Origin of the sequence: uncultured Sphingomonas sp. (assembly GCF_937871615.1) — a bacterium.
In the GTDB taxonomy this organism is placed as follows: Bacteria; Pseudomonadota; Alphaproteobacteria; order Sphingomonadales; family Sphingomonadaceae; genus Sphingomonas.
In genome coordinates, this window is the sequence record NZ_CALMPA010000022.1 from 57,307 (window position 1) to 114,977 (window position 57,671).

General features: G+C 65.1%; 45 protein-coding genes (2 of these 45 only partly in view). 19 read left to right on the forward strand and 26 right to left on the reverse strand.

Annotation, left to right across the window (positions count from 1 at the left end; genetic code table 11):
* Both Q0316_RS05650 and Q0316_RS05655 read right to left on the reverse strand, forming a co-directional pair.
* On the reverse strand, positions 1 to 22 hold the 5' portion of the coding sequence (locus tag Q0316_RS05650) for a transporter (protein WP_298670566.1). Its footprint begins 1,331 nt before the window's first position; the window shows 22 of its 1,353 coding nt (coding positions 1-22); its start codon is at positions 20 to 22; its stop codon lies beyond the left edge, outside the window.
* Complete coding sequence (locus Q0316_RS05655) at positions 22 to 654, reverse strand: Crp/Fnr family transcriptional regulator (protein ID WP_298670567.1); 633 nt, start codon at positions 652 to 654, stop codon at positions 22 to 24. The genes Q0316_RS05650 and Q0316_RS05655 overlap by 1 nt, the downstream gene beginning before the upstream one ends.
* Before the next feature lie 215 nt (positions 655 to 869).
* On the opposite strand from Q0316_RS05655, the gene Q0316_RS05660 reads away from it, so the two are divergent.
* Entirely contained in the window at positions 870 to 1,181 is a 312-nt protein-coding gene (locus tag Q0316_RS05660; protein ID WP_298670568.1) for a response regulator transcription factor, read from the forward strand.
* Positions 1,182 to 1,184: 3 nt separating this feature from the next.
* Here Q0316_RS05660 and Q0316_RS05665 read toward each other — a convergent pair whose 3' ends face one another.
* Entirely contained in the window at positions 1,185 to 1,853 is a 669-nt protein-coding gene (locus Q0316_RS05665; protein ID WP_298670569.1) for a response regulator, read from the reverse strand.
* Positions 1,854 to 2,042: 189 nt separating this feature from the next.
* Here Q0316_RS05665 and Q0316_RS05670 point away from each other — a divergent pair, with 189 nt between their 5' ends.
* Together Q0316_RS05670 and Q0316_RS05675 are read left to right on the forward strand one after the other, a co-directional pair.
* The gene (locus Q0316_RS05670; RefSeq protein ID WP_298670570.1) at positions 2,043 to 3,374 is read left to right on the forward strand and encodes an ATP-binding protein; all 1,332 of its coding nucleotides are present in this window, start codon (positions 2,043 to 2,045) and stop codon (positions 3,372 to 3,374) included.
* 75 nt (positions 3,375 to 3,449) lie between these two features.
* Positions 3,450 to 5,699, forward strand: coding sequence for a transferrin receptor-like dimerization domain-containing protein (locus tag Q0316_RS05675; protein WP_298670571.1), 2,250 nt, complete (start codon positions 3,450 to 3,452; stop codon positions 5,697 to 5,699).
* Positions 5,700 to 5,720: 21 nt separating this feature from the next.
* On the opposite strand, the gene Q0316_RS05680 is transcribed toward Q0316_RS05675, so the two are convergent.
* A complete protein-coding gene (locus Q0316_RS05680; RefSeq protein WP_298670572.1) occupies positions 5,721 to 6,170 on the reverse strand; it encodes an Rrf2 family transcriptional regulator in 450 nt (149 codons plus the stop codon).
* A 100-nt stretch (positions 6,171 to 6,270) separates the two neighbouring features.
* Between Q0316_RS05680 and Q0316_RS05685 the strand changes: the two genes are divergently transcribed.
* The 3 genes from Q0316_RS05685 (at position 6,271) to Q0316_RS05695 (ending at position 8,137) form a co-directional block, all read left to right on the forward strand.
* Positions 6,271 to 6,675 carry a group III truncated hemoglobin gene (locus Q0316_RS05685; RefSeq protein WP_298670573.1) on the forward strand — a complete coding sequence of 135 codons (405 nt, stop codon included), beginning with the start codon at positions 6,271 to 6,273 and terminating at the stop codon, positions 6,673 to 6,675.
* A 44-nt stretch (positions 6,676 to 6,719) separates the two neighbouring features.
* Positions 6,720 to 7,319, forward strand: coding sequence for a DUF1971 domain-containing protein (locus Q0316_RS19700; protein ID WP_367179638.1), 600 nt, complete (start codon positions 6,720 to 6,722; stop codon positions 7,317 to 7,319).
* A gap of 128 nt (positions 7,320 to 7,447) precedes the next feature.
* A complete protein-coding gene (locus tag Q0316_RS05695) occupies positions 7,448 to 8,137 on the forward strand; it encodes a ferritin-like domain-containing protein (protein ID WP_298670574.1) in 690 nt (229 codons plus the stop codon).
* Between the two features lie 49 nt (positions 8,138 to 8,186).
* On the opposite strand, the gene Q0316_RS05700 is transcribed toward Q0316_RS05695, so the two are convergent.
* Positions 8,187 to 10,502 carry a TonB-dependent receptor gene (locus Q0316_RS05700; protein WP_298670575.1) on the reverse strand — a complete coding sequence of 772 codons (2,316 nt, stop codon included), beginning with the start codon at positions 10,500 to 10,502 and terminating at the stop codon, positions 8,187 to 8,189.
* A 389-nt stretch (positions 10,503 to 10,891) separates the two neighbouring features.
* Between Q0316_RS05700 and Q0316_RS05705 the strand changes: the two genes are divergently transcribed.
* From Q0316_RS05705 to Q0316_RS05715, 3 genes are all read left to right on the forward strand, one after another.
* Positions 10,892 to 13,726 carry a M14 family zinc carboxypeptidase gene (locus Q0316_RS05705; RefSeq protein WP_298670576.1) on the forward strand — a complete coding sequence of 945 codons (2,835 nt, stop codon included), beginning with the start codon at positions 10,892 to 10,894 and terminating at the stop codon, positions 13,724 to 13,726.
* A gap of 61 nt (positions 13,727 to 13,787) precedes the next feature.
* Positions 13,788 to 15,134, forward strand: coding sequence for an amidohydrolase family protein (locus Q0316_RS05710; protein ID WP_298670577.1), 1,347 nt, complete (start codon positions 13,788 to 13,790; stop codon positions 15,132 to 15,134).
* A gap of 565 nt (positions 15,135 to 15,699) precedes the next feature.
* Positions 15,700 to 18,591, forward strand: coding sequence for a TonB-dependent receptor (locus Q0316_RS05715; protein ID WP_298670578.1), 2,892 nt, complete (start codon positions 15,700 to 15,702; stop codon positions 18,589 to 18,591).
* Positions 18,592 to 18,685: 94 nt separating this feature from the next.
* On the opposite strand, the gene Q0316_RS05720 is transcribed toward Q0316_RS05715, so the two are convergent.
* The 13 genes from Q0316_RS05720 to Q0316_RS05780 form a co-directional block, all read right to left on the reverse strand.
* Positions 18,686 to 19,048: a nuclear transport factor 2 family protein gene (locus Q0316_RS05720; RefSeq protein ID WP_298670579.1), complete on the reverse strand. Its 363-nt coding sequence runs from the start codon at positions 19,046 to 19,048 to the stop codon at positions 18,686 to 18,688.
* Between the two features lie 31 nt (positions 19,049 to 19,079).
* Positions 19,080 to 19,850: an HpcH/HpaI aldolase/citrate lyase family protein gene (locus tag Q0316_RS05725; RefSeq protein ID WP_298670580.1), complete on the reverse strand. Its 771-nt coding sequence runs from the start codon at positions 19,848 to 19,850 to the stop codon at positions 19,080 to 19,082.
* Positions 19,847 to 20,653, reverse strand: coding sequence for a 2-oxo-hept-4-ene-1,7-dioate hydratase (gene hpaH, locus Q0316_RS05730; RefSeq protein WP_298670581.1), 807 nt, complete (start codon positions 20,651 to 20,653; stop codon positions 19,847 to 19,849). The genes Q0316_RS05725 and hpaH overlap by 4 nt, the downstream gene beginning before the upstream one ends.
* A complete protein-coding gene (locus tag Q0316_RS05735; RefSeq protein ID WP_298670582.1) occupies positions 20,650 to 21,042 on the reverse strand; it encodes a 5-carboxymethyl-2-hydroxymuconate Delta-isomerase in 393 nt (130 codons plus the stop codon). Before Q0316_RS05735 ends, hpaH begins: the two co-directional genes overlap by 4 nt.
* Positions 21,042 to 21,860 carry an extradiol ring-cleavage dioxygenase gene (locus Q0316_RS05740; protein ID WP_298670583.1) on the reverse strand — a complete coding sequence of 273 codons (819 nt, stop codon included), beginning with the start codon at positions 21,858 to 21,860 and terminating at the stop codon, positions 21,042 to 21,044. Before Q0316_RS05740 ends, Q0316_RS05735 begins: the two co-directional genes overlap by 1 nt.
* A complete protein-coding gene (locus tag Q0316_RS05745; protein ID WP_298670584.1) occupies positions 21,857 to 22,180 on the reverse strand; it encodes an aromatic ring-opening dioxygenase subunit LigA in 324 nt (107 codons plus the stop codon). The genes Q0316_RS05740 and Q0316_RS05745 overlap by 4 nt, the downstream gene beginning before the upstream one ends.
* Positions 22,177 to 22,932: a fumarylacetoacetate hydrolase family protein gene (locus Q0316_RS05750; RefSeq protein WP_298670585.1), complete on the reverse strand. Its 756-nt coding sequence runs from the start codon at positions 22,930 to 22,932 to the stop codon at positions 22,177 to 22,179. The genes Q0316_RS05745 and Q0316_RS05750 overlap by 4 nt, the downstream gene beginning before the upstream one ends.
* Positions 22,932 to 23,561, reverse strand: a complete 630-nt coding sequence (locus Q0316_RS05755; RefSeq protein WP_298670586.1) for a fumarylacetoacetate hydrolase family protein — start codon at positions 23,559 to 23,561, stop codon at positions 22,932 to 22,934. Before Q0316_RS05755 ends, Q0316_RS05750 begins: the two co-directional genes overlap by 1 nt.
* Positions 23,558 to 25,084 carry a 5-carboxymethyl-2-hydroxymuconate semialdehyde dehydrogenase gene (gene hpaE / locus Q0316_RS05760; protein WP_298670587.1) on the reverse strand — a complete coding sequence of 509 codons (1,527 nt, stop codon included), beginning with the start codon at positions 25,082 to 25,084 and terminating at the stop codon, positions 23,558 to 23,560. The genes Q0316_RS05755 and hpaE overlap by 4 nt, the downstream gene beginning before the upstream one ends.
* Positions 25,081 to 26,274: an MFS transporter gene (locus tag Q0316_RS05765; RefSeq protein ID WP_298670588.1), complete on the reverse strand. Its 1,194-nt coding sequence runs from the start codon at positions 26,272 to 26,274 to the stop codon at positions 25,081 to 25,083. Before Q0316_RS05765 ends, hpaE begins: the two co-directional genes overlap by 4 nt.
* Positions 26,275 to 26,286: 12 nt before the next feature.
* The gene (locus Q0316_RS05770; protein ID WP_298670589.1) at positions 26,287 to 27,405 is read right to left on the reverse strand and encodes a class II histone deacetylase; all 1,119 of its coding nucleotides are present in this window, start codon (positions 27,403 to 27,405) and stop codon (positions 26,287 to 26,289) included.
* Between the two features lie 14 nt (positions 27,406 to 27,419).
* Positions 27,420 to 28,826 (reverse strand): aldehyde dehydrogenase family protein, encoded by a 1,407-nt coding sequence (locus Q0316_RS05775; protein WP_298670590.1) that lies wholly within the window; start codon positions 28,824 to 28,826, stop codon positions 27,420 to 27,422.
* A gap of 85 nt (positions 28,827 to 28,911) precedes the next feature.
* Positions 28,912 to 29,496 carry a cupin domain-containing protein gene (locus Q0316_RS05780; RefSeq protein ID WP_298670591.1) on the reverse strand — a complete coding sequence of 195 codons (585 nt, stop codon included), beginning with the start codon at positions 29,494 to 29,496 and terminating at the stop codon, positions 28,912 to 28,914.
* A gap of 269 nt (positions 29,497 to 29,765) precedes the next feature.
* Between Q0316_RS05780 and Q0316_RS05785 the strand changes: the two genes are divergently transcribed.
* The 3 genes from Q0316_RS05785 to Q0316_RS05795 all read left to right on the forward strand — a co-directional run bounded on the left by Q0316_RS05785 (position 29,766) and on the right by Q0316_RS05795 (position 34,804).
* Positions 29,766 to 31,745: a primary-amine oxidase gene (locus Q0316_RS05785; RefSeq protein ID WP_298670592.1), complete on the forward strand. Its 1,980-nt coding sequence runs from the start codon at positions 29,766 to 29,768 to the stop codon at positions 31,743 to 31,745.
* An 82-nt stretch (positions 31,746 to 31,827) separates the two neighbouring features.
* On the forward strand, positions 31,828 to 32,178 hold the full coding sequence (locus Q0316_RS05790; protein WP_298670593.1) for a c-type cytochrome: 351 nt from the start codon (positions 31,828 to 31,830) through the stop codon (positions 32,176 to 32,178).
* A gap of 181 nt (positions 32,179 to 32,359) precedes the next feature.
* Positions 32,360 to 34,804 (forward strand): TonB-dependent receptor, encoded by a 2,445-nt coding sequence (locus tag Q0316_RS05795; RefSeq protein WP_298670594.1) that lies wholly within the window; start codon positions 32,360 to 32,362, stop codon positions 34,802 to 34,804.
* Between the two features lie 768 nt (positions 34,805 to 35,572).
* On the opposite strand, the gene Q0316_RS05800 is transcribed toward Q0316_RS05795, so the two are convergent.
* Positions 35,573 to 38,569, reverse strand: a complete 2,997-nt coding sequence (locus tag Q0316_RS05800; protein WP_298670595.1) for an amidohydrolase family protein — start codon at positions 38,567 to 38,569, stop codon at positions 35,573 to 35,575.
* Between the two features lie 336 nt (positions 38,570 to 38,905).
* Between Q0316_RS05800 and Q0316_RS05805 the strand changes: the two genes are divergently transcribed.
* Both Q0316_RS05805 and Q0316_RS05810 read left to right on the forward strand, forming a co-directional pair.
* Positions 38,906 to 41,287 (forward strand): TonB-dependent receptor, encoded by a 2,382-nt coding sequence (locus Q0316_RS05805; RefSeq protein ID WP_298670596.1) that lies wholly within the window; start codon positions 38,906 to 38,908, stop codon positions 41,285 to 41,287.
* A 66-nt stretch (positions 41,288 to 41,353) separates the two neighbouring features.
* Positions 41,354 to 44,323: an amidohydrolase family protein gene (locus Q0316_RS05810; RefSeq protein ID WP_298670597.1), complete on the forward strand. Its 2,970-nt coding sequence runs from the start codon at positions 41,354 to 41,356 to the stop codon at positions 44,321 to 44,323.
* A 51-nt stretch (positions 44,324 to 44,374) separates the two neighbouring features.
* On the opposite strand, the gene Q0316_RS05815 is transcribed toward Q0316_RS05810, so the two are convergent.
* Both Q0316_RS05815 and Q0316_RS05820 read right to left on the reverse strand, forming a co-directional pair.
* The gene (locus Q0316_RS05815) at positions 44,375 to 44,842 is read right to left on the reverse strand and encodes a MarR family winged helix-turn-helix transcriptional regulator (RefSeq protein ID WP_298670598.1); all 468 of its coding nucleotides are present in this window, start codon (positions 44,840 to 44,842) and stop codon (positions 44,375 to 44,377) included.
* 130 nt (positions 44,843 to 44,972) lie between these two features.
* Positions 44,973 to 46,163 (reverse strand): alpha-hydroxy acid oxidase, encoded by a 1,191-nt coding sequence (locus Q0316_RS05820; protein WP_298670599.1) that lies wholly within the window; start codon positions 46,161 to 46,163, stop codon positions 44,973 to 44,975.
* 89 nt (positions 46,164 to 46,252) lie between these two features.
* Between Q0316_RS05820 and Q0316_RS05825 the strand changes: the two genes are divergently transcribed.
* Positions 46,253 to 48,187 (forward strand): PQQ-binding-like beta-propeller repeat protein, encoded by a 1,935-nt coding sequence (locus Q0316_RS05825; protein ID WP_298670600.1) that lies wholly within the window; start codon positions 46,253 to 46,255, stop codon positions 48,185 to 48,187.
* Between the two features lie 26 nt (positions 48,188 to 48,213).
* Here the strand turns inward: Q0316_RS05825 and Q0316_RS05830 are convergent, their stop codons facing one another.
* From Q0316_RS05830 to Q0316_RS05850, 5 genes are all read right to left on the reverse strand, one after another.
* A complete protein-coding gene (locus Q0316_RS05830) occupies positions 48,214 to 48,732 on the reverse strand; it encodes a hypothetical protein (RefSeq protein WP_298670601.1) in 519 nt (172 codons plus the stop codon).
* Positions 48,733 to 48,839: 107 nt separating this feature from the next.
* Positions 48,840 to 50,549, reverse strand: coding sequence for a thiamine pyrophosphate-requiring protein (locus Q0316_RS05835; RefSeq protein WP_298670602.1), 1,710 nt, complete (start codon positions 50,547 to 50,549; stop codon positions 48,840 to 48,842).
* A gap of 52 nt (positions 50,550 to 50,601) precedes the next feature.
* The gene (locus Q0316_RS05840) at positions 50,602 to 52,050 is read right to left on the reverse strand and encodes an aldehyde dehydrogenase (protein WP_367179640.1); all 1,449 of its coding nucleotides are present in this window, start codon (positions 52,048 to 52,050) and stop codon (positions 50,602 to 50,604) included.
* The gene (locus Q0316_RS05845) at positions 52,050 to 53,435 is read right to left on the reverse strand and encodes an MFS transporter (protein ID WP_298670604.1); all 1,386 of its coding nucleotides are present in this window, start codon (positions 53,433 to 53,435) and stop codon (positions 52,050 to 52,052) included. The genes Q0316_RS05840 and Q0316_RS05845 overlap by 1 nt, the downstream gene beginning before the upstream one ends.
* Positions 53,432 to 53,959 carry a heme-binding protein gene (locus tag Q0316_RS05850; protein ID WP_298670605.1) on the reverse strand — a complete coding sequence of 176 codons (528 nt, stop codon included), beginning with the start codon at positions 53,957 to 53,959 and terminating at the stop codon, positions 53,432 to 53,434. The genes Q0316_RS05845 and Q0316_RS05850 overlap by 4 nt, the downstream gene beginning before the upstream one ends.
* 276 nt (positions 53,960 to 54,235) lie before the next feature.
* Here Q0316_RS05850 and Q0316_RS05855 point away from each other — a divergent pair, with 276 nt between their 5' ends.
* The 4 genes in view from Q0316_RS05855 to Q0316_RS05870 are tightly spaced (at most 34 nt apart) and all read left to right on the forward strand, a layout consistent with a single transcriptional unit that may run on beyond the window.
* Positions 54,236 to 55,066 carry a nuclear transport factor 2 family protein gene (locus Q0316_RS05855; protein WP_298670606.1) on the forward strand — a complete coding sequence of 277 codons (831 nt, stop codon included), beginning with the start codon at positions 54,236 to 54,238 and terminating at the stop codon, positions 55,064 to 55,066.
* Positions 55,067 to 55,080: 14 nt separating this feature from the next.
* A complete protein-coding gene (locus Q0316_RS05860) occupies positions 55,081 to 55,923 on the forward strand; it encodes a nuclear transport factor 2 family protein (RefSeq protein ID WP_298670607.1) in 843 nt (280 codons plus the stop codon).
* A 22-nt stretch (positions 55,924 to 55,945) separates the two neighbouring features.
* Complete coding sequence (locus tag Q0316_RS05865; protein ID WP_298670608.1) at positions 55,946 to 56,863, forward strand: 2-dehydropantoate 2-reductase; 918 nt, start codon at positions 55,946 to 55,948, stop codon at positions 56,861 to 56,863.
* A gap of 34 nt (positions 56,864 to 56,897) precedes the next feature.
* On the forward strand, positions 56,898 to 57,671 hold the beginning of the coding sequence (locus Q0316_RS05870) for a CocE/NonD family hydrolase (RefSeq protein ID WP_298670609.1). It continues 1,044 nt past the right edge of the window; 774 of the gene's 1,818 nt are visible here — the first part of the coding sequence; its start codon is at positions 56,898 to 56,900; its stop codon lies off the right edge, out of view.

Consider the following 57,671-nt stretch of genomic DNA (forward strand, 5'->3'; position numbering starts at 1 on the left):
AGCGGGTCGCAGCGTTTCGCATCAGTGGATCATCCCTGGAGAGAAAGCGGGCAGGTGGGCTTCGGAAGGGAATAGCTGGCCTTCGTTGGCGATTTCGCGCAGCCGGTCTGACTGGATGATGGTGAAGATGCGCCCGCGCGCCTGGCGCAGCAGGCCGCGCCGCCGGAATTCGGTGAGCGTGCGGCTGATCGTGTGGAGCGTCAGCCCGAGGTGATCGGCGAGATCGGAAAGCGGCAGCGGCAGGCGGAATTCGCTGCCCAGCCCGCGCCCGGCGAGTTCGAGGAAAAACGCGGCGACCCGCGCGCGCGCATGGCGGCGCGAGCGGACCGCCAGCACGATATATGCCTGATGCAGCGCGCGCGAGAGCAGCCTGATCCGCTGCTCGATCGCCTCGTGCGGCTCGATCGGCCATTCGAAGATCATCACCGATGTCGCGGCCTCCGCCGTCAGCATCTGCTGATCTTCGCTCAGCCCGATCACGTCGCCGGGAAAGGCGAAGCCGACGATCACGCGCTGGCCGTCGGCGAGATACAGGCACAGGCGAACCACGCCTTCCTCGATCCGGTGCAGATTATGGGTCGGGTCGCCGGGTGCGTAGAGCACCGCGTCTTTCGGGATGATCCTGCGGCGGCCGGATGGATGCGTCGTCGCCATGTGCGTGGCCCCACCTTCAGCAGCCGCGCGCAGGGTGGCGCGGCGCGGGCGGAAACGCCATTCGCGGAAATTCTAAGTAAAATTGCGCATCGCGCGCCTGTGGTAATCTTGCTGTCAGCTTGGGGTGGTATCACCTTTTGGTGAGTCGGGATGCGAAGGATATCAGGGCGCACGCGCCTCGACCCGCGGTTTGAGTATCGAACAGGAGGTGCCCGATGTCCTTGCTTAGCGATCAGGCGCTTGGCGTATGCCTTACGGCGCGCGAGCTTGAGGTTCTGGCGCTTGTCGCCGGCGGTCTGTCAGCAAAGGAGATCGCGTTGCGCATCGCGATCGCGCCGCGAACGGTGGAGCGTCATATCGACAATGCCCGGCTGAAGATGCGCGCGCGCAATCGCACGCATCTCGTCACGCGGGCGATCGCCAGCGGCCTGCTCGATCCGCCGGAACGCGAGGAGGAGGCACAAGTATTCCCGCCCGTGCTTCTGCGCGGGCAACATACCGGCGCTGAGGCGATCCTGCTTCTTTGACCGTCAACCGGCGACCAGCATGTATCCGATCCCGCGCAACGTGCGGATTGATACGCCGCCCGGCGCCTCGATCTTGCGCCGCAGGCGATAGATATACACTTCGAGCGCGTTGGAGGTGACGCCGTCGCCCGATCCGAACAACTGATCCTCCAGCAGCCGGCGCGGGGTCGCCCGGTTGCTGCGACGGATCAGGATTTCGGCGAGATCGGCCTCGCGCGCGGAAAGTTCGACCGACGCGCCGTCGATCGACAACTGGCGGGACATCGTGTCGAAGACGAGCGCGCCGGCCCGGATCGACGGATCGGGAAAGCCATCCCGGCGGCGCACGATCGCGTCGATCCGCGCGTGGAGTTCGTCGACGAAGAACGGTTTGACGAGATAATCGTCCACCCCCGCGCGCAATGCGGATACGCGCTTCGCCACGTCGTCATGCCCGCTCACCACGAGGATCGGCTCGCTATGCCCGGCGGCGCGCCAGCGGCGGACGAGCATCGTTCCCTCCTCATCGGGCAATCCCAGATCGAGGATGATCGCGGCGAACAATGTCGTGGAAAGAAGATAGTCCGCATCAGCCGCATTGCCCGCGATCTCGACGGCGATATCCCGATCCGCCAGCGCGGCGTGAAGCGCGCCCGCGAATTCGTCATCGTCATCGACGAGCAGCAGCCGCATATGTTCCCGTCCAGTCGGGCGCGCCGGCGTTCGGAAAACCGCCGGGTCACCGCGTAAACTTTCCGATACGGGCGATTCCCCACAAGGAAAAACCTCGCTATTGAAATATAAACCCTGCTCTGGCCGAAGGAAAGCATTACGCGACTTCCTCCCGCTTTGCCGCCTGATCCGATTGACCGGCGATCAATATTGCCGTCATCGCTGCTCGGGCGGCTGACGCTGGGGTCGCTGCTGACAATGCTGGTGCTGGGGCTGATATTGCCGCTGCTCGCGTCGCATTCGATCCTGGGGCTGGCCGATCGCACCGTGGCGGCACAGATCGAAGCGGACATGGACGGTATCGCCAGCGGCTTGCGCTACATCGGCGGGCGTTGGGAGCTGGTGGTCGATCCCTATCTCGTCACCACGCTCGTCGCCAGCGATCCGGGCGACGGCTTCGTCGTGATCGACGAGGCGCGCCATGTCGTCGCGGCATCGCGCGGCGGGCGGGAAGCGATCGCACGGATCGGCGGCCTGCCGTTCGCTGACGGGAGCGTCGGATCGGGGCCGGTCGCCTATTCCACCCGCGTCGTCCGATCGGGGCGGCAACGGGCGCTCGTCATGGTCTATCGCGATCGCTGGACCGCGAATGCCGCGGTCGATCAGGCGGCGCGCGATATCATGGTGCAGTTCGGCGCGCTGACCATTGCGGCGCTGGCGCTGATGCTGGCGATCAACCTCGCGACGATCATCGTCTCCATGGCGGGGCTGCGGCGCGCGGCGCGCGAGGCGGCCTCGATCGGGCCGGATGCGCCTGGGTGTCGGATCAACCGGCAAGACCTGCCCGATGAGGTGCTGCAACTGGTGGATGCCGCCAATGCGGCGCTCGATCGGGTGGAGGACGGGCATCGGATGCAGGCGCAGTTCGCGGGCGCGGTGGCGCATGAACTGCGCACCCCGATCGCGTTGCTGCGCGTGAAATGCGAATGTTTGCCCGCTTCGCCCGAGCGCGAGGATTTGCTGAAGGCGGTGGATCGCCAGTCCCACATCCTGCGGCAATTGACCGCGCTCGCCTCGCTCGATGGGATGCGCCCGGCGATGACGCGGCTCGATCTGGTCGAAACGATCCGCGAGATGGCGACGGATCTGTCGGGGCAGGTCATCGCCTCGCGGCGCACGATCGAGTTTTCCGGCCCGGACTTTCCGGTGTGGGTGCGCGGCAACGCCGATTGCCTGTTCTCCATCCTCTCCAACCTGATCGGCAATGCGGTGCGGCATACGCCGGTGGGCACGCATATCGCGATCCGCGTCGGGCGTGACGGGAGCGTGATGGTGGCGGATGACGGGCCGGGCATCCTGCGCGTCGCGGGGGAGGCGCGGGCGGCGCGCTATCTGCGCGCCGATCGCAGGCGCAGCGACGGCGCCGGCATGGGGCTGCGCATCGTGGAGAAAACCGCCGGATTGCTCGGCGGGCGGATGGAAATCGCCACGGACGCCGCCGGGGCGGCGGTGACGATATGGTTGCGCGCGGATCGCGGATAGCGCGGACAATCCCTTGCCTTCGCCGCGCAAATCGCTCCATGTTCGGCGAAACGAGGAATGCAAGGGGGGGATGCGATGCGCACGGCTGGACGGATTCTGGCGGGGGCCGCGCTCGCGGCGATGGCGGCGGCGGGCGTGGCGCAGACCGCGCCCGCGGATCGCACGGCAATCGAGGCCCGCTTCGATCAGCATATCAGCTCGGCCGACCAGCTTGCGTGGCTGAAGGACATGTCGTCCGAGCCGAACCATGTCGGCTCGCCGCACGACAAGGCCAATGCCGAGTCGATCCTCGCCAAGTTCAAACGATGGGGCTGGGACGCGCATATCGAGACGTTCTACGTTCTCTATCCCACCCCGATTTCCACCACGGTGGAGATGGTGGCGCCGCAAAAGATCGTGCTGGGCGGGCAGGAGCCGCCGATCGCGGGCGATGACACTTCCGCCAACACCGCGCACGCGCTGCCGCCCTATGTCACCTTTCAGGGCGACGGCGATGTCACCGGCGATCTGGTTTACGTCAATTACGGGATGCCGGAGGATTACAAGGATCTCGCCCGGCGCGGGATTGATGTGAAGGGCAAGATCGTCATCGCGCGCTACGGCACCGGCTGGCGCGGGCTGAAGCCGAAGCTGGCGCAGGATCATGGCGCGATCGGCTGCATCATCTATTCCGATCCGGCGGACGATGGCTATGCGAAGAACGATGCCTATCCGGTCGGCGGCGCGCGTCCGGCGGGCAGCGTGCAGCGCGGATCGGTGGCCGATATGCCGCTCTATCCCGGCGATCCGCTGACGCCTGGCATCGGCGCGACGCTCAATGCCAAGCGACTGAAGCGCGAGGATGCGAAGGCGATCCTGAAGATCCCGGTGCTGCCGATGTCTTATGGCGATGCGGTGAAGCTGATCGGCCGGCTTGGCGGGCCGGTCGCGCCGGCGCCGTGGCGGGGGGCATTGCCGGTCACCTATCATATGGGTGGCAATGGTGGCGTTTCCGTCCATCTCGCGGTGAAATCGGATTGGAAGCTCACCCCCGTTTACGATGTGATCGCGAAGCTGAAGGGCGCGCGCTATCCCGATCAATGGGTGATCCGCGGCAATCACCACGATGCCTGGGTGTTCGGCGCGGCGGATCCGCTATCGGGCAATGTCGCGATGCTTTCGGAGGCGAAGGCGCTGGGCGAGTTGTACCGCAGCGGCTGGCGGCCAGCGCGAACGATCGTTTACGCCAGTTGGGACGCGGAAGAACCGATGCTGCTCGGCTCGACCGAATGGGCGGAGCAGTACGCCGATGAGCTGAAGAAGAAAGGCGTCATCTACATCAATACCGATGGCAACGGGCGCGGCGTGCTCGGTGCCGAGGGAAGCCATTCGTTCCAGCATCTGGTGAACGCCGTGGCGGCGGACGTGACCGATCCCGAAACCGGGGCGACGGTGGCGGCGCGGCGGCGGGCGGAGGCGCGCGTGGCCGCGTTCGATCGCACCGGTCATGTCAGCGATGCCGCGCTGGCGGCGGCGGAGAAGGGGGGCGACATGCCGATCGGCCCGCTTGGATCGGGATCGGATTATTCCGCCTATATCCAGCATCTCGGCCTGCCCGCGCTCAACATCGGTTTTGGCGGCGAGGATGAATCGGGCGGAGTCTATCATTCGATCTACGACAGCTTCCATCACATGACGACGTTTGACGATCCCGGCCTGAAATATGGCGCGGCATTGTCGAAGCTGGTCGGGCGGCTGGTGTTGCGCATCGCGGATGCCGATGTGCCGGTGCAGCGTTACGGCGATTTCGCCGATACGGTGGGGGTCTATCTGGGCGAGGTGAAGAAGCTCGCCGCCGATCGCCGCGCGGAGGATGTGAAGCGCGAGAAGCTCCTCCACGATGGCGCGTTCGCGCTGGCGAGCGATCCGCTGAAGCCGGTGGGCGCGGTGGCGCCCGAGCCGATGACGCCGCAGTTCGATTTCACCGCGCTCGAAGGGGCGGTGGCCGCGCTCAAACAATCCGCGACGAGCTTCGACGCGGCGCTCGCGGCGCGCGGCGCGGGGCTGACCCAGTCGCAACGCGATCGGCTGACCGCGCAGTTGCGCGATGTCGATCAGCTTCTGCTTGACGAGCGCGGGCTGCCGGGGCGGCCATGGTACAAGCATCTGATCTACGCGCCGGGCCGGTTCACCGGCTATGGCGCCAAGACGCTGCCCGGCGTGCGCGAGGCGATCGAGGAACGCCGCTTCGATGATGCGAATGAATATGCGGCGCGCACCGCAAAGGTGCTGCGCGACTATGCCGCGCGGCTCGATCAGGCGCGCGCCACGCTGGAGGGGAAATAACGCGCCGCCGCCGGGGATGGCTCAGGCGGGGGCGTCGGCGGTCATTTCACGATCCCGCGCGGCAAAGAGCGCCAGGATATCGGGCCGCTTCGCGATCAGATCCTGCAACGTATAGCGATCGAGCACCGCCATGAACGCGCTGAGCGCCTCCGCCAGCGCGACCGTCAGCCCGCACGCCGGGGCGATGATGCAGCCGCCGCAATCAACGAGGTCGAAGCCGTCCTCGGTATGCCGCACCAGCGCGCCCACGTTGATCTGATCGGGCGCCCGCCCCAGCCTGATGCCGCCGCCACGGCCCCGCACGCTCGCGACATAACCGGCATTGGCGAGATCGTTCACCACCTTCATCAGGTGATTTTGCGATACGCCATAGGCGCGTGAAACCTCCCCGATCGAACACAGACGTTCAGGGTGCGCCCCCAGATAGAGCAGCACGCGCATCGCATAATCGGTATAGCGGGTCAGGTGCATAAACGGCTCCGCCTCGATCCCGGAGAAAAAACATATATTATTATTGCATCTTTTGCGGCAAAAGAATAGATGCGTCTCATATACATGATTGGAGCGAGTCGTGAACAAGGCCGCACAAATCGAAGAAGCCGCGCTGGAGCGGCTTATTCCAGCTTTCTACGCTCGGGTTCGTGACGATGCCGAGCTTGGGCCGGTGTTCAACGATGCGATCGCCGACTGGCCCGAGCATCTCGACAAGCTCGTCGCCTTCTGGTCGTCCGTGATGCTGACCAGCGGGCGCTACAAGGGCAATCCGATGTTCGCGCATCTCAAGCACAAGCTGCGTATCACCCCGGCGCTGTTCGATCGCTGGCTCGCGCTGTGGAAGGAGACGACGGACGAGATGATGTCGCCCGATGCCGCCGCAGCACTTCAGGCCAAGGCGGGGCGAATTTCGGAAAGCCTGCAACTCGCGCTGTTCTTTCGCCTCGATCCGGCGTCCGCGCCTGGCCGCGCCGTCGCCTGATCCTCGAAAAAGGGGGGCGGCTTTCTGTCCGAAGGTGGGATAAGATGAAGATCAATCCACAATCCCTGCCCGCGATGCGGGGCGAGAATAACGAGGCGGCGAACGAATTCCGCCGTGCGCTCAAATGGATCGCGGCGGCGGCGATCGCGATGGCGGGCGGCTCGCTATGGTATCTCTCGCTGTCCGGCCCGCTCACCGTGCACATGATCGTCTTCACGACGGTCGGCGTTCTGTTCTCCGTCGTCCTAGGCTGCGGCCTTTTCGCGGCGGCGTTTTTCAGCGCGAACAGCGGCTACGATCAGACCGTAACCGACGCCACCCGCGTCAAGAAGGCGGCGGCCAATCCGGTGGCGCTGCCCGACGGGCTCGAATCCTATCGCAGCACGGACAGCTTCACCGAAGCGACGGTGCCGGCGGCATTGCTCGCCGATCACAATACCAAGGCGGGAAGCTGGGGGCTGATCCGCGTGTCCGAAGGGCAGTTGCGTTATTGCGTCACCGATCCGCGCCGCGAAGCGCTGGAGACGATCCTCACCCGTGAAACCGCCCCCGGCATCGTCGAGCCGACGATCCTGCATCATGTGGAGCCGATCGGCGCGGTGCGTTTCCAGGTGGAGTTCTGGCGCGCGCCGATCCTTCATTGAGGCACGCGGGCGGATTTGATATGATAGCACACGTCCCGGCCCTTGCGCCCGTTTGACGATCGCGCTCGCTGATACCGGCGCTGAGACGGCTTCGTTGTTCGCGCGACTACGGGAGCTTGCACGGTTTCATGAAAACCTGGTTCCGCCGGCGCTATCTCGATCTGCTCGGGTCGATCTATATCTATAACGAGCATCGCGGTTATCGCTCGATCGACCGCGTGCTGGAGGCGGTGCGGCGGCGCGCACCGGGCGATCATGCGCTGATCGCCGCGATCGAGAAGCATCGCGCGGACGAACGCAAACATTATGTGATGTTCCGCCGCTGGTTCGAGTTGCGCGGGGAGATGCCCTATCACATTGATCGCACCTGCGGGCATATTGATCGCTTCGTGGAGATCATGTTCCGCTCGACGATCGACGATCTGGATACCGATCAGATCGTCGCGCGCGACGAATTGTTCGAGCGGCTGTGCCGGGTAATCACGCTGACCGAGCAACGCGGCTATCGCCAGGTGGAAATCCTGCTGCGCCATCCGCTGGTGCGCGGCGATCCGGTGCTGATGCGGATCTTCGCGATCATCGAGCGCGATGAACCGAGCCATTGGGCGCCCTACGAGGGCTGGCTGCGCGCGCATGGCAAACGCGATCCGAACTGGTGGGAACATGCGATTGACAGCTTCATCCATTCGGAATTGCTGTTCCTGAAGCTGCCGCTGCTGTTCCTTCATCCCCGGCTGCGGCGGCGGACGGAATGGGCCGATGCGCAGGATCCGGCGGAGAGACTGGCCTCGCCATTCTCGCTGACCCCCGCGCACTGACGAATATCGCCGCCCGGCTCGCGACAGGCCGGGCGGCGATATGCGCGCGTCAGAAGGATTTGCGCAGATTGAGGCCGATCGTGCGCGGGCGGGCCGAGGTAACGCTGGTCAGCCCCACGCCGATCGCGCTCGATGATGCACGGGTGATCGCGGTCGCGTCGAACAGGTTGTTGACGAAGATATAGGCGCCCCAGTCGTTCTGGCGCTCGATCCCGATCCGCGCGTTCACCAGCTCATAGCCGTCGATGTAGCGCGTATAGGGATAGGCCGGGCGGAAATCGGAATAATAGCCGGCGGAATGGCTGAAGTCCGCACGGATCATCCCGTCGAAGTGATCGGTCACCGCCCAGTTATATTGCGCGCTGCCGCCGACCGTGAACTTCGGCACATAAGGGATGCGATCGCCCGCCAGCCCGGCGCTCGACAGCGGATTGTTCTGATCGGCGGTGCTCCTCGGCACGTCCGCGGTCAGCTTCGCGGACATGTACGTCGCGTTGGCGTTGATGTTCAGCCCCTGCACCGGCTGGAGCGATCCTTCGAACTCGATGCCCTGCACCCGCGCGGCGGCGGCATTGCCGATATAGGAGAACGCCCCGTTGGGCGTGCGCTGCGTGATCTGCATGTTCGACCAGTCGATGCGGAATACATCGAGGTTGAGGATCAGCGCGCGGCCCAGCCACGCGGTCTTGAAGCCAGCCTCATAATTCCACAGCGAATCCGAGCGATATGGCGTCAGCGACGTGGCGAGGCCGAGCACCTGATTGACGCCGCCGGGGCGGAAGCCCTGCGCCGCCTCTGCGTAGAACATGATATCCGGCGTGATCTTGTACGACACGTTCGCCTTCATCACGGTGCCGTCCTCGGTCGAGGAGAGCGCGGTCGGCGGCGTGATCCGCGCGCCGACGAGGATCGAGGGCACGTCGGTATGGCCGACCACGTCCTTGTCATACTTGAAGTAGCGGATGCCGCCGGTGACGTTCAGCTTCGAGGTGATATCCACCGACAATTCGCCGAACGCGGCAAGCTGCTTCAGCTCGTCATGGATGAAGCGGATCGTGTCGATCTGGCTCGGGATGACATAGCCGTTCAGCGCATTGGCGTTGAGCTGCGGGTTGGCGACATCGGTGTTGCGCTTCGAATAGAAGCCGCCCACCGTCCAGTTGATCGGCCCGTGCGAGGAGGAGCTGAGCCGCAGTTCCGCCGTCAGCGCGTCCAGATCCTGTTGCGGATAGAGCGAGCTGGTCGACTGGCCCGCGGCGAACGCCTGATATTGCGCGAACGAGGTGATCGGCGTGCCGAACTGGTCGGCGCAACTGGTGGCGCACAGGCGATTGTAGGTCGCGAGATTGTTCATCCCCTGGATGAAGCGCGAGGTGTCGCTCTGGCTCACCAGATGGCGATCCATGTACGAAACCACGCCCGTCGCGGTGACGCCGCCGAAATCATAGGTGCTCGTCAGGCTGTAGAGCGCCACCTTGTCGCGCACGATCTGGCGGGTGCGCGAATCGGTCTTGTAGCGGCCGCTCTCCAAGAGCCAGCTTGGCGTGTCGGTGGCGGAATTGTTGTAATAGACCGCCGCGTCGATCGTCCATGGCGCGACCGGCTGGATGCGCAGCATGGCGCGCCCGCCGTAGCTTTCCTCCGCGTTGATGTCGTTCACGCGCAGCCAGGTGTTGTCGATATAGCCCGAGTTGCGCTTGTAGAAGCCGACCGCGCGGAACGCGACCTTCTGGTCGACCAGCGGGACGTTTATCATCCCGTTCATTTCCTGATTGGCGCCGCCGTGTTTGGTGGCGGACATGGTGCCGTCGAAATCCGCGCCCAGCTCATAGCTCGGCTTCTTGTAGATGATGCGCAGTGTGCCGCCCATCGAGCCGGAGCCGTAGAGCGTGCCCTGCGGCCCGCGCAGCGCCTCCACGCGGTCAACGTCGAACAGGCGCAGTTCGGGGGTGGAGCCGCCGGCGTCGTTGCTGGCGCCCACCGTGCCGGTGACCGGGGTTTCGTCATAATAGACGCCGACGGTCGGTTCGCCGGTCGCCTGGATGCCGCGAATGACGACGCGGCGGTTGGAGGGGCCGCCATCGACGAAGTTGAGGCTCGGCACCTGGCTGTGCAGATCGGCGATGTTCTGCACGCCGGCATTGGCGATCGTCTGCGCCGACACCGCCGAAATGGCGATCGGGGTTTCCTGCAGCCGCGTGCCGCGCTTCAGCGCGGTGACGATGATATCGGCCTCGCTGCTTGCGGATGCGTCGCTATTCGATGCGACATTCTGGGCGAGAACCGGCGCGGCAACGCCGCACAGCGCGGTCGCGGCAAGCAAGGCGCGGCCAGCCATCCGCCGCAGATGCAAATTGTCGATCATTGAACCCCCTCTTGCTCGCCATCCGCCTTCCCTCAGGCGCGATGGCGACTGCGCCGGCCTGGCGCTCGTTTACCCGGTCGGGTCAGGTCGCAGCCCGGTTCCCATATCCCGATTGGGCAGGATATCCGCGCGCGTCAACCAAAGTGTGCCGTCAGGCGCGATTTTCCGATCCGTGCTTGCGCGAGAAGGGTTGATATCGCACCATTAGTACGTGAACGGATTATTCGCGCGCCATAGGGGCGGTTCGGATCGGCCCGTTCACGCGCAAAAATAGCAGGGTCTGTGCGGGCGATCGCCCATTTTTCAGACAGGCGAGCATAGGGAATCGGGCGGCGCAGGTCGCGGCGACCGGGCGAAGCCTGTCATGCACGTTTCAAGGGAGGGCATTGATGAAGCGAATTCTAAAAGGGGCGCCTGTCGTCACCGCGGCGATGTTGCTCGCCAGCGCGGGCATCGCGCAGCAGCAGGGCGCCGATCCGGATTTCGCGAAATCAGTGAAGGAGTGGACGACGCGGCCGGAATTTTCCACGCCGCTGGTCGATCATCTGCCGCTTTCGTCCACGATCCCTTCGCCCAAGCAGGTGTTCGGCCAGCATATCGGCGCGCCCAACGTGCTGCACAGCCAGCCGGAGATCACCGGCTATTTCCGCAAGCTCGCCGCCGCCGCGCCCGATCGCGTGCGGATCATCGAGATCGGCAAGACCAACGAGGGCCGCGACAATATCGTCGTGATGATTTCCGATGCGGAGAATATCGCCAGGCTCGATCAGTATAAGGCGAATCTCGGCAAGCTCGCCGATCCGCGCCACATCAGCGCCGACGATGCGAAGCGCATCATCGCCGAGACCAAGCCGATCTATCACCTCACCGCCGGGCTGCACTCCGCCGAAACCGGGCCGCCCGAAATGGTGATGGAACTGGCCTATCGCCTGTTGACCGAGGATACGCCGCTCATCCGGCAGATCGGCAAGAATCTCGTCGTCGCGATCAGCCCGGTGCTGGAGGCGGACGGTCGCGATCGTTATCGCGACTGGTATTACCGCCATCTGATCGACGAGAAGGACGATCTCAACAAGCCCGCCGGCCCGCCCTATTGGGGCAAGTACATTTATCACGACAATAATCGCGACATCAATTTTTCCGATGTCAGCGCGCGGGCGATGATGAAATATTATCTGGAATGGCACCCGCCGATCATGCACGAACTGCATGAATCGGTGCCGTTCCTCTACACCTATAGCGGGCAGGCGCCGCAGAACCCCGATCTCGATCCGATCCTTTATGGCGAGCTGCCGTTCTTCTCGAATTTCGAGATGTCGCAGCTCACCAAATACGGGCTGCCGGGCGTGTGGACGCATGGCTTCGTCGATGCCTGGTCGCCGGGCTATGTCGGCTTCATGGCGTCGAACCACAACGGCATGTTGCGCATGTACGAAACGTTCGGCAACGGCGGCGCAACCACGATGCTGCGCCATGTCGATACCGGCGAAGGCGGCCCCGGCGTGCGCGGCGGCAACCAGACCGAGCGAGATTGGTTCCGGCCATCCCCTGCCTATAAGGAGGTGGAATGGTCGATGCGCAACAACACCAATTATATGCAGACGGGCGTGCTCACCGCGCTGCAACTCGCCTCGACCTTCCCGAACATCATCCTCGAAAACTTCTATAAGAAAAGCCTGAACGGGGTGGAGGCGGGGGCCGCCAAGGCGCCCTATGCCTTTATCATCCCGGCGAACCAGAGCGATCCGACGCGGGTGAAGTTCGTGGCGGACGTGCTCCAGCTTCAGGGGATCGAGATCGGCAAGGCCAATGCCGCGATCAGGCTGGGGGACAAGAGCTATCCGGCGGGTTCGCTCGTCATCAAGCTCGACCAGCCCTATGGCCGGCTCGCCAAGACCCTGCTCAAGGTGCAGGATAATTACCCCAACGACGACATGACCACCTATGACGACGCGGCATGGACGATGGGGCTGATGACCCATACCAATATCGTCCAGATCGCCGACAAGGCGGTGCTCGACGTGGCGACGACCCCGCTCGATCGCTTCGTCGTTCCCGGCGCGATGGGCAATGCGGGCGCGGGCGGCTATGCGGTGCTCGATACCGGATCGGTCAACCTCGCGCAGCTTCGCTTCCGATTGAAGGACGTGGCGGTGAAGGTCGCGGAGAAGCCGTTCAAGGCGGGCGGGCGCGATGTGCCGGCGGGCTCGCTGCTGATCCCGGCGAGCGCGGGCGGCGAGTTGAAGCCGCTGATCGAGGAACTGGGGCTGACGGCGATCGCGGCGCCCGCGAATCCCGGCGTGCCGACGCACGACATGCCGGTGCCGCGCGTCGCGCTGTTCAGCACCTGGGGCTCGACGCAGAGCGTCGGCTGGGTGCGCTATGCGTTCGATCAGTACAAGACGCCTTATGATCTGATCTTCAAGGAACAGGTTCGCGCGGGCGGTCTGCGCGCGAAATATGATGTCATCATCCTCCCCGATCAGGGGCGCGCGCCAAGGGACATCGTGTTCGACCTGCCGATGAAGGGCAAGCCGCTGTCCTATACCGAGTCCAGCGATCAGCCGACGCTCGGCAAATACGGTTCGTCGCCGGATATTCGTGGCGGCATGGGGCTGGCCGGGCTTGAGGAATTGCGCAAGTTCGTCGAGGCGGGTGGCGTTCTCATCACCACCGGCAAGGCAAGCGGCGTCCCCGCCAGCTTCGGGCTGGTGAACGACGTATCGGCCAGCGACGTAAGCAAGAACTTCTACGCGCCCGGCCCGATCGTGAAGGCGAACCTGCTCCAGCCCGCCAGCCCGATCTTCTATGGCTATACCGAAAAGACGATGCCGGTGCGCTGGGCGACCAACGTGCTGCTCAACATGCCGAAGACGGCGCGGCAATATGTGCTGATGCAATTCCCCGGCGGCAAGAAATCCGTGATGAGCGGCTTCATGAAAAGCGCCGAGGAGGTGAAGGATCGTCCCGCTGTAATCAACATGCCGGCGGGTGCTGGGCGCGTGGTGATGTTCGCGACCAATCCGATCTGGCGCTGGCAGAATCTCGGCGAATTCCGGATGCTCTACAACGCGATGCTCAACTGGCAGGCACTCGGCGGGCCGAACAATCTCGCGCCGGTCAAGCCTGATGAGGGCGCGTCGCTGAACAAGGCGCCGCGCGTCGATGATGGTTCGAAGCCGACCGGGCTTGTCGGCTCGGAAGATACCGGGACGCCGAACTGAGCGATCGGCCCCGCCCGCCGCGGCGGGGCCATGACCTATCCGAATAAGGGGGAGGAAAAGAATGAAGGCCAATTGGATCGCGCTGGCGGGGGCCGCCGTGCTGCTGGGGGTGTCCGGCACGGCGATGGCGCAGGCGGATAGCGTGCTTGCGCCCAAGGCGGAACAGGCGGCGGATCGCTGGACGATCATTCACGCCGGCACCCTGATGACGGAGGCCGGCAAGCCGCTGGCGCGCGATGCCAGCATCATCGTGAAGAACGGCGTGATCGACGCGGTGCGACCCGGATTCGTCGGCGCGGAGGCGATCGGTGGCGGTGTCGCGCCGGGCAGCGTGGCGATCGTGGAACTGCGCGACAAGTTCGTCATGGCCGGGCTGATCGACGCGCATGTTCATATCGGCTTCGGCAATTGGAGCGCGGCGCTCCAGAATGCGCGCGAGAAGGTGTTCGGCGGCGCCACCACGGTGCGCGATGCGGGTAGCCTGCCCGAGGTGATCTTCCCGCTGCGCGATGCGATCAACAAGGGGCTGGCTGTCGGCCCGCGCATCCTCGCATCGGGCGCGCCGCTCACCACCACCGGGGGGCATGGCGATTTCCGCAACGGCAACTTCCAGGCCTCGCTCGCGCCGCCCGCCTTTTCCAGCGGCGTGTGCGATGGTGTCGGCGAATGCGAAAAGATCACGCGCCGGCAGATCCAGCTTGGCGCCGATCAGATCAAGATCATCGACACAGCCGGCGTGGTGGATGACAGCTATACCGGCCTCGATCAGCAATTCACCGATGCCGAATTGCACGCGATCGTCGATGCATCGCATCTGATGAAGCGCAAGGTGATGGCGCACGCGATCGGCGCGGACGGCATCAAGGCGGCGGTGCGCGCGGGCGTCGATTCGGTCGAGCATGGCAATTACCTCGACGATGAAGGCGCGAAACTGATGAAGGAGCGCGGCACCTATCTCGTCCCGACGCTCGAAGCGCCGACCGACGTGCTGCGCCGGGTCGAGCATCCCAAGCCCGGCGATCGCCCGATCAGCGACAATACGCGCCGCAAGGTGCTCGGTATGCCCGAGGCGCAGCCCGGCGGCATCGGGCGGCAGGTGAAGGTCGCGCTGCGCAACGGCGTGAAGATCGCGGTCGGCACCGATTTCGGCGGCACGCCCGGCGACGAGATGGTGCTGCTCGTGCGGCAGGGCGGGATGACGCCGCTCGCGGCGTTGCGCGCGGTGACGCTCACCAACGCCGAATTGCTCGGCATCTCCACCACCACCGGGACGATCGAGCCGGGCAAATCGGCCGATATCGTCGCGTTCGACGGCAATCCGATCGACGAGATCGAAGCCGCCACCCGCGTGGTGTACGTCATGTCGCAGGGGCATCAGTTCAAGGCGCCGGGATATCGGCTTCCCTGACGCGCCGAGTTGACGGGCGCGGCGGCGGCATCCCCGCGTCGCCGCGCCGGTTGGCGGCGCGCGCCCTATGATCGGGCGGCGCGCCTTTGCGTCGGCGACTCGTTGCGCGTCGCGGCGCAAGCAAAATCGTTGGCAAGCGGCGAATTGCTTAGAAATTGAACGAACTGTGCGCGGTTGAGCGCAAGTATTCGACAGAATCTGTTTTCCCAGCGGCTGTTAAAGCCCGATTATGCCATCGGCTCTCGTAGTCATTGCTCCCGATGTTGCGCGGATGACACGTAGTCGTTGCGAATTTCGCCGCGCACGGTTCGCGGCATTGACCAGGCGGCATTTGCAGGCGGATAGGACGCGACGCCAAAGTTCTGGAAGGATTCGTGAAATGATGGGTAACACCCTCTTTTCCGGGCGCCATCCGTGTGTGCGTCCCATGTTGCTTGCCGGTATCGCGGTCAGCGCGATACTTTCATCCCAAACCGTATTTGCTCAAACAAACCAGCCGGCGGGCGCCCCGCAAACGGCGAACGCCGCCCCGCCGCCGACCGATAGCACCACGCAAAACGATGTGGTGGTAACCGCGTCGCGCATTTCCCAGTCGGCGATCACGGCGCAGCCGGCGGAATCGCTCAGCGCGATCGAGATCACCAAGCGCGGCTATACCAATCTTGGTTCGGCGTTGCAGGAATTGCCGGTGTTCAGCGTTCCCGCGAACAGCCCGGTTGGCAGCCAGGGTACGTTTGGTGCGGGGCAAACCTTCGTCAACATGTACAATCTCGGGCCGCAGCGCACGCTCACGCTCGTCAACGGCAATCGTTTCGTGACGACGGCGAGTTCCTCGCTTTTCGGCGTGGTGGCGGGCAGCCCGGTCGATTTCGCCACGCTGCCGACCAATCTTGTCGAGCGGATCGAAACGGTTTCGGTGGGCGGCGCGCCGATTTACGGCTCCGATGCGATTGCCGGCACCGTCAACGTCATCCTCAAGAAGAATTATGACGGGCTGGAACTGAATGGCCAGAACGGCATATCGCAAAAGGGCGATGGCGGTGATTACAATGTCTCGCTTCTGGCGGGCAAGAATTTCTCGGAAGGGCGCGGCAACATCACGTTGAGCGTTCAATATGACAAGCAGAACGGCATCCCCACGTCCGATCGCTTCTTCACCAGTGCTGACGGGCCGTTCTATACGACCGCGCCGCCGAAGCTCGCCTATCGCCAGCAGCTTTATTACGGCGGGCAGCGTTACAACGTCTTCACCAATACTGGTATGCCGCTGGTGGGTGATGATGTGCCGATCTATGCCGGGCAGGCTATTGCCTCGGTAACCGATGCGCAGGGGCGCCCGCTGGTGTTTGGCGGCGATGGGCGGCTGAGGCCGTTCGTCAACGGGGCGCTGACCGGAAACGGGCTGATCCAGGCCGGGGGCGATGGCTTCCGCATCCGCGATTACGATAATTTCCTTACCGACAGCAATCGCTTGTCGGTGACGGCGCTGTTCCATTACGATTTCACCGATCACGTCCGCTTTTCGGGAGAGGCGTGGTATGGCCGCACGGTCGCGACCAATTTGCGCGCCCAGCCGTTCTACAACACCGCCTTGTTCGCGAACGCCGGAGAGACGAACGGCAACCTCATCATGAGCACGGCGAATCCGTATCTCAGCGCCGCCGATCGCACCACGATCATCAACAGTCTTGTCGCGAATGGCGCCGATCCAAGCACCTTCTATCTGGCGCGCGCCAATACCGATCTTTCGACCGGCAGCTTCAGGACGGAATCGAATCTGTATCGCTTCGTCGGCGGGTTCGATGGCGATTTCAATCTCGGCGATCGCAATTTCACCTGGGAAGTGAAGGCGAATTACGGCCAATCCAATTCAAAGACCACCGCGCGCGAAGTCGTCACCCAGAATTTCTATAACGCGCTCAATGCGACGACTGATGCGAGCGGCAATATCATCTGCACGCCCGGCTATACGAACGCGGCGATCCCGACGCTCAGTTCCACCTGCGCGCCGCTGGATGTCTTTGGCGTCAATCAGGCGAGCAAGGCGGCGCTGAATTACATCACCGCGATCGCCACGCCGCGCCAGGTGAACAAGCAGTTCGACTTTATCGCCGACATCAAGGGCTCGATCGTAAAATTGCCCGCCGGTGACGTGAAATTCGTGCTGGGTTACGAGCATCGTTACGAATCGACCAATTTCAAGCCCGGCGCATTTTACTTCGGGCATGACAATGGCGATGGCACGCGGAGCCAATATGGCAATATCATACCGATAGATCCCGTGGCCGGCTCATATTATACCAATGAAGGTTTCGGCGAGCTGAACATTCCGCTGGTATCGCCATCAATGAACGTGCCGCTGATCTACAGCATGGAGCTGCAAGGTGCCGCGCGCTACGTCAAGAACAGCATGACTGGCGGATTCTGGTCCTACACCGGCGGCGGAAAATATTCGCCCGTCAACGGGCTTACGTTGCGTGGCAATTATACCAGATCGTTCCGCGCGCCGGCGATCACGGAATTGTTCGCGCCGACCGGGCAGGTGTTCAGCCTCGCCAATGATCCGTGCGATCAGCGTTATATCACCGGCGGCCCCGATCCCAGCCGCCGCGCCGCCAATTGCGCCGCCGCCGGAATCCCCGCGGGCTTTACATCAAATGTCGTGAACTACACCGCCAAGGGCCTGAGCGGCGGAAACCCCGCGCTGCAAAATGAGATCGGCAACAGCTGGACGGCGGGCGGCGTTTTCCAGCCGACGTTCATTCCCGGCCTGCGGCTGTCGGCGGATTATGTCCATATTGATATCAAGAACGAGATCGCGTCCCTGTCGCTGACCGACGTGATGGACGCCTGCTACGATTCGACCAATTATCCCAACAGCCCGTATTGCAGCACGTTCGTCCGCAATGCGGCGGGGCAGGTGACCTCATTTGCAACGAGCAGCTACAATATCGGTATCGAGCGTTTCAAAGGCATCCAGTCTTCGCTGAGTTATCGGCTGCCGCTCGAACGGCTCGGCATGTCTCCCAATGCGGGCGCGATTTCGCTCGGCGTGAACTATCTCCACACGATCCAGCATTATTACAAGGTCGGCAGCGGGGATATACAATATACCGTTGGCACGATCGCGGAGCCTAAGGATAATTTCACCGCCAATCTGAATTATGATAACGGCGGCTTCAACTTCATGTGGCAGACGATTTATAACGGCCCTGCCCGCGTGGACGTGAATGTGCCTTCGACCACCTATCAATATCCGCGCTTCGGCAGCTATGTGACGTTCAATAGCTCGATCGGATATGATTTCACGAACAAGTTCAACGTGCGATTCATCGTGAACAACGTCGCCAACAGATCGGTTCCGTTCCCCTATAGGCTGGGCGATACCGGACAGGCACGTTTCTACGATGCGATCATGGGCCGATATTTCCGCGTGAATTTCGGTTTCAAATTCTGACGTTTATCAGTTGATCGCAGCGGGCGCCTCGAATGTTCGGGGCGCCCGTTGATCCGCCGGCGATATTGCCGCGCACGTCCCCCGCGCAGCAGGATCAGAGCGTCGTGAAGCTCTTGCTGGTGATCCGCCAGCCGCTTTCATCCTCGATCAGGTGAAAGCGATCGAGAAATTCGAAACGCCCGGCGAAATTGAACGAATGGACCGCCCCGGCGGCGACCCGCCCGTTGACCGTCAGTTCGATCACATTCGCCGAAAAGTCGGTGTGGTCGATGCCCGCCGCCGCGATCCCGGCCACATCGTCGAGAAACGGCGCCGGCCCACCGACCAGCAATTTGCCGTCGAGATCGCCCGCCATCACGGCCTGCGGATGAAAGCAGCGCGTGAGCAGATCGCGATCGAGCCTTTTGCAGCCCTCGGCATAAGCATCGAGCACGTCGCGCGGGGTGGAGAAGCTCATGGGGTTTCCTTCTCAGATGGAGGGGCGGCGCTCATCGTGAAGTGCCGAGGGAAAGAACCTGGGCGCGCAGCGCCTCGCTGCCGCGCGCGAGCAGCCCGACATCGGTGCCGATCGACACGAAGCATAGCCCTGCGCCCAGCCGGGCGGCGGCGTCTTCGGCATCGAGCGCGAAGATGCCGGCGGCCTTGCCCGTCCGTGCGATGCGCGCGATCGCGTCACTGATCGCCGCCTGCACCGCCGGATGGCGCGGCGCGCCGAGATGGCCGAGCGCCGCCGAAAGATCGCCCGGCCCGATGAAGATCGCGTCCACCCCGTCCACCGCCGCGATTTCCTCGATCGCATCCAGCCCGGCGCGGCTTTCGATCTGCACGATCAGGCAATGCTCCTCGTGCGTGCGCATCAGATAATCGCTTTGCCGCCCGAAGCCGGAGGCGCGGCTGGTGGCGCTCGCCACGCCGCGGATGCCGTGCGGCGGGAAGCGCATCGCGGAAACCGCGAGCCGCGCCTGATCTGCGCTTTCCACCATCGGGATCATCAGCGTGCGAAAGCCGATATCGAGATATTGCTTGATGATCGCCGGATCGCACAGCGGCGGGCGCACGATCGGCTCGATCGGATAAGGCGCCACCGCCTGCAATTGCGCAAGCAGTGTGGGCAAAGTGTTCGGCGCGTGTTCGGCATCGAACAGCAGCCAGTCATAGCCCGCACCGGCGCAGATTTCGGCGGTATAGGCGTTGGCGAGCGCCTGCCACAGCCCGAGTTGCGGGCGACCGGCGGCGATGGCGTGTTTGAAGCGGTTCATGCGAAGCCCAATGCAATCGCGCCGAGCGCGCCGTAATCGACGTGGAAATGATCCCCCGCGCGCGCGGGGATCGGCGCGGTGAAGCTGCCGCCGAGCACGATCTCGCCCGCTTCCAGCCGCTGGCCGTACGGCGCGAGCTTGTTCGCCAGCCAGGCGACGCCGCGCGCGGGATGATTGAGCACCGCCGCCGCCACGCCCGATTCCTCGATCACGCCGTTGCGATACATCAGCGCCGAAACCCAGCGCAGGTCGATCGCCTCGGGCCGCACCGGGCGACCGCCCAGCACGATCCCGGCGTTGGCGGCATTGTCGGCGATCGTATCGAATACCTTGCGGGTCACGCCGCTGGCGCGATCGGTGCGCTCGATCCGCGCGTCGATGATCTCGATCGCGGGGGTCACCCAGGCGGTGGCCTCCAGCGCGTCGAACAAGGTGCAATCCGGCCCTTCGAGCGGCGATTTCAGGATGAAGGCCAGTTCCACCTCCACGCGCGGCTCGATGAAGCGGTCGATCGGGATATCGCGCCCCTCCTCGAACCGCATGTCATCGAGCAGCGCGCCATAATCCGGCTCCTCCACGTTCGACGAACGCTGCATCGCGCGGCTGGTGAGGCCGATCTTGTGCCCGATCAGCGAGCGCCCGCGCGCCAGCTTCGTCTCAACCCATGCGCGCTGGATCGCATAGCCGTCCGCGATCGTCATGTCCGGCCACGCGAGCGAGAATTGCCCGATCTGTTCGCGCGCGCGCTCGGCGGCATCGAGCCGCGCGGCGCAATCGGCGATCACGTCCGCCGGTAGGGTCATGGCGCGCTCCGGAAACGGCGATGGATGTTATTGTGCTTGAAGCTGCCCGCCTCATCGGCTTCCTCGACATAGAGCGACAGCGCGAGATAGCGGCGCTCGAACAGATCGGCGAAATGCGCCTTCACCTGATCGAACAGCCGCGTGAAGAACGCCTGCTTGAACTCTGCCGGGCGACCGGCTCCCATCTTCACCGTGATGTTCACGAAAGCGTCATCCTCCTTGCCGTCGGCGATCACATAGTCGCTGAGCCTGATCGCGCGGACGCGGATGCCGCCCCATGGGAACACGCCGTCGGCATCGCGCATCGCGGCGGCGATCAGTTCGAGCAGCGCGCGAATGTCGGTCTCGCCCGCCAGATTGTCGGTCCATTCGACGATCGCATGGGCCATCACGCGATCTCCATCACGCCGATCGTGCAGCCGACCGCGAAGATCGGGATCGAGCGATAATGCCAGATCTCGCCCTTGCCGCGCGCGGCGGCGGCGCAGGCGATGAGCGTGCGGATCTCGAACCCGCCCTGTCCGGCATCGGCATAGGTTTCCGCGTCGGTATAAGCGGTCAGCGCGGCGCGGTCGTTGCGCGCCCAGCGATCGAGGAAATCGCGATCCCATGCCTCGTTCACCGTCCCGCTATCGGGCGTGCACGGCCAGTGCGAGATGCCGCCGGTGCAGATCAGCGCGATCCGCTCGGGCAGCGCGTCGGCGGCGCGGCGCAATGCCTCGCCGAACGCCCATGCGCGGGCAAGCGGGGTGAGCGGTGGCCCCTGGCAATTGATGTTCGCCGGAATGATCGTGAAGCGGTTGCCGGGATCGAGGAAGTGCAGCGGCACCATGATGCCGTGATCGAAGCGCCATTCCTCGGCGAAGGCGACATCGCTCGTCTGCATCACCTGCGTGATGAGCCGGAGCGACAGTTCCGGATCGCCGCGGATCGTGCGCGGCGGGATGGCGAGCCACGCGGGATCCTCGATCGGCCCGTCATAGCTCTCCGCCATGCCGATCGCATAAGCGGGCATGTTGTTCATGAAGAAATTGGCGAAATGCTCCGCCGCGACGACGATCACCGCATCGGGGCGCGTGGCCTCCAGCGCGATGCGCAGCCGATCGAACGCGGCATGGAATTGCGCGCGCATATCCGGATCGGCGCGCTCGGCGCGCCCGGTGATGCCCGGCGCGTGGCTGCATATTCCGGCGAAGACCAGGCTCATCCGGCGATCCTTTCGTGGGGCGCGCTGTGCATCGCGTAAATGCCCGCGCGGACCGGGCCGTGCTCGACGATCCCCCGGCGCATCCGATCGAGATAGTCGGACCATTCGATGCCGACGAGCGCGGCGAAATGCATCAGCAACTGGCCGTTGACGCCCAGCACATAGAGCAGCCCGATATCGTGCGCGAGCACCGCGCCGCGCTCCTCGCCGGTCAGCCGGAACGGCTCGATCGCGGCGGCGGGATCGGCGCTGAACCGCGCCTGCAATTCCGGCTCGCGATTGAGCGCGAACATCAGCTTGGAAAGCGTATAGAGGCTCATCGCGCCGCCGCCTCGACATGGTTGACGAGCGCGCCGACCCCTTCGATCTCGCACACCACCCGCTCGCCGGGGGAAACGAAGTGCAGCCCTTGCGGCGTGCCCGTCAGGATCATGTCGCCGGGCAGCAGCGTCATGGTTTCGGAGAGATATTCGATCAGCCCCGCGACATCGAGCACCATATCGCGCGTCGAGCCGGACTGGACGATCCTGCCGTCAACGCTGGTGGTGATCGCCAGCGCCTGCGGATCGGGAATATCGGCGGCATCGACGATCCACGGGCCGAGCGGGGTGGTCGCGTCGCGGTTCTTCACCCGCAGATTGGGGCGATAGTAATTCTCCAGATATTCGCGGATCGCGTAATCGCAGGCCACGGTATAGCCCGCGACGTGTTCGAGTGCGCGCGCACGCGGGATGCGCTTGCCGGGGCGACCGATCACCGCGACCAGCTCGCATTCCGGGTGCATCTGATCGGCATCCGCCGGGCGCGGCGTGATGCCCTGATGCCCGACCAACGTGTTCGGCCCCTTGAGGAAGACGAGCGGCGGCTCCTTCGCCTTGAAGCCGAGTTCCGCATTGTGATCGGCATAGTTCAGCCCGAGCGCGAAGATCGTGGCGCCCGGCGTTACCGGCGGCAGCCAGTGCGCGCCGCTTGCCGCGATCCGCGCGCCACTTGGCAACAGCAGCGTTTCGCCGTCGGTGGAAACCTCCGCCCACAGATCGCGGCCCTGGTGGAAGATACGCGCGCGGCGCATCAGCCTTGCCCTCCCAATGTAACCGAGACGGGCGACAGCCCCGCCATGCTCGCCTCGATCCGTTGCCCGGCGCGCGCGCGCGGCGCGTCATGCGGCAATCCGATCATCAGCATATCCCCGGCGGCAAGCGTCATGAACGCGCTTGCCTCCGCGATCAGGCCCGCCGCATCGCGCACCGCGCGCGCCGGGGACCAGCGATGCGCCTCCGCGCCCGCGATCCGTGTTACGATATCGCCGGCGAGCAGCCCGGCATGGAACGCCCCGATCGGGCCGACGGGCAGGAATCCGTCGCGACACCGCTGGCGCACCGTCGGTCGATAATAGCTCGCGACCGGCTCCGACAGGTCGAGCACCAGCGCCGCCGCCGCGACATGATCGAGCGCGCGTTCCGGCGATACGCGCGCGGCATCGCGGCCCATCACCAGCCCGATCGTCGCCGCCACGCTCACCTCCGCGAGGCCGTCCAGCGCGACCATGCCGCCTCCCGGCACGATGCAGTTGCGCGGCTTGATATAAAGCACCGGCGCGACAGGCGGCGCGCGATACGGCGGCTGCGCGAACGCATCGGCCAGCAACGCGCGCTCGGCCCTGTCGTTGAGCACCACGCCAAAAACGGCCCCCGCGATCACACGCCCATCCTGCTGATCTTGTGCGATCCATGCGCCAGCGCGACGTTCTTCGTCTCCATGTAGAAATCGAAGCTCCAGTCGCCGCCGTCGCGCCCGATCCCGCTGGCCTTCACGCCCCCGAACGGGGTCGGCAGATGGCGGACGTTCTCGCTGTTGATCCACACCATCCCGGCCTCCAGTGCGTTGGAGACGCGCAAGGCGCGACCGATATCCGATGTCCACAGATAGGCCGCCAGCCCATAGCGCACGTCATTGGCGATGCGGATCGCGTCCGCCTCGTCATCGAACGGGATCGCGGTGAGGACCGGGCCGAAAATCTCCTCCTGGGCGATCCGCATCGCGCCGTGCGCATCGGCGATCAGCGTCGGGCGGAAGAAATGCCCCGGCCCGTCGATCGCCGCGCCGCCGGCGGCGATCCGCGCACCTTCCGCCTCGGCCACGCCCATATAGGATCGCACCTTGTCACGATGATGCGGATGGATCAGCGGGCCGACCTCGGTGGCGGGATCGAACGGATCGCCGACCTTCAGCGCCTTCGCGCGCGCCGCCACCTGTTCGACGAAGCGGTCGTAGATCGAGCGTTGCACCAGCAGGCGCGACGAGGAGGTGCAGCGCTGGCCGTTGAGCGAATAGATCATGAAGATCGCCGCATCGAGCGCGCGTTCCAGATCGGCATCGTCGAACACGATCACCGGATTCTTGCCGCCCAGTTCGAAATGCACGCGCTTCAGCGTTTCGGCACCCTGTCGCATGATCGCGGTGCCGGTGCTGGTATCGCCGACAAAGGCGATCGCCTTGATATCGGGATGTTCGGTCAGCCGCCTGCCGGTCGTCTCGCCGAGGCCGTTGACCGAATTGAACACGCCCGCCGGCAGCTCTGCCTCGTTCGCGATCTCCACCAGCAGCCGCGCGGAATAGGGGGACCATTCGGCGGGCTTGTGGACAACGGTGCAGCCGGCGGCGAGCGCGGGGGCGATCTTCCACGTCGAAAGCATGAACGGCGTGTTCCACGGGGTGATTACCCCGACGGGGCCGATCGGCTGGCGTGTCGTGAAATTGAGATGTTCAGGCGAAGGCAGCGCCTTGCCGTCGCGTGCGGCGGGCGCCTGATCGGCGAAGAAGCGGAAATTCTCCGCGCCGCGCACCGCCGCCTTCGCCATGAAGCGCCAGCATTGCCCCGCGTCGAGGCATTCTACCGCCGCGATTTCCTCCGCGCGCGCCTCGATCAGATCGGCGACGCGGTGGAGCAATTCCTTGCGCCGCTCGCCCGGCAGGGCGGCCCATGCGGGGAAGGCGCGTTTCGCCGCGGCGACCGCTTTGTCCAGTTCCTCGCGCGTCGCATCGCGGACGCGGCCCAGCGTCTCGCCGGTCGCCGGCTCCAGCACGTCATGCGCGTCGCCCGCGCTTTCCATCGCCGCACCGCCGATATGGTGGCCGAGTTCGGCGCCGAAGCCGCGAACGATCTCCAGCGCGCGGGCGCGGCGGGTGGCGGGCGTGGTTTGCGTGGTCATCGTATCGGTCACCTTGTGCGGGCGCGGCCTGAGACCACGCCCGTTTCGATCAGTAGAAGAAGCGCGAAGGACGCCGCGATCATCGTCGCGCAGAAGATCAGCATCACCGGCGCGCCCGCGCCGCCCAATATCCGCCCGGTGATGACCGGCCCGATCGATGTGCCGAACCCGATCACCATGTTGACCCACGCCATGATGCCGCCGCTCGTATCGCGGCTGGCGATCGCGGCGAGGATGAAGGGCAGGGTAAAGGTCCAGGAGAATTTGAACGCATAGGCGGCGCCCGCGAAGGCGGTCATGTTCAGCCGCCCGAGCAGCATCAGCACCGCGCCGAGCAGCAGCGCATAGCCGGCGAAAAGCGCGTAGGTGCGGGTCGCCCGCCCGCCGAGAAAGGTGGCGAGCAGGGCGCCGGCGATGCCGAGCAGCGAGGCGATCGCGATCGTATCGGCCACCGGCAGCGGCTTCAGCCCGGCGCGTTCGGCGATGACGGACATGAACGCCCAGCTTCCCCCCAGCCCGATATAGAAAGCGAACACCGCGATCATCGCCACCGCGGAAAGCAGCAGGCCGCCGGTCGATGCGCCGCGTGGCTCTCGTGGCGCGGGGTCGATCGTCGGCGCGTCGAAGCGAAAGGCGAGCGGGAGCGCGGCGGCCATCATCGCCGCCAGCAGAATGTAGAAAGCGTTGAGCCCGAAGCTCGCGAACAGGCGCGGCAGTAGCGACAGGCCGAGCGCGCCGAGCACGAGTTGCCCCGCGATCCACCAGCCGAACAGCCGGTCGCGGTTGGCGGCGGCGCCGGCGGCGTTGAGGCACAGCAGCATCAGCGCGCCGCCCGCCATCGCCGTCACCAGCCGCGTGAGATAGAGCAGTTCGATCCCCGGAACGATGGTCGACATGAGGTTGCCGGCGATGAATGTCACCGCCGCGACGGGCGCGATCTGGCGCGAGTTGAACCGTCGCATCCACCATAAGGCGGGCAGCGAGGCGAGGCTGATCCCGCCCAGTTCGAACAGGAAATAATTGCCGACATTGGCCGCCGTCAGCCCGCGTTCGGCGATAAGCTGGGTGGTGAGGATCGGCGCGACGAGCAGCGCCAGCGGCACGATCGCGCTGAAGATGACGATCCGCGCCACCTTGCCCCAGGCTTCGGGCGCGGGCGCGTCGGGGGCGGAAGCCAGCACTGATCCGATCGTGGTCGACATGAACCGCTCTCCCTATGCCTGTGCCGCGAAGCCCAGCGCTTCGGCCTGCTCGGCGAGCAGCCGGCGCTGGAGCGCGCGCATCGCGTCACCGGGCTGTTGCGCGCGGACGAAATCGAGGACCGGATCGGCCACGGCGGAACGCTCGCCGGTCAGTTCCTCGATCAGCGCATGGGCGCAGAACGGGGCATAGACCTCGGAATAGCCGCCCTCATGGATCGCGACGAGCCGCCCGCCGCACAATTCGTCCGCCAATGCCCTGGCCTGCGCCATCATCCAGCGGAACGTCTCGCTGTGCGCCAGCATCCGCGCGAGCGGATCGAGCGCGTTGGCATCCACGCCACTTGCGATCACGATCAGTTCGGGGCGGTAACGGCGCAGCGCCGGTGCTGCGACCAGATCGAGCGCGTCGCGATACGCCTGATCGCCGCCGCCCGGCAGCAGCGGGATATTGAGATTATATCCCTCGCCCCGCCCTTCGCCGCGTTCGGATGCGGCGCCGGAATTGATCGGATAGCAATTGTCCTGATGGATCGAGATCGTCAGCACGTCGGGCCGATCGCGGAAGATCGCCTCGGTCCCGTTGCCGTGATGCACATCCCAATCGAGGATCGCGACGCGCGACAGGCCGTGCCGCGCGATCGCCGCTTCCACCGCCACCGCGCCATTGGCGAGCAGGCAGAAGCCATAGCCCCGATCGGGCAGGCAATGATGCCCTGGCGGGCGGGTGAGCGCATAAGCGTTGTCGAGCGCCCCGCTCAACACCGCGTCGACCGCGTCGATCGCCAGCCCGGCGGAGAGCCGCGCGATATCATAGCCGCCGGGGCCGAAGCTGCCGTCCTGCCCCACGCTGCCGCCGCCATTGGCGCTCATTTGCGCGAAGCTTTCGAGATAGTCGCGCGGATGCACCCGGCGCAGCGCCTCCTCCGATGCCGGATCGGCGCTCCGCCGGTCGAGCCGGGCCATCATGCCCGATACGTCGAGCAGCGAGACGATGCGCCGCTTCGGATCGGGCGCCTCGGCCATGAAATTGCCGTTCGACGGCTGCACCCAGCCGCCCGCCGGGAGATTGCCGGTGTGGATCGCGCCGAAATGCCACAAGGTGCGTTCGTCGTGGAAAAAGCCTGTCGTCATCGCGTGCGCACCGATCAATCGTTGACGATCTGGATCGTGGTGAATTCCTCCAGCCCCTGCCGGCCGAAGGAGGTGCCGATCCCCGAATGCTTCACCCCGCCGAACGGCACGTCGGGCTGGATCGCGCCGTGCTTGTTGATCCAGGCGGTGCCGCATTCGAGCCGCGCCGCCACCGCCTTCGCCCGCGCGCGATCCGATGACCACACCGATCCGCCCAGCCCGTTTTCGGAAGCATTGGCGCGCGCGATCGCGTCTTCGACATCGCTGTAGCGGATGATCGGCAGCGCGGTGCCGAATTGCTCCTCATCGACCAGCCGCATCCCCTCGCGCGCATCGGCGACGAGCGTGACGGGATAGAAATAGCCCGCGCCGCCCGATGGCGCGCCGCCGGTCAGCACGCGCGCGCCCGCCGCGCGCGCCTCATCGACGAAGCGCGCCACCTTGGCGAACTGCGCCTCGTTCTGGAGCGGGCCGAGCAGATTGTCCTCGCCCGCGCCATCGCCGAGCGGCACCGATGCGGCATAGTCCACCAGCGCGTCGCACACCGCATCATAGATATCGTCATGGACATAGAGCCGCTTGAGCGCGGCGCAGGTCTGCCCGCTGTTGATGAAGGCGCCCCAGAACAGCCCTTCCGCGATCGCCGCCGGATCGGCATCGGGCAGCACGATCCCCGCATCGTTGCCGCCCAGTTCCAGCGTCAGCCGTTTGAGCGTCGCGCTGGCGCTTTCCATCACCTTGCGCCCGGTCGCGCTCGATCCGGTGAAAGCGATCTTGGCGATGCCGGGGTGCGCGGTCATCAGCGGCCCGAGCGTGTCGTCGCCCGTCACCACATTGAGCACCCCCGGCGGCAGCACCGCGCCGGCGATCTCGATCATGCGCAAGGTGCTGAGCGGGGTGAGCGGGGATGGCTTGAGCACCACCGTATTGCCCGCGCGGATCGCGGGCACGAAATGCCACACCGCGATCATCAGCGGCCAGTTCCACGGCGTGATTGATCCCACCACCCCGATCGGGCGGCGGTGAAGCTCGATCCGCCCGGCGGCATTGTCCTGGATCACCTCGGGCGCCAGCGCGAGCGAGGCGGTGTAGCGCGTCCAGCCGATCGCCCCCTGCACCTCGAAACGCGATCCGGTGCCGTTGAGCGGCTTGCCCTGTTCGGCGGTGAGCAATTGCGCCAGTTCTTCGGCGTGGCGCTCGATCGCGTCGGCGATGCGCGACACGGCGGCGGCGCGATCCGCATCCGGGGTGGCGCTCCAGCCCGCAAAGGCGCGGGCAGCGGCGGCGACGGCGGCGTCCAGTGTGGCCGCATCGGCAAGCGGGGCGTGGCCCAGGATCGCGCTATTGGCCGGATTGCGCACCGGGAAATGGCGCGTTCCCGCGATCGTCGTGCCGTCGATAAAGTGGCCGAATTCGGTCATCGCGCGCCTCTGCGATATGCTGGTTTCGGAAATTGATCGTGCGAAGCCTCGCCCGCCCCTGCTGGCCGGGGGCGGGCGGGGGCGGTTACTTCTTGTCCACCGCGAGATTGAAATCCCCCGCCGCGCGGATGCGGGCGATGATCTTGGGATCCTTCAATTCCTGCTCGCTGTAGTTCATCTTGAAATCGGCCTGATCCTCATAGCCGCCCGGCTCATAGATCAGCAGGTTCTTCATCGATTTCCCGCCGACGACGCGCACGCTGTGCACCGTATTGGGCGGAATGAAGATCGCCTCGCCGGCGTGGAGCACATGGGTTTCGCCCTCGACCGTCCATTCCACTTCGCCGCCCAGCACGTAGAAGGCTTCCGAATGGTGGCGATGATAATGCGGGGGCACGCGGAAATCGGCGTTCCAGTCCGACGTGATGACATTGTAGCGGCCCTCGCTCACATTATTGGGCACGACCACTTCGACATTCTTCACGCCGTCTTCCTCGAAGGTGCGGCGTTTTCCGTTCAGCGAGAAATAATAGCCGTGCGGCCTGCCGGGGTTGGTGGTCGCGCGCGGTTCGTCCCGCTGCGCCCAGCCCGATTCGGCGGCGATTCCCGCCACGCCTAGCGCCAGTATCGCGGCTGCGCCCAGCCTTGCGCCCACGCTGTTCAGCAACATCGTTCCCTCTCCCGCTCTTTTGCCGCAAAAAAGTTTGACGACAAATCGAATGATTCGCAAGCGGGCATTATTGGCTCGTGCATTTTCTGGCGCGCTCGGCTGCCGGCGATGCCCGAGGAAACCGCCGAATTTCTCTAGTGGATCGGCGAATGGCCGATGCATTCGGCTATGGCGGATGCAAGGTTCGGGCTTGCGCGAAAGCTCAAGCGATAATAGTTTTGAATCAATCTATATTGCCGGGCCGGAGCCGTGCGATGCGGGAGAGATTGATGACTGAGCCAATGCCCAATCCCCTGGTGCCTCGCCACCCGCTCGATCCGCTCGACGCGGACGAGATCGCGATCGCCTGTGCCGCGGTAAGCGCGCGGAGCGGCGCCGCGGCGCAATTGCGCTTCGTCAATGTCGAGATGGATGAGCCGCACAAGGATCGGGTGATGGCGTGGCGTGCCGGCCAGCCGGTCCCGCGCGCGGCCTTTGTCGTCGCGCTCCGCCGGGATACGGGCGCGGCGTTCGAGGCGCGGGTCGATCTGGCGAGCGGCACGGTGACCGAATGGCGCGCGCTCGCGCAGGACAAGTCGCCGTTCGGCCAGCCGGCGGTGATGGTGGAGGAATTCCAGGCGGTCGAACGCGCGGTGAAGAAGGATCCGGCGTGGCGCGCGGCGGTGGCGCGGCGCGGGCTGAGCGAGGCGGAGATTGATCTGGTTCAGGTCGATCCCTTCTCCGCCGGTCACTTCGGTTATGTGGAGGAGGCCGGGCGGCGCTGCGTCCGCGCGGTCTGTTATTATCGCGAGTCGCTCAAGGACAATGGCTATGCCCATCCGATCGAGGGGCTGGTGGCGGTGGTCGATCTCAATCGCGAGGAGATCGTCACGCTGGTCGACGAGCCGGAACTGGTGCCGATCCCGAAGAAGAAGCGCAATTACGAGGCGAAGGATCTGCCGCCGCCGCGCACCGATCTGAAGCCGCTCCATATCGTTCAGCCCGAGGGGCCGAGCTTCACCGTCGACGGGTGGAAGGTCGAATGGCAGAAATGGTCGTTTCGCGTCGGCTTCACCCCGCGCGAGGGGCTGGTGATCCACCAGCTCGGCTATGAGGATGGCGGGCGGGTGCGCCCGATCATCTATCGCGCGAGCGTGACGGAAATGGTCGTGCCTTATGCCGATCCCACCGCGAACCATTATTGGAAAAGCGCGTTCGACGCGGGCGAATATGGCCTTGGGCGGCTCGCCAATGCGCTGGAACTGGGCTGCGACTGCCTCGGCCATATCCATTATTTCGATGTGCCGGCGGCGGACGATCTCGGGCGCCCGATGGTGATGAAGAACGCCATCTGTATGCACGAGGAGGATTACGGCATCCTCTGGAAGCACAATGAATTCCGCACCGGGGTTCATGAAACGCGGCGCTCGCGGCGGCTGGTCATCAGCTTCTTCGCGACGGTCGGCAATTATGATTACGGCTTCTACTGGTATCTCTATCAGGATGGGACGATCCAGTTGGAGGCGAAGCTCACCGGGATCATCCAGACGGCGGCGGTGGCGCCCGGCCAGCCCTATCCATGGGGCGGGATGGTCGATGAGGGGCTGGGCGGGCCGACGCACCAGCATTTCTTCAACGTGCGGCTGCACATGATGGTCGACGGGGATGAGGGGAACAGCGTCTCCGAGCATGAATTTCATCCGCGGCCCTGGGGGCGCGACAATCCGCATGGCAATGTGTTCGATCTGGTCAGCCGCCCGCTGCTGCGCGAACTGGATGCCGCGCGCGAGGCGGATGGGCGCACCGGGCGCTATTGGAAAGTGTCCAATCCCAATCGCGTCAACTCTGTCGGGAACGCGCCGGGCTATAAGGTGATCGTGCAGCCAACCCCGGTCATGTTGGCGCAGCCGGGCAGCTATGTCCACGCGCGCGGCGGCTTCGCCAGCAAACACATCTGGGTCACGCCCTATGATCCGGCGGAACGCTATGCCAGCGGTGAATATCCCAACCAGCATCAGGGCGGGGATGGGCTACCGCGCTTCGTTGCGGCCAATCGCGGCATCGACAATGCCGATGTCGTGCTATGGCACAGTTTCGGTCACACGCACGTCTGCAAGCCGGAGGATTTTCCGGTGATGCCGGTGGAATATGCTGGTTTCATGCTGAAGCCGAACGGCTTCTTCGCGGCCAATGCCGGCATCGACGTGCCTGCCGATCGCGACGCCGCGAGCAAGCGTCATGGTGGGGATGGCGGTTGCTGCGCGGGCTGAGTCCGAGGCGAGCTTTGCGTCAACAAGATTGATATAAAACTATATCTGCAATGCGATTTGTGTGATTTGTTGGAGGCGTACCGTGCGTAAAGTGATGCTTTTTGGTGCTGTGCTGGCGTGCGCGCCGGGGGTGGCGTTGGCGCAATCCGATGCGGTGTTCGCGCCTTGCGCGGCCTGCCATTCCACCAAGGCGGGCGAAAATCGTGTTGGGCCGACTCTGCGCGGGATCGTCGGGCGACCAAAAGGCTCCGTCGCGGGATTTTCCTATTCCACTGCGATGAAAAGTCAAAAAGGCGTGTGGACAGAGGCGGCGCTCGATATGTTCATCGCCAACCCGCGGACGGCGGTGCCGGGAACGCGGATGATCTACGCCGGGATGGCGGACAAGGCGCAGCGCGGCAAGCTGGTCGCTTACCTGAAATCGCTGAAATAGCGCATGGATGCGAGCCGCGCGGCGGGGCGCTTACTCGTTTCGCAGACGGTTTGTCTTGATTCAAAATATAGATTGAGACAAAACTATTTTGTGATTATGATTCGAATGTGAGGCTGGCAGGGGCCGGTTGACCGCCGAACGCCATGAGGCGCGGCGCCGAAGGGGAAACGGGAGGGGGATTATGAAAAATCATTGTCGTATGCGTCTGGCATTGGGGGTCGGCCTTGGGGCTCTCGCCATTGCAAGCCCGGCCTGGGCGCAGGAGAGTGCTGGGGATCGGGCCGATAAGCAGGCCGCCGCCGCCACCAGTTCGAGCGACGATATCATCGTCACCGCGACGCGCCGCGAAACCACGCTCAGCGAAACGCCGATGAGCATCGCGGCCTTTTCGCAGGATCTGATGGACAAGCAGGGCGTGCGTGACGTGGGCGATATCGCGCGTCTCACACCGGGCCTCAGCTTCAGCAAGCTCAATGGCCTCGGTTCGGCGATCTCGATCCGCGGCATCTCGTCCGGCGCGGGCGCGGCGACGGTCGGCGTTTATATCGACGACATGCCGATCAACCAGCGCGCGACGATCTCCTCGGGCAATTTCTCCTCAAACGCCTATCCGCAGATTTTCGATCTGGAGCGCGTGGAGGTGCTGCGCGGGCCGCAGGGTACGCTGTTCGGCGCGAGTTCGGAAGGCGGCACGGTTCGCTTCATCACGCCCGCGCCCAGCCTTACCGATTATTCCGTTTACGCGCGCGGCGAACTAGCGACGACGCGGGGCGGGGCCAACAGCTATGAGGCGGGTGTCGCGGTCGGCGGCCCGATCGTGCAGGACAAATTGGGCTTCCGCGCGAGCTTCTGGCAGCGCACCGACGGCGGCTATATAGATCATCTCAACACGCAGACCGGCCGGCTGGAACGCGCCAACGCCAATGAGCAGCGCACGATCGCGGCGCGCTTCGCGCTTGCTTTCAAGCCGGTCGAGGATCTGACGATCACGCCGTCGGTTTTCTATCAGCGGATCAATCTCGACGACACCAGCACGGTGTGGGAGCCGACATCGCGCGACCCGAAGTACAATTATCTCGCCTATACCGATGCATCCAAGGACATTTACGGCCAAGCCTATCCGCTGCGCCAGCCGTTCCACCAGAATTTCATCCTGCCGGCGCTCAAGATCGAATATAACGGCCCCGGCTTCGATGTGATCTCGGACACGTCTTATTATCGCCGGCACGAAAACGGCCTCACCGATTTCACGCCGTTCGAAGTGCCGATGTGGACATCGTTCTTCGCGCCGCCCGCCGTTACGCTGCCGAAAAACCCGCGCGATGTCGCGCCCGCCACTGATCAGCAGCGCAACAATTTCTTCACCCAGGAACTGCGCGTCCAGAACAGCAACAGCGATGCGCGGCTGAACTGGACCTTTGGCGCCTTCTATTCAAAGAGCAAGGTGCAGACCTTCCGCTCGGTGGAGAACACCTTCCTCGGGCAGTTGCTGCTCGATAACGCGGGCATGATGCTTGGCTGCACCACGCCCAACGGCTGCCTCCAGAGCGCGTTCGGTGTCGGGCTTGCCAATGGCCGCTATGTCTTCGTCGGCAACACGACCACCTGGGACGAGCAACTCGCCGGCTTCGGCCAGCTCGACTTCAAGGTGACTGACAAGCTTACCGTGTCGGCGGGCGGGCGTGTCTCGCACACGACCTTCAAGTTCGAAAATCTCGCCGATGGCCCGGTCAACGGCCCGCCGGCGCCGCGCACCGATGTCGGCAATTCGAGCGAGACGCCGTTCACGCCGAAGGTGGGCATCAGCTACAAGGCGGATAACGGCAATCTCTATTACGCCACGATCTCGGATGGCTTCCGCATCGGCGGCGCCAACGTGCCGATCTACAACATGGGTTGCCGGCCGCAGGACGTGGGCGGCGTGCCGAAGACCTACAAATCGGATCGCGTGCGCAACTATGAAGCGGGCGCGAAGCTCAATCTCCTTGGGGACAAGGTGACGCTCGATGGCAGCGTCTTCCTCATCAAGTGGAAGAACCGCATCGGCAATGTGGCGATCCCGCCGGGCTCGTGCCCGCTGTCGTTCACCGCGAACCTCGGCGATGTCACGAGCTTCGGCTTCGATCTCGCGGTTCGGGTGAAGCCGACCGACGGCCTGACGCTCACCGCGAACGTCGGCGACGCGAACGCCACCTATGACAAGGATTATTTCCCCACCAAGACGCAAACCAAGCCGACCGTTTCGGCGGGCGATGCGATTGATGGCTCGCGCACGACCTTCAACATCGCGGCGGAATATGAGTTCATCGTCGGGAACGACACCAATTTCTACGCACGCGGCGATTACAGCTACATGGGCCGCAATCACCGCACCGCCGGCCTCAACCCGAACAACGCAGGTTATGATCCGACCGCCCCGAACAATCCGGGCTATGCCAACAACCTGGTCAACCTGCGGGTAGGCGCGCGGTTCAACGGGATGGACGTATCGGTATTCGCGAACAATGTGTTCAACGAAAACCACCTGCTCAACACCGGCGCGCTCGGCTTTGGCAGCGCGCTCGACGGGGCCTATCTCTACAACCGTCCGCGCACTTATGGCGTGACGCTGACCTATCGTCACTGATCGCTCTGCCCGAACAACTGGGGGGAAAGGGTCGCGCTCCGGCGCGGCCCTTTTTCTTTGGCGACCACGTATTTGTTTTGCGTCAGATATTTGATTGGCACTTCTCTGGGTGGCGCAAATGCTTGCCTAGCCTTTCCGATGAGGTCGCAGCGCAGCCGTGCCGCGCAGCGCCGGTGTGAAAATCCACCGTGCAGGGAAGCGCGAAGGGGAGGGCCGTTGCCGCCTTCTCGGCCTGGCGCTCAGCGTTTCGGGAAGTACGATCTATCAATCGGCTCTGGAACGGGGGCCGGGATCGGCGCGGCAATGAGGGCCGCCTGTTCGATCTGAAGGTACGAGGCCCGCCATGATGGGATAGGCTGTCGTTCGGGGGTATGTCGGTGGAGGGCATAGCCGGGAGGCGAGACGCCCCCGAACGAGCAGTAACCCGCGTCCAGGTGAACTCCGCGTCATCCGCGCCGATCGCCTTGCGTATCATCTTGCGCGAAACGTGCAGCGGACGCGCGATCTTACACACCGCTAGCTTCTGTACGAAATGCGCCCGCCCGATCCGTCTATCGTCTCCACCGTCGTCATCCTCCATCCCGTCACCAGCCAACAACGCCGAAGAACATGGATGACCCGGATGGTGGTCCCCGTTCAGCGCCGATTGCCGGGACAGGCGGTCCTCGATCGCACACCCAACACGGTGCGATCATCGCTATGGCGGCGATCAAAGAAAAGGGGCGGCCGCGCGATTGCGGGCCGCCCCTTTGATTTTCGCGATATGGTTCAGTTGGCGGGGGTGCTTTGCCGCAGCAATTGCTCGATCGTATAGAGTTGCCCCGTCTTCATCACCTTGCGCACCTTGCCGGTGTTGCGGATATCTTCCAGCGGGTTGCCCTCGACGAACACCAGATCGGCGATCTTGCCCACCTCGACCGTGCCGAGATCCTTGCCTACGCCCAGCAGTTCGGCTGGCACGGCGGTCGCGCTGCGCAGCGCCTCGAACGGGGTGAGGCCGGCTTTCACTTCCTGCACCAGTTCGTTGTGGGTGTTGATGCCGATCGGGGTGAAGGGTGAATCCGTCCCCACCACGATCTTGCCGCCGGCGTGGAAGATCTTGGCGATCGACTGGCGGATATTGTTCGCCAGCACCTCCGCGCCGGGGCCGTTGGCGAAGCTCATGATGGAGCCCTCGCGCACCCATACCGGCTGGAGCGCCCAGCGCGCCTTGGCGATCGTGGGATCGTTATCGACCAGTTCGGCGGTGGGCGTGAACAGCGAGATCGTCGGCGTGACCGTCATTCCCGACGTGGCGATGATCTTCACCGAATCCTCATATGAGATGTTGAGCTGGCTGGCTTTTTCCGAATAGCCGCGGCCCGCACCATTGCCGTCGAGATGCTCCACGCTGTCGCTGCCGAACAGCGCGGCGGGATAGATTTCGTGGCTGCTCACCGGGATGCCCGCGGCGTGCGCGGCGGCGACGATCTGCTGGCGCACCGGCTCGGCGGTGTGCACATAGGATTTTATCATGTCGTAATCGAGCAGCTTCGCCAGCCCGATCTGCCGGTTCACCTCAGCGGGGCTGGCGACCGGCGTGCCCATTTCCCAGACGGTGCGTTCGCCATCGAGGATATAGCCGGTTACGAACATGTTCGGGCCGGGCCTGCGGCCCGCGGCGAGCGCCTCCTTTTCTTCGATGACGTCGCCGGGAACATTGCCTGGGCTGCGGATCGTGGTGATGCCATAGGCAAGGTAGAGCCGCCCGAAGCTCGATCCATATTCCTTGATGAGGTGAACGTGCATGTCCATCAGGCCGGGCATGACCGTGAGGTTCGATGCGTCGATGAAGCGCCCCTGCACAGGCTTGCTGCCGTGCGGCGAGATCGAGCGGATGCGGCTGCCGTCGATCACGATATCCATGTCGCGCCGCGCTTGATCCTTCACGCCATCGACGAGCATACCGGCGCGGATCGTCGTCACGCCCGTGCCGCGCGCCGCGGTCCATTGCAGCGGGAGCGCCACCTTGCGCGCCGCGCCGCCGGCTGCTGGCACAAGTTGCATATAGCCGCCGGTATTGACGAGCAGGGTGGACGAATCCGCGCTCCAGCTCAGCCCGGTCGGGATCGTGTCGGATAGCTTGCGCGGCGCGCCCGTCGGGCTGCCGTCAGCGGCGGCGGGCTGGACGTAGAGCGCGCTATCCATCTGATAGGCGTAAAGTTTGCCATCAGGGGACAGCACCGGCCCGTCGCCCGAGCGGTTGCCGACCGACTTGCCCGGCACCAGCGACACCGCGCGCGCCTTGCCCGTGCCATCGGCGGGGACGATCGACAGCTCGTTATAGCCGCCGACGACATAGGATTGCGAATCCGATGCGTTGCGCAAGGTGGAGACGATCAGCGATTTGCCATCCGGGGAGAATGCCGGATAGCCGGGGCTGGCGCCGGCTTCCTTGATCTCGCGGCTTTGCTTCGTCGCGAGATCGAGCACGCGAACCAGCTCGGTATAGGCGCCCGATGCGTCGACATAGACGATGCTGTTGCCGTCCGGCGACCAGGACGGGCGCATCTCCGCGCCGGGCGCGCTGGTCACGCGCTCGTGCCGACCGGACGCGAGGTCGACGATCCACAGATCGAGCGAGCCTTCGCGATCGCTGGAATAGACGATCCTGTCGCCTTTCGGGGACCAGGCCGGATCGAGCACGGCGCTCGGGCCGCCGTCGGTCAGCTTGCGGGGCTTGCCGCCGACCGGCATCACCCACAGATCGCCGAGCGCGGTGAACGCCACCTGCTTGCCATCGGGCGACAGCATCGCCCGCTGCACCCCGATCACCGGGCGCGCTGCGGGGGAATCGAGCACGACATGGCGCTTGGCGTAATCGGGCTTGCGAACCTTCAACTCGGCGGTGAAGGGGACGACCCGTTCCTCGCCGCCATCGAGCCTGCGCCGGTTGAGCTTGCCGTTCGCGGCATAGAGCAGGTCGCCGTCCGGCAGCCATGCCGCGCGGAACGGGTGGATATCCTCCCCCTCGATCAGCGGCTTGTCGCCCTTCATCAGCACGGCCTTGCCCTCGGCGATGCGCGCCCACAGCACGTCCTTGCCGTCCGTCGTCCAGGTCGGCGTGCCGATCGGCACGTTCATGCCGAACGCCATGACATTGGCTTTGGCGGCGAGCGTCTCGCGCCCCTGCATATCGACGACATATATTCCCGTCGCGCCCATACGATCGGAAACATAAGCGATGCGCGTGCCATCGGGGGACCAGCTCGCGCGGCTGTTGCCGCCTGGCCCGTTGCTCAGCTTCCTCACGCTGCCGTCCGCCATGTTGCGCGCCCACACGTCGAACTTGCCGTCGCGGTTCGAGGTGAAGGCGAGCCATTTGCCGTCGGGCGACCAGCCTGGCTCGCGCGCCTCATATGGCTCGTCCGACACGGGATGCGCCCGCGTGCCATCGGGCGCGATCAGCCAGATGCGATAATGGCCGTCACGGTTCGACTGGAAGGCGATCCACTTGCCATCCGGCGACCAGCTCGGCTGGCGTCCGTCGTAGAGCGCATCGGTGATCGGCGTCGCCGCGCCGCCGGTTGCGGGCATCACATAGAGCACGCCCTGAAGATCGAAAACGATGCGCCGGGCATCGGGCGAAAGCGCGAAGGCGAGGTGGGTTCCTTCGGAAACCTTGATCGAGATCGGCGGCGCCGGCTTCGGTTGCGCCGCCATGGCCGGCGCCGTCAATTGCGCGAGCGCGAGCAGGCTCGCCCCGATCATCCGATACCCCTTCATCAACACGCCTCTCTTGCAATCGCTTTTGTCTGTTGCCTCCGCGCCCGCGGGCGCAAGAGGTGTATCACTGAGACAGCACGGATATTGTTTGTTGTCAAATTATAACACTCCCGAAAAAATCGACCGCCTTTCACCCGGCGGAATCGCGCTGCAGGAAGAAGCGTCCGCCGCAAACATTTGAGATTTGACGACGAATCCGGCGCGACGGTTTTCAGAGAAATAAGTTGGAACACAAACAAAATTTGTTGACCTTCGGATGTCCGAATCATAATTTTGCGGCGGGAGAAGACGCTGCCTCCCTGATGATAAGGGGGCGGCAAGGGGAGGATCGACTTAATGTTGCGTATCGATTCCGCGCTCAGGATCACCGTGTCGCTGCTGGCGCTCGGGGTTGCCGTTCCGGCGCTCGCGCAGACGAATGTTGCCGCGTCGTCAGCCGATGGCTCAGCGCCGGCCGCCGGGCAGAATGGTGGCATCGCTGACATCATCGTCACCGCGACGAAGCAGGCCGAGGCGCTGAGCAAGGTGCCGATCAGCATCACGGCGCTCACGCAGGATCAGTTGGACCAGCAATCGGTCCGCACCTTCCGCGATATCGCGACGCTGACGCCGGGCGTCACCTTCACGCCGGGCACGCATGGCAATGGCGCGTCGAGCGACGTTTCGATTCGCGGCATCTCCTCGGGCGCGGGCACCGCGACCGTCGGCGTCTATATCGACGAAACGCCGGTGCAGGTGCGCCCCAGCGGCAATTACGATTCGAGCAATCCCTATCCGCGCATCTTCGACCTTGATCGCGTGGAAATCCTGCGCGGGCCGCAGGGCACCCTGTTCGGCGCCGGATCGGAAGGCGGCACGATCCGCTTCATCACGCCGGAGCCGAGCCTCAGTAAATATAGCGTCTATGGGCGCAGCGAAATGGCGATGACCAAGGGCGGCGATCCCAGCTATGAAGCCGGCGTCGCGGTCGGCGGCCCGATCATCGAGGACAAGCTGGGTTTCCGCGTGAGCGTCTGGGCGCGTCACGACGGTGGTTTTATCGACAAGGTCGATTGGTACGATCAGCGTGACGTTGCCAAGAACGTCGACTGGAACAACGCGCTGGTCGCCCGCGCCGCGCTGAAATGGCAGCCCGCGCCCAACGTGACCATCACGCCCGCGTTCTTCTACCAGAAATCGCACGCCAACGATTCATCGGTGTTCTGGAAAGCATATTCCGATCCGGGCCAGAACAAATTCGTCACCGCCAATCAGGTGCGCGCGCCCAATGACGATACGTTCTGGCTGCCGTCGCTGAAGGTGAACATTGATACCGGCCCGATCACGATCGTATCGGATACGTCGTATCTTCATCGCAACAACAACAATATCTATGATTCGACGACGCTGGATATTTCGTCGTTCACGTCGATCTTCGGCCATCCGGTCGATACGATTCCGCCGCCCGCTGCACTGCGCAACGTATATTCTCCGGCCTATCTGACCGCGGGGCAGCGCACCTTCACGCAGGAATTGCGCTTGCAGAGCAGCGATCCGTCGGCGCGGATCACCTGGGTGCTCGGCGCCTATTACCAGCACGCCAAGCAGATCAGTTCGTATGACGTGCAGAGCACGTTCATCAACCAGATCCTGAGCTATGCGATCGGCTTCCCAATCACGATCGGCCAGATTTTCGGCACCGATCTCTATCAGGGCCGCTTCCTGCTCTATTCGCAGGGGTCGCTGGTCGACGAGGAACTGGCGGCGTTCGGGCAGGTCAATTTCAAGTTGACCGACACGCTGACGGTGACGGCGGGCGCACGCGCCTCGAAGCTGACCTATAACAGTGCCGGTTTCTCCGCCGGCCCGGTGGCGGGCGGCGCGGGCACCAACAATACGTCCCACGCCTCGGCCAAGCCGGTGACGCCGAAATTCGGCGTGTCATGGCAGGCGACGCCGGACACGATGGTTTACGCCTCCGCCTCTAAGGGCTTCCGCCCCGGCTCCTCCACCAGCCAGGTTTCCAGCCAGTGCGGCCCCGATCTCGCCGCATTGGGCTTCACCTCCGCCCCGCGCCAGATCAAGCCGGATTCGGTGTGGAGCTATGAGGCGGGCGCGAAGACCAAGATGTTCGGTGGCCGGCTGGTGATGGACGGCAGCATTTACCGGATCGACTGGACCGACATCCAGTCCGGCCTGACGCTGCCGAACTGCAACACGCCGTTCGGCGCCAATTTCGGCAATGCGCGCAGCCAGGGCTTCGATCTGCAGGTCAGCGCCAAGGTGGGCGCGGGCTTCACGCTGGGCGTGTCGGTCGGCTATGCCGACGCGCATTACACCACCGCGACGGTGGGTGCGGGCGGGATCGTCGTCCGCCCCAAGGGCGAGCCGCTGCCGATCGCGCCGTGGCAGGTGTCGCTGACCGGCCAGTATGATTTCCAGGCGTTCGATCGCGATGCCTATATTCACGCCGATTATCAGTATCTCTCGCACAACAATACGCCGTTGCCCAATATACCGAGCGTTGACCTGACGATCCCGCGCGCACCGGAATCGAACAACGTCAATTTCCGCATCGGCATGAAGTTCGACCGGCTCGATCTGTCGATCTTCGGGCAGAATATCCTCAACCAGCATCCCGAATATGGCATCTATCGGGATTCGCTCATCACCAAGAACTATCGCGCCGTCACGGTGCGGCCGGTCACCTTCGGCGTGACGGGCGTGTATCGTTACTGACGCATGATGTGATGATGGCGGGGCCGTGCTGTTCGCGCGGCCCCGGCCTGCTTTCGGGGAGGATGGATGATGCGTGCATGGCTGCTGGCGGCGGTGTTGCTGGGATCGAGCAGCCTTGCGGCGCCCATGCGGGAGGCGAGGACGGTTTCCTATGTCACGCACGAAGGAACCGATTTCTCGATCAACCCGTCGCCGGCCGATGGCGCGCTGCTGATCGACCTGCAGGGCAGCCTGTGGCGCATCGCCGCGACGGGCGGCGAGGCGCACCGCCTGACCCCCGATCTGTTCGAGGCGATGCACCCGAGCTGGTCTCCCGACGGGCGGGAGATCGCGGTTCAATCCTATGCCGATGGCATGTGGCATATCTGGATCCTGTCCGCCGACGGGAAGCAGCGCCGCCAGCTCACCTCCGGCGCGTTCGACGATACTTTCCCGCGCTGGTCCCCCGATGGAAAGGCGATCGCCTTCCTCTCCGCGCGCGATGGCAAGGCGGGCATCTGGCTGGCCGATCCGCGCAGCGGCGCGCTCAGCCGCGTCCCGGTGGGCGGGCTGGTGATGCCGCAGGCGCTGAACTGGGCGCCCGATGGCAAGGGCCTGCTGCTCGCGGACATGGGCCGGCTGAAACGCGTGTCGCTCGATGGGGCGGTGGCGGCGGTTCCCGGCGCAACGTGCGAACATGGCGCGGCGACCGCGCCGGCGCTGTCCCCCTCCGGCAAGCGCCTCGCCTATGTCTGCGCTGGCCCGGATTATGGGCGGCTGATGCTGCGCGACGAGGCGGGGAATGCGCGCGTGGTGGGCGCGGCGAGCGATGTCTTCCCGCTGGCCCCGGCATGGCGCGCCGAGGATCGTCTGCTCTACAGCGGCAGCGGCAGGATTCATGCGCTGAACGTGGCGAGCGGCGCGGATGCGGTGGTGCCGTTCAGCGCCGAATTCCGGCTCGAGCGGGCGGGCTATCAGCGCAAACATTATGATTTCGACGATACCGCCGCGCGCCCGGTGAAGGGCATCGTCGCGCCCGCGCTGTCGCCCGACGGCAAATGGATCGTGTTCAAGGCGCTCAACGATCTGTGGCTCGCCGATCTCGATGGCAAGGCGCGGCGGCTGACCGACGATGCGTTTTACGAGAACGATCCGGTCTGGTCGCCCGATGGCCGCGCGATCGCTTATGTGACCGACGCTTCCGGTATCGCGCAGCTATGGACGATGGACGTGGCCAGCGGGGACAGGCGGCGCATCGCGCAATCCGCCCATGCCAATGTCGCGCCCGCCTGGTCGCGGGATGGTACGCGGATCGCCTATCAGACCGAAACGGGCGAAACCCGCATCGTCGATGTGGCGAGCGGCGCCGATCGCGCGCTGGTGCCCGCGCTCGATTTCCCCAGCCGCCCCACCTGGTCCGCCGACGGGCGGACGATCGCCTTCACCGCCGCGAACGACAGCCGCAACCGTATCCTGCTGGTCGATGTGGCGAGCGGCGGGCAGCGCTGGATCGACGCTGTGCCGAACCGCTCGATCTCGACTCGCGGGGATGACGGGCCGGTCTGGTCCCCCGATGGAAAATGGCTCGCCTTCAGCATGATGAGTCGTATCTGGGCGCTTCCGGTCGCGCCCGATGGCACGCCCACCGGCGCGGCCACGCCGCTGACCAGCGAGGCGAGCGACGCGCCAAGCTGGGCCGCGGATTCGCGCACGATCCTGTATCTGGCGAACGGCGTGCTCAAGCTGGTCGATCGTGAGACGGGCCGCGCCCGAGCGGTGCCGCTGAAGCTCGACTGGCGGCCGGAGCAGGCAAAGGGCCGCGTCCTCGTCCACGCCGGGCGCCTGTGGGATGGCGTGCACCCTGAGGTACGGCAGAATGTCGATATCCTGATCGAAGGAAACCGCATCGCCGGAATCGTGCCGCACGGATCGCATGACGATGCGGCGCGGGTGATCGACGCATCGAACCTGACGGTTACGCCCGGCCTGTTAGAAATGCACAACCACCAGCAGCTTCGCTCGAAATATCTCGGTGATCGGCAGGGGCGGATGTGGCTTGCCTATGGCATCACCTCGACCCGCTCGACCGGCGATCCCGTCTATCGCGCGCTGGAGGATCGCGAGGCGCTGGCCGCCGGCGCGCGGATCGGCCCGCGCCATTTCATGACCGGAGAGATGCTGGAAGGATCGCGACCGATGTGGTCCTTCTCGCGCCCGATCGAGGATCAGGCGCAACTCGATCTGGAATTGTCGCGCGCGGAGGCGCTCGGCTATGACGTTATCAAGACCTATATGCGCTTCCGTTCGGACTGGCAGGCGCAGATCGCCGAACGCGCGCACCGGCGCATGGGCGTGTCGGTCACTTCGCATTTCGCTTATCCCGGCATCGCGCATGGCGTGGACGGGGAGGAGCATTTCGTCGGCCCGACGCGCTGGACCAACGGCTTTCCGCACCTGTTTCGCGGCGGCGTTTATGACGATATCTTCCAGGCGCTGGAGAAATCCGGGGTCGAAATCACCACCACCAATTTCGCCGGGCGGCAGGAGTTGTTGGAACTGCCGGGGCTGCCGGACGATCCGCGCATCGCCGCGCTCTACCCGGTATGGGAACAGGTGTCGCTCAAGGAATTCATGGGCTGCGCGGCGAAGACCGGGCCATGCAATTTCTTCCTCACCCCCAATGAGGAGCAATCGCGGCTGACCGCGCAGGATCTGATCCGCGTGATCCGTGGCGGTGGCAAGGTGATGATCGGTTCCGACGCGCCGCTCGACAGCTTCACGATCAGCACGTTCCAGAATCTCTACACGTTGCAGAAATTCGGCCTCACCCCGTTCGAGGCGCTGCGCACCGCGACGATCGTGCCCGCACAGGCGCAGGGCGTGGAGCGCGATCTCGGCAGCATCGAGGCCGGCAAGCTCGCCGATCTCGTGTTTGTCGATGGCCGCCCCGATGCGGATGTGCGCGATCTGATGAAGGTGCGCGGCGTGATGAAGGCGGGGCGCTATTTCACCGTGGCCGAACTGATCGCACCATATGGGGCCGCCACGCCGCGCTGACGCGGCATCCGGCCTGCGCGGGCGGATCGTGCCGCCGCCCGATGTGCGCGATCAGCGGGTGGAGGCGCTGGAGGAAGAATGATCCTCGTTCGGATCGCGGCCCAGTTCCTCGATGATTCGTTCGAGCAGGTGGATCAGCAGCGGCTTGTGGAAATCGCCGACGATCTCGTCGAGGATGCGATCGTGCGCCTCGGCATGAACGGCGAGCTTCTGGAGATAATTCTTGCCCGGCGCGGTCAGGTTCAGATGATAGACGCGCCGGTCGACGTTCGATCGCTCGCGCGAGATGAAGCCGTGTTTTTCAAGGCTCTTGAGCGCGGGCGTCAGCGTTGATTTGTCGCGCCCGGTGGCATGGCTCAGCGCGGTCTGATTGAGGCCGGGGTTTTCCTTGATGACCGAAAGGATCGCGAAATGGCCGGGGCTGAGATCGGCCTCGCCGACGCGCTTTGCGAATGCCTGGAAGGAGACATCCTGCGCCCGCCGAAGCTGAAAACCGATATAATCTTTTAGCGGTCCCAAGGTGACATTGCCCTCCTTGCCTGCGGCTCCTGGCCGGCTTTGTTGTGCCATTCACGCCCCCCGCGCGCGACAATCGCCCGCAAGAGCCTATCGCTTGCGCGGCGTGGTTGTGCTGGCGCGAGTATAAGGGTCACTTGAGCGGCCCTCCACAAGAATCGGGGGCGGCACCGGGGCGTTCGTACAGCAACGTGGCGTCGATATCGGCGATGCGCGCGCAGCCGAGTTGCGCCATCGCGCGATCCAGTTCGTCGCGCAGCATGTCGATGAGCGCCGCCGGGCCGCGCGCGCCGCCCATCGCCGCGACGGAATAGAGGAAGGGGCGGCCAAGCAGCACGAAATCCGCGCCCAGCGCGAGACAGCGCGCGATATCCTCGCCGTTCCGCACCCCGCCATCGACGATCAGCGGCACGTTCCCGCCGATCGCATCGCGGATCGGCGCGATCATCTCGATCGGCGCGACGCTCGCGTCCAATTGGCGCCCGCCATGATTGGATATGCCGATCGCGTCCACGCCGATCGCGATCGCGCGTCGCGCATCGTCGGGCCGCAGCACGCCCTTCAGCACCAGCTTGCGCGGCCAGCGTTCGCGGATTTTCGCAAGCAGATCCCAGTCGAGCCGGGCGGAGCTTTGCCCCGCCATCAGTTCGGCGAGCGACTGGGTAGAGCTGCCGGGCGGTGAATAAGCCTCCAGATTGGCGAAGCGCGGCGCGCCGCCGGTGGCGATCGCCAGCGCCCAGCCCGGATGACGCATCAGATCGAGCGCCATGCCTAGCCCCGGCTTGAGCGGCAGGGTGAAGCGATTGCGCAGATCGCGCAGCCGTTTGCCGGGGGCTGGCACATCGGCGGTGACGATCAGCACCGGATAGCCCGCGATATCCGCCCGGCGCCGCAGATCGTCGGTGATCGCCGGATCGCGCCCGACATAAAGCTGGAACCAGCTTCGCGGTGCCGCCTCGGCGATCGGCTCCAGCGCGGTGGTGCCCGCGGTCGACAGCGTATAGCCGATTTCGGCGCGCGCCGCGGCATGGGCAAGCGCGAGATCGGTGCCGGGCCTGACGAGATTCGCCATGCCGATCGGCGCGATGCCGAATGGCGCCGCGAATTGCTGGCCGAGCAATTCGGTCCGCTGGTCACGTGCGGTCGCCCCGGTCAGAACGCGCGGGAGCAGGCGCACCGCATCGAGTGCGGCGGCGTTGCGCGAAAGCGCGCTTTCGCTAAGCGCGCCGCCGTCGATGAAATCGAACGCGAACCGCGGCAACCGCCGCCGCGCCATGCGACGCATCGCTTCGAAATCACACGGAATGTCGCTGCCATCGGCCATTTTCGCAGGCATATCGCCCAACAACGGGCTTGACAACATGGTTTGTCATCCAACTATATACGGCAACGAAATTCGAAAGGGAGGGGCGCATGATCGGCGCAGGTAACGGGGCAGTCGGGCGTGGTTTCAGCCCTCGGCTGTTGTTGGCTTCGACGACCGGGCTGGCGGTGCTCGCGGTGCCGCTGATGCTGCTTGGTTGCGGCAATTCAGCCGCGCAGCAGGATAATGCGAGCCAGGCCGCGGAGGTCGCGCCCGGCGGCGAACTGAGCGGCGGGCGGCCCAAGTTCGGCCCACCCGCGGGCATGAAGCTGTTTCAGGAAAATTGCGCCGCCTGCCACACCGAAAAGGGGATGGAGATGGGCGGCCGCGCGGTGCCGAACCTCGCGACGCTGCATTCGATGTCGCCGGAACGCATCTTCGACGTGATGCTGAACGGCAAGATGAAGGAACAGGCAGCCGGGCTGGATCGCGCGCAGAAGAAGCAGGTCGCGGAGTTCCTCGGCGGGCGCCCGATGATGGACGCGGCGGGCACCGACGTGAAGGCGATGAGCAACCTTTGCAAGGCGAACCCGGAATTCGCGCTCGGCGCGAATGACTGGAACGGCTGGAGCCCGCAGGCGAATAGCGCGCGGTTCCAGAATGCCGGTGGCCTGGCTGCGGGCGATGTGCCGAAGCTGAAGCTGAAATGGGCGTTCGGCGTGCCACAGGCGGCAAGCATGTTCTCGCAACCCGCGGCGGCAGGCGGTCGCCTGTTCTTCGGCAGCGACAACGGCACCGTCTATGGCATAGATGGGAACACCGGCTGCGCTTACTGGTCGTTCCACGCCGATGGCGGCATCCGCACCGCGCCGGTGGTGCAGCCGGTGACCGGGCAGAAAGAGAAATTCGCCGTCATCTTCGCCAGCCAGTCGGGCACGGTGTTCGCGGTCGGCGCGCGCACCGGGGAATTGTTGTGGAAGACGCGCCCGTCGAACGAGCCGCATGGGCTGACCGGCTCGATCGGCGCGTGGGGCGGGCGCGTTTATGTGCCCTTCACCGGCACCGAGACGCTGGCGGGCGCCAATCCCAAATATGAATGCTGCAAATCGAGCGGCGGCGTCGCCTCGATCGACGCGAGCACGGGCAAGCTCATCTGGTATGCCTCGTCGATTCAGGAACCGATCGTCTCGCGTGGCAAGAACGAGATCGGCGTGCCGATGTGGGGGCCGTCCGGCGCGAGCGTGTGGAACACGCCGACGATCGACCCGAAGCGCAAGCTGATCTATTTCGGCACGGGCAACAGCTATAACGAGCCAGCCGCATCGACATCGGATTCGATCGTCGCGATCGACATGGAAACCGGCAAGATTCGCTGGCACCACCAGGAAATCGCGGGCGACGCCTTCGTCCTCGGTTGCCCGGATACCGCCCCGGCCGGCAATCATTGCCCGACCAAGATCGGGCCGGACTGGGATTTCGGCGGCTCGTCCGTGATCCTGAAGACGCTGCCCAACGGCAAGGATGTGCTGATCGGCGCTGGCAAGGCCGGTATCGCGGTCGCGGTCGATCCCGATCAGCAGGGCAAGGTGGTGTGGCGCACCAAACTCTATGCCGACAAGCCGCCGACGGCGGACGGGCTGGTCATCTTCGGTGGCGGCGCGGATAATCGCTACGTCTATTATCCGCTGCAACGCGCCGGCGGCGGGCTGACCGCGCTCGATCTGGCGACCGGCAAGCCGGCGTGGACCGCGCCGATGCGCGCCGATGGCCGCGGCCAGATCGGGCCGGCGAGCGTGATGCCGGGCATGGTCTTCACCGGCGGCTGGGACGGCACGCTGCGCGCGGTCGATCCGACCGGCAAGGTGGTGTGGACGTTCGATACGAAGCGCGATTTCCAGACGATCAACGGCATTCCTGGCAAGGGCGGCTCGCTCGGCCAGTCCGGCGCGGTGGTGGCGAATGGCCGCCTCTATGTCGCGTCGGGCTATGTCGGTATGCAGAACGGCTCCGCCGGCAACGTCATTCTGGCCTTCTCGGCCAAGTAACGAGGTTCTCCGAGACTGGGGCCGCGTCAGCTTTCGGGCTGACCGGCCCCTTTTTCGTTGGCGGGCGTCAGATCGCCCACCATGCGGGATGTGCCGTCGATCAGCGCGGCGATCGCGGCGTCACTGATTTCCCGATAGCTCAGCCAGCGCCGGCCATGGTCCGTCGGCTTGCTGCCCAGGCGCACCAGCGCGCCGTTACACGGCAAAAGCGGCGGGGGCCGATCCATATCGCCGAGCACGATCACGGTTCGCGCCTGATCGAGCAGCGGCGCGAGCCACATCAGCGCCGGCCCCGGATCATGCAGCCACAGCAATGCGTGGCGCAGCGGCAGGAGTGGCGCCACGACGCCGGTGAGATCGCGTTCGAACGATGGGCTGTGCCAATCGGCGTCCAGCGGCACGAAGCGATGGTCGCCAGCCGCGACGCTCGATGCGTGGCGCGCGACAAGCACCGTGCGCCCGGACCGTTCCGCCAGCCAGCCAGTCGCGCCCGCCAGCATCCCGGTGCCGCCGATGACAAGCGCGTTGCCCGGCTTTTCGTCCATGCGGACCATTCGCTCACCTGTCGCCGGTGTACGCAAGCGGGAGAGCAAAAAAAACCGCGTGCCGGGGGGCGGCACGCGGGGCAGGTTTCAACGCGCAGGGAGGCGGCTCAGTCTCGCGGGAGCCAGATGTCGAGCACCGCGCAACGCCCTTCCTCGCGGACCACGCGGAGCGCCTCGCTCAGCGCATCGTCCACCTCGGCGACCTCCTTCACCGCGCGGGCATGGGCGCCCCCGGCGGCGGCGGCGATGCCGGCATAATCCGGCGGCGGATCGAAATTGACGTCGAGATCGGCGGTGTTCGCGGCATAGCCGCTCGGGTGCACCGCGAGGGCGGAATAGCGCGGCGCCTTCCACCCGCGATTGTTGAGCACGATATGCAGGAACGGCGCCTTGTAATGGCTCGCCATCCAGTGAACCGACGATGGCACCGAAAACATATAGGAGCCATCGCCCGTCACCGCGACGACCGTTTTGTCGGGCGCGGCGAGCTTTGCGCCGATCGCAGCACCACCATTCCAGCCAAGCGACCCGCCGCCGCTGGCGAAGAACGTGCCGGGCGTGTCGGGGGCGATGTGGTTCAGAATCTCGGGATAGTTGGTGATACCCTCGTTGAGGACGATGCTGTCTTCGCCCAGCATCGCGCGCAGCCGGGCCATGACATATTCGGTCGTCAGATGCTCCGCCGGCTTCTCGCGCTCGGCGAGCCAGGCGGCGCGCTGCTGGTGGAGGCCGGCGAAATGATCGCGCCGCTCGGCAACCCGCGCCGCGTCGATCGTCAGCGCCGCGATGCCCTGATTGAGCTGGCGCAATGCCGTCGCCGCGTCGGCGCGGAACGACTGGACGGCGGGGATATACCACAAGGGCATCGACTGTTTGAGCGGATCGACATCGATGTGGAAGATCCGCGCATCGTCGCGCGGGCGGCTGACCGTGGGAATCCACGGCACGTCGCTGTCGAGCACCAGCACCACATCGGCCTCCGCCAGCACCGGATTCTGGAACGGATGGTTCCAGTGACTGCCCTGATAGAGCGGATTGCTGTGCGGGAAATTGAGCGCGCTTGGCACCGATTCGAGCACGCCGACGCCCAGCGCCTCGCAGAAGCGCACCAGTTCGCCCACCGCTTCGGGATTGCGCCCGGCAAAAGAGGTGACGACGATCGGCCGCCGCGCGCCCGCGATCGCCGAAAGGATCGTCGCGATGCTTTCCCCCGGCAGCGCGCCCGGCTGCACCGGCTGCCAATGCGCCATGTCGATCGTCACCGGCTCGACGACCTCTTCCATCACCTCGCGTGCGCCGACCAGATAGACCGGCCCCTTGGGATCGCTGTTGGCGAATTGCATCGCGCGATGGACGATCTGCTTGACGTTGGTTCCGGTGCGGAACTCATTGTCGTATTTCATATATTCGCGCACGATCCCGCGCTGGTCGTACACGTCCTGAATCCACTGGATGAATTCGTTGCGGCTGCCCTTCAGCTCGCCTTCCTGCGTGAAGGGCGAGAGGCCGGCGAAGATCAGCACCGGCGCGCGCCCCTTGGCGGCATTGTGCACCGCGCCGGCGAGCGATTGCGTGCCGCATTCGACATGCACCACCACCGCCTGCGGCGCACCGCTGACCTGCGCGAACCCTTGCGCGGCGGACAGGCCGACCATCTCGAACGGCGCGGTGATTACCCGCGGGATCTTGCGCCCGTTCGCCCGCGCTTCCGCGATCGCCTCCACCAGCGCGGGATGGTCGCTGCCGAAATTGGCGAAGATATAAGAGACGCCTGCTTCCGTCAGGGCTTCGAGGAAGGCAGTGCTCGCTGTGTACATTTGTTTATTTCCTGGTGTGAAATTGTGCGGAAGTGCGTGGCCGTCGGGCTGGTCAGAACGGGTAATGCTGCTCGTCCTCGATGGTGATCCAGCGCAGATCGGTGAATTCGGCGATCGCCGCCTTGCCGCCGAAGCGCCCGTAGCCGCTGTCCTTGACGCCGCCGAACGGCATCTGGGCTTCGTCATGCACCGTCGGCCCGTTGATGTGGCAGATGCCGGACTGGATGCGCCGCGCGGCGTTAAGCGCGCGGCGGATGTCGCGACCGAACACGGCGGAGGAGAGGCCGAATTCAGTGTCGTTGGCGATCTCCACCAGCGCGTCGTCGCCGCTCGCGCGGACGATGGTGACGACGGGGCCGAACGATTCCTCGGCATAGATGCGCATCGCCGGGGTGACGTGATCGAGCACCGCCGGCTGCATCACCGGGCCGTCGCTGGCGCCGCCGGCAAGCAATGTCGCGCCATGCTTCACGGCGTCCGCGATCAGCTCGTTCACCTTCGCGACGGCGGCGCAGCTCACCAATGTGCCGAGCTGCGCGGCGCCATCATCCGCGCCGCTCGCGCGCAGGCTTTCGGTCTTGCGCTTCATCCGCGCGGCGAAATCGTCGGCGATCCTGGCGTCGACGACGATCCGCTCGGTCGACATGCAAATCTGGCCCTGATTCATGAACGCGCCAAACGCCGCACCATCGACCGCAGCATCCAGATCGGCATCGTCGAGCACGACGAACGGCGCCTTGCCGCCCAGTTCGAGCAGCGCGGGCTTCAGGTGGCGTGCGGAGACTTCGGCGATGATCCGGCCCACCTTGGTCGATCCGGTGAAGTTCACGCGGCGCACCGCCGGGTGGGCGATCAGCGCCTCGACCAGCGCCCCGGCATCGGCGGGCGCGTTGGTCAGCACGTTGACGACGCCTTTGGGCAGCCCGGCGTCATGCAGCACCTGCCCGATCAGCCGATGCGTGGCCGGGCAGATTTCGGAGGCCTTGAGGATCACCGTATTGCCGCACGCCAGCGGCATCGCGATCGCGCGCACCGCGAGGATCACGGGGGCGTTCCACGGCGCGATGCCGAGGCTGACGCCCGCCGCCTGCCGCACCGCGAGCGCGATCGTGCCGGGTTTGTCGGACGGGAGCACCTCGCCGGAAATCTGCGTCGTCATCGCGGCGGCCTCGCGCAAAATCCCGGCGGCGAGCTTGACGTTGAACGCGGCCCAGCCGCGCGTCGCGCCGATTTCGGCCCGCATCAGCGCGGCGAATTCATCCGCCCGCGCGGCGAGCGCGTCGGCGGCGCGCAACAGCAGGTCACGCCGGGCGTTCGGCCCCATCTTCGACCATGCGGGAAAGGCGCGCCCGGCGGCGTCGCAGGCGCGGCGCGCGTCTTCCAGTGTCGCGGCGGCGGCAGTGGTCGCCACGCCTTCGCCGGCGGGATCGAGCCGGTCGAACGTGGCATTGCCGGTGGCGGCGACGCTTTCGCCGTCGATCAGCAATTGGACGGTCATCATCAAACTCCGTTGGAATGTGCAGGCTGGAAATGGCGGCGGACGCTCATCAGCGCGATCGCGGTGGCGCCCATCGCGACGAGCAGCATCAGGCTCAGCCCGCTCGCGCCGAGCGCGTGGAGCGCAAGCGCGCCACCGAACGAGCTTGCGATCGCGCCGATCCGCCCAACGCTGGTCGCGCTGCCGACGCCGGTGGCGCGGATCGCGGTGGGATAGACATTCGCCGCGAGCGCATAGAGCGTGGTCTGCACGCCGTTGATGAACGCGCCCTCGATGCCGAGGATCAGGATAAGCACGAGGCGCGATCCGGCGGGATCGAGCGGGTTGGTGAGCAACACGCCTGCCCCCAGCACGCCGCCGATCGCCATCACCACCATCGGCGCCTTCGAGCCTTTGTGCCCGATCAGCCACGCGCCGGTCAGCGCGGCGATAACCCCGCCGATGTTGAAGGCGGTGAGGCCCTGGCTGGAAAAGGCGAGATCGAAGCCCGCATCGGACAACATCGTCGGCAACCAGCTGAACGCGGTATATACCGCGAACAGGCAGGCCCCGAACGCCGCCCACAGCGCGATCGTGTCGCGCCGCCACGCGCCGGAGAACAGCGCGGCGAGGGGAGACTTGCCGTGCTGTCCTTCATCCTGCTCGGCGATATCCACCAGCCGGGCATTGGCGGGAACGTCCAGGCCGACCCGCGCGAGCAACCTGCGCAGTTTTGGGGTGTCGCCGTGGCGGCGCAGCAGGAAGCGGGTCGATTCGGGCAGGCACAGGAAAAGGAGCAGCGCGACCGTGAGCGTCGCGCCGCCCGCCGCGGCGAACAACATGCGCCAGCCGAAGATCGGCAGCACCTGCGCCGCGATCAGCCCGCCCACCACGCCGCCGAGCGGCACGCAGACGATGCTCGCCGTCACGCCGAGGCTGCGGTTGCGCGCGGGGGTATATTCCGAAACGAGCGCGGCGGCATTGGGGAAGGCCGCGCCAAGCCCGATATTCGCGACAAGTCGCAACGCGCCGATCACGAACAGGCTGTTCGAAAAGGCGATGCAGCCGGTCAGCACGCCGAACGTCAGCACGCTGCCGACCAATGCCGCCTTGCGACCGAAGCGATCGCCGATCATGCCGCCGAGCGCGGCGCCGAACATCATGCCGAACTGGCCGATCGCCATCACCGGCGACAGCATTTCCTTGGAAATGCCCCAATCCCGGATGATCGCGGGCGCAGCGAAACCGAGCGACTGGTTATCGAACCCGTCGAAGATCACCGCGCATCCCACAAGGAGGAGGACCAGCTTCTGATAGCCGCTCCACCGCCCTGCATCTATCGCCCGTCCGATATCGAAATCCGGGCCGATATCGGGATCGGCGCGGTGCCCGGCGGCGAACTTGCTCATTTCGCGGCGCCCGCCCCGCCCGGCAGCGCGTCCATTCCGGCCTTGGCGATGATATCATCCTCGCCCGCCATGCCGCCGCTGACGCCGATCGCGCCGATCACTTGGCCGTTATACATGATCGGATAGCCGCCCGGCACCGCGACGACGCCGGGAATCGTCGCCATCGCCGCGCTTTGCGCCACCATCTGGCTAATCATGGAGGTGGGCGCCTTGAACATGATCGCGGTGTTGGCCTTGCCGAGCGCGGTGTCGATCGTGCCCATCGGCGCGCCGTCGGTGCGATGGAAGGCGAGCAGCTTGCCGGCATTGTCGACCACCGCGATCGACGATCCCCAGCCGTTCGACGCCGCCTTGGTGATTGCGGCGTTCATCACCGCCTGCACACCCGCCGAACTCAGCACCGGCAGATTCTGCACCGGCGCGCTGGTCGGTTTCGGCCCCTGTTTCGGCTCGGCGGCGGCGAGCGGTTGCAGCGCGGAGACGGCCAACAACGTGGCGCCTGCGAATTTCAGCATATTGTTCATCGGCATCCCTCCCTTGATGATCCTGCACCGGGCGCGACCACGATCGTTGCCCGTCTGTTCGCCTGGCAGGCGATGTGATTTCAAAGCATCGCGTTGAATCACGATTCGCCTCCCCCGAACCTTATTCTGCCTGGCGGAAATCCCGCCGTCGCTATTCTCGTTGGAACGAGCCTAACAGAAACTAGTGTGAGATCAAACTTGTTTGTTGCGTTCGTTGCTGGTAGCGATCGCGTAACGACCGCCGGCCCGAAGCCGGAATTCATGAGGGAGGAACTGATGGCCGAATCGCCGCTTTCGTTGCGCAACGCCGGCAGGAGCGCGCTCATCGCCGCCGCGATGGTGGCCGTAACGGGTGCGCCAGCCGCAACCGCGCAGACCGCCGCGGAGCGCAAGCTCGCCGCGCTGGAAACGCGAGTCGAGCGGCTGGAGGATCGCGCGGCGATCGAAAATCTCACGCGCGCTTACGGTTATTATGTCGACAAGCAGATCTGGAACGAGATCGCCGATCTGTTCTCCGATAACGCGCGGGTCGAGATCGCCGGGCGCGGCGTCTATCGCGGCAAGGAAGGCGTGCGGCGCCTGTTCCTGCAATCCATGGGCGGCGGGCAGATCGGCCTGCGCCCCGGCGGATTGTTCAATCACATGATCCTGCAGGGCGTCACCGATATCGCGCCCGACGGCAAGACGGCGAAAGGCCGCTGGCGCGCCTTCGTTCAGATCGGCCAGCACAAGATGTTCGGCATCTGGTCCGAGGGGACTTACGAGAATCAATATGTGAAGGAAAACGGCGTCTGGAAGTTCAGCGACATGCACTTCTACGCGACGTTCTACGCGCCCTATGAACAGGGCTGGGCGCAGGGCGCGCGGCCCAACAACGGGCCGAGCAAGGATGCGCCGCCGGACGAGCCGCAATCGGTTCAGTACGATGTCTATCCGGGGCATTACGTACCGCCGTTCCACTATCCCAACCCGGTGACGGGCAAGCCGTGGACGATAGAGGAAAGCCGGAAATATTCGACGACGGGCATGTCGCCGGCCCCCGCCGGGCCGCCGATCCAGCCGGGATCGGCGATGCCGCCCGCGCCAGCCCCCAAGCCCGTACAGTGATCGGAGAGACGATGATGAACATCAAGACCTGGATGCGCGCGGGGGTTGCCGGCGCGATCGTGGCAAGTGCGGTGGCAGCCCTTCCGGCGTCGGCGCAATCGGCCAAGGGGGTCGACGCCCGCATCGCCGCGCTGGAGAAGCGCGTCACGCTGCTGGAAGATCGCGCCGCGATCGAGAACCTCACCCGCGCCTACGGCTATTATATCGACAAGAAGGTGTGGGGCGAGGTCGTCCCGCTGTTCTCGAAGAATGCGGTCGTCGAGATATCGGGGCGCGGCGTTTACAAGGGCGCGAAGGGCGTCGACACGCTGTTCACCAAGGTGATCGGGCGCAACCATATGGGGCTCGCGGATGGTGAGCTGTCAAACCATATGGTGCTTCAGGGCGTCACCAACGTCGCGCCCGACGGCAAGACCGCGACGGGCCGCTGGCGCGCCTTCATCCAGATCGGCATGTGGCAGAAGATGGGGCTGTGGGCCGAGGGCACCTATGACATCGGCTACGTCAAGGAAAACGGCGTGTGGAAGTTCAGCATGATGCGCTGGTACGGCACCTATTTCACGCCATATGACAAGGGCTGGGCGCAATCGTCGTTCGGCAACAACGGGCCGAGCAAGGATTTCCCGCCTGATGCGCCGCAATCGGTGCCTTATGACGCCTATCCGGGCCATTATGTGCCGCCATTCCCCTATCCCAATCCGGTGACCGGGCGGCCATGGACGCAGGCGGATACCGATCGCTACTCGACGAAGGGGATGGATCCGAGCGCGGCCGCCAATTCCTCATCCGCGGGTTCGCCGCTGTCGCTCGAAAATCAGCGCCAGCCGCAGCCCGCGCCGACGCAGCCGCCGCGCTGATCGGTTCGAGCGGGGAGGAGCCATGAAGATCGCGGTGATCGGCGCCGGGGCGATGGGCAGCCTGTTCGGCGGCAGGCTCGCGCTCGCGGGGCATGATGTGCGGCTCGTCGACGTGAACGCGCCGCACATCGCCGCGATCAATCGCGATGGGCTGCGGCTCGATCTGGACCAGGGCGTGTCTGTCGTCCGCGCCATCACGGCGGGGACGGCGGATGCGTTCGCCGGGCCGGTCGATTTGCTGCTCGTCTTCACCAAGGGCTATCACACCGCCGCCGCGCTTGCCGCCGCGGCGCATCTCGTCGGCCCCGGAACATGGGCGCTCACGCTCCAGAACGGGCTGGGCACCGGCGAACGGATCGCCGCCGCCTTGCCCGGCGTGCCCGTCGCGATCGGCATGACCGACGTGCCGGCGGACCTGAAGGGGGCGGGGCATGTCGGCTCGCACGGCAAGGGCCATGTCCGGTTGTGGAGCCAGTCCGGCGCGGTGGACCCGGCGCTGGATCGGATCGCCGCCGCGCTGGGCGAGGCCGGCATCGAAGCGCACGCCGATCCCGAGGTCGCCACCGCGATCTGGGAAAAGGTGATCTTCAACACGGTGATGAATCCGGTCGCCGCGCTCACCCGGCAAACGGTGGGCGGGATGGCGGGCCACCCGGACGGACGACCGCTCGCCGAGGCGATTCTGGGTGAAGCCTTCGCGGTGGCGGCGGCGTGCGGCGTGGCGGTGGATCAGGCGCGAGTGCGCGCGATTATCGACCATGCCTGGCGCGAGCACGGGCCACACCAGCCGTCGATGTTGCAGGACGTGCTCGCCGGGCGCGCGACGGAGATCGACTCGATCGCGGGCCAACTCGCCGAACGTGGCGCGGCGCACGGCGTGCCGGTGCCGGTGCTCGATACGCTCACGCGGCTTGTCAGGATGATGAATCGCGCCGGGTGAACGGCGCGCGAAATTGTTGGGGGAGGGGATGTCGATGAAGGTCCGTAATCTGGTTCTCGTCGCGTTGCTCGGCACGGCGTCGATGGGCGTGGCGGAGCCGCTCAAGGGCCCGGACTGGGCGAAGAAGGGCGAGCCCGGCCTGTCCGACGCGCGCTACAAGGTGGTGATCGAGAAGAATGTTCCCGTGCCGATGCGCGACGGGGTGAAGCTCGCCGCCGATGTCTATCGGCCCGACGCGCCGGGCAAGTTTCCGGTGATCGTGCTGCGGACGCCCTATAACAAGGCGTCGCCCGACGAGATCCAGAACTCCACCTGGTATGCCGAGCGCGGCTATGTCGTGGTGAACGAGGATGTGCGCGGGCGTTTCGCCTCCGGCGGCGATTATTACACCTATCGGCATGAAGCGCGCGATGGTTACGATACCGATGCCTGGGCCGCGACGCAGCCGTGGAGCAGCGGCAGGCTGGGCACGCTGGGCGGCTCCTACCTCGGCTATACCGGGCTGACGCAGGCGATCGGCGGCCATCCCGCGCTGAAAGCGGTGGCGACCGATGTGACCACCACCGATATCTACAACCAATGGGTCTATAGCGACGGGGCGTTCATCCTCGGTTTCTCGCTGCCATGGGGCGCGGGCACGGTGCACGACCGCACGACTGACGGCGGCGGGGCTTTCACGAAGCCCGAAGCCTATGCGCACCTGCCGCTCGCCACGGCGGATTCGGCGGCGTACAAGGTCGATCAGCCCTATCGCGACTGGCTGGCGCATCCGTTGCGCTCGGATTCATACTGGAACGGCATCAGCTTC

Excerpts from the sequence above, each read along its gene's own strand:
- Q0316_RS05655 (WP_298670567.1), bottom strand. The coding sequence starts at position 654 with ATGGCGACGACGCATCCATCCGGCCGCCGCAGGATCATCCCGAAAGAC.
- Q0316_RS05660 (WP_298670568.1), top strand. The coding sequence starts at position 870 with ATGTCCTTGCTTAGCGATCAGGCGCTTGGCGTATGCCTTACGGCGCGC.
- Q0316_RS05665 (WP_298670569.1), bottom strand. The coding sequence starts at position 1,853 with ATGCGGCTGCTGCTCGTCGATGACGATGACGAATTCGCGGGCGCGCTT.
- Q0316_RS05675 (WP_298670571.1), top strand. The coding sequence starts at position 3,450 with ATGCGCACGGCTGGACGGATTCTGGCGGGGGCCGCGCTCGCGGCGATG.
- Q0316_RS05680 (WP_298670572.1), bottom strand. The coding sequence starts at position 6,170 with ATGCACCTGACCCGCTATACCGATTATGCGATGCGCGTGCTGCTCTAT.
- Q0316_RS19700 (WP_367179638.1), top strand. The coding sequence starts at position 6,720 with ATGAAGATCAATCCACAATCCCTGCCCGCGATGCGGGGCGAGAATAAC.
- Q0316_RS05695 (WP_298670574.1), top strand. The coding sequence starts at position 7,448 with ATGAAAACCTGGTTCCGCCGGCGCTATCTCGATCTGCTCGGGTCGATC.
- Q0316_RS05700 (WP_298670575.1), bottom strand. The coding sequence starts at position 10,502 with ATGATCGACAATTTGCATCTGCGGCGGATGGCTGGCCGCGCCTTGCTT.
- Q0316_RS05705 (WP_298670576.1), top strand. The coding sequence starts at position 10,892 with ATGAAGCGAATTCTAAAAGGGGCGCCTGTCGTCACCGCGGCGATGTTG.
- Q0316_RS05710 (WP_298670577.1), top strand. The coding sequence starts at position 13,788 with ATGAAGGCCAATTGGATCGCGCTGGCGGGGGCCGCCGTGCTGCTGGGG.
- Q0316_RS05720 (WP_298670579.1), bottom strand. The coding sequence starts at position 19,048 with ATGAGCTTCTCCACCCCGCGCGACGTGCTCGATGCTTATGCCGAGGGC.
- Q0316_RS05725 (WP_298670580.1), bottom strand. The coding sequence starts at position 19,850 with ATGAACCGCTTCAAACACGCCATCGCCGCCGGTCGCCCGCAACTCGGG.
- hpaH (WP_298670581.1), bottom strand. The coding sequence starts at position 20,653 with ATGACCCTACCGGCGGACGTGATCGCCGATTGCGCCGCGCGGCTCGAT.
- Q0316_RS05735 (WP_298670582.1), bottom strand. The coding sequence starts at position 21,042 with ATGGCCCATGCGATCGTCGAATGGACCGACAATCTGGCGGGCGAGACC.
- Q0316_RS05740 (WP_298670583.1), bottom strand. The coding sequence starts at position 21,860 with ATGAGCCTGGTCTTCGCCGGAATATGCAGCCACGCGCCGGGCATCACC.
- Q0316_RS05745 (WP_298670584.1), bottom strand. The coding sequence starts at position 22,180 with ATGAGCCTCTATACGCTTTCCAAGCTGATGTTCGCGCTCAATCGCGAG.
- Q0316_RS05750 (WP_298670585.1), bottom strand. The coding sequence starts at position 22,932 with ATGCGCCGCGCGCGTATCTTCCACCAGGGCCGCGATCTGTGGGCGGAG.
- Q0316_RS05765 (WP_298670588.1), bottom strand. The coding sequence starts at position 26,274 with ATGTCGACCACGATCGGATCAGTGCTGGCTTCCGCCCCCGACGCGCCC.
- Q0316_RS05770 (WP_298670589.1), bottom strand. The coding sequence starts at position 27,405 with ATGACGACAGGCTTTTTCCACGACGAACGCACCTTGTGGCATTTCGGC.
- Q0316_RS05775 (WP_298670590.1), bottom strand. The coding sequence starts at position 28,826 with ATGACCGAATTCGGCCACTTTATCGACGGCACGACGATCGCGGGAACG.
- Q0316_RS05780 (WP_298670591.1), bottom strand. The coding sequence starts at position 29,496 with ATGTTGCTGAACAGCGTGGGCGCAAGGCTGGGCGCAGCCGCGATACTG.
- Q0316_RS05785 (WP_298670592.1), top strand. The coding sequence starts at position 29,766 with ATGACTGAGCCAATGCCCAATCCCCTGGTGCCTCGCCACCCGCTCGAT.
- Q0316_RS05795 (WP_298670594.1), top strand. The coding sequence starts at position 32,360 with ATGAAAAATCATTGTCGTATGCGTCTGGCATTGGGGGTCGGCCTTGGG.
- Q0316_RS05800 (WP_298670595.1), bottom strand. The coding sequence starts at position 38,569 with ATGAAGGGGTATCGGATGATCGGGGCGAGCCTGCTCGCGCTCGCGCAA.
- Q0316_RS05805 (WP_298670596.1), top strand. The coding sequence starts at position 38,906 with ATGTTGCGTATCGATTCCGCGCTCAGGATCACCGTGTCGCTGCTGGCG.
- Q0316_RS05810 (WP_298670597.1), top strand. The coding sequence starts at position 41,354 with ATGATGCGTGCATGGCTGCTGGCGGCGGTGTTGCTGGGATCGAGCAGC.
- Q0316_RS05820 (WP_298670599.1), bottom strand. The coding sequence starts at position 46,163 with ATGGCCGATGGCAGCGACATTCCGTGTGATTTCGAAGCGATGCGTCGC.
- Q0316_RS05825 (WP_298670600.1), top strand. The coding sequence starts at position 46,253 with ATGATCGGCGCAGGTAACGGGGCAGTCGGGCGTGGTTTCAGCCCTCGG.
- Q0316_RS05830 (WP_298670601.1), bottom strand. The coding sequence starts at position 48,732 with ATGGACGAAAAGCCGGGCAACGCGCTTGTCATCGGCGGCACCGGGATG.
- Q0316_RS05835 (WP_298670602.1), bottom strand. The coding sequence starts at position 50,549 with ATGTACACAGCGAGCACTGCCTTCCTCGAAGCCCTGACGGAAGCAGGC.
- Q0316_RS05840 (WP_367179640.1), bottom strand. The coding sequence starts at position 52,050 with ATGATGACCGTCCAATTGCTGATCGACGGCGAAAGCGTCGCCGCCACC.
- Q0316_RS05845 (WP_298670604.1), bottom strand. The coding sequence starts at position 53,435 with ATGAGCAAGTTCGCCGCCGGGCACCGCGCCGATCCCGATATCGGCCCG.
- Q0316_RS05850 (WP_298670605.1), bottom strand. The coding sequence starts at position 53,959 with ATGAACAATATGCTGAAATTCGCAGGCGCCACGTTGTTGGCCGTCTCC.
- Q0316_RS05855 (WP_298670606.1), top strand. The coding sequence starts at position 54,236 with ATGGCCGAATCGCCGCTTTCGTTGCGCAACGCCGGCAGGAGCGCGCTC.
- Q0316_RS05860 (WP_298670607.1), top strand. The coding sequence starts at position 55,081 with ATGAACATCAAGACCTGGATGCGCGCGGGGGTTGCCGGCGCGATCGTG.
- Q0316_RS05865 (WP_298670608.1), top strand. The coding sequence starts at position 55,946 with ATGAAGATCGCGGTGATCGGCGCCGGGGCGATGGGCAGCCTGTTCGGC.